This window comes from Arthrobacter sp. MMS24-S77 (assembly GCF_054888235.1).
On sequence record NZ_JBTZRN010000001.1, the window covers coordinates 4,179,710 to 4,235,161 of the forward strand.

The window sequence follows — 55,452 nt, forward strand, 5'->3', positions numbered from 1 at the left end:
ACAGGGCCGTCACTGTGCGCGACTACGAGGTCCTGGCCATGCGCCATGGCGGCGTCGCCAGGGCGCGCGCATTCACGCGGCGGGACATCTGGGCTTTCGCCAAACCGGGCGAGGTGGAAGTGGTGCTGGTGCCGTTCGTGCCAGGTGCAACAGGTCCGGTGCGCGCCGCCGAGCTGACTGCCCAGGCACGTGAAAGCGTTCGGCTCGAGGTTGAACAGTACCTGCGCCGCCGGTCCACGGTAGGCGCGGAGCCGGTGGTTCGCTGGGGCCTCTATAAACAAGTACTGGTGGACGCCAGGATCGTGGTCCGTCCCGATGAGGACGCCGAGGCTGTGAAGTCCAGGATCGTGGGCCGGCTCGCGGAAGGCATCAGTCCCCTGAGCCCCAGCTCGTCCAACTACGGTTCGGGCTTCGGCAAGCCGTTGCGCGTCTCCAACCTCTACCGCGCCATGGAGGAAGCCGAACCCGGAGTCCAGTACGTGGACCGGGTACGGCTCGAAGTGGACAAAGTTCCGGACACTGATGCCTTGGCGCTGGTGCAGGCCGAGGGACAGGACAATACCTGGTTTGTTGCCCAGGACAGCACGCTTTTCCGTACGACCAACGCGGGCGATGGCTGGGAAGCCTGCGCCGATTTCGGCTCGGAGGCGGCCAGCGAAGCGGTGAGGTCCATCGCGCCTTTCCGCTCCGCGGCGCCGGGGCGCTTCGGCGCCGGTGGCTTTGGCCCTGGCGGTTTCGGTCCCGGACAGCATCCCGGCATGGTGGCCGTCAGCACCGTGACGCCCACGGGCTCCCGCATCTATGTCAGCGAGGACCTAGGCGAATCGTGGCGGCGGGCCGCGGAGCTGGGCTTCGTCGTCGCGGACTTGTGCTGGGTGGACCGGCAGGGAGTCCCGGTGCTGCTGCTCGCTGGCGAGCACGGCCTCTATGAGCTGCCCATGGGCGAGGGGGCCATCCCGGTCCAGAACGTGGTGGATGCGAGCCAGCCGGACCGCGGCTTCTACGCCGTGGACGCCTTGGTGGACATGCGCGGCCGCACCGGAGTGGTGGTGGCTGCGGAAGCCTCCGCGGGCATTTGGCTTTCCCCCGATGCCGGGGCTGCCGGCAGTTTCAAGCAGATCAAATCTGCGGGCGAGGACATCCGCTGCATGACGATTCAGTACGACGGCGGCGCAAGCTATGTCTGGCTCGGCCGTTCCGTGCCGGAGGGCACAGGGACGGGCTGCCTCCGCCTGAAGATCGACGAACTCGCCCGCACCCAGTTCGACGCCTCCCTCATGGCTTCCTGGGAACAGTTCAGCGCGGGCTGGACCGGTGGCAGTTGTTGGGGTGTCCACGTAATGGGCAATGCCGCCTATGCCGCGACCCAGAGCGGAGGCGTGCTGCGCCTGCAGCTCGGCCAGGCCTCCGCGCAGTGGAGCGTGCCCGACGTGAACTGCAATCTGCCGTTGCGGGACAGGACGCGATTCGAGCCCGTCCGCGCGGTCTCCGGCGTCGTGCGCGACGACGGTACGCCGCTTGTACTCGCAAGTGGCCCCAAGGGGATCTACCGGAGCACGGACAACGCCGTTTCCTGGGCGAGCTGCACGCGGCGGATGGTTGACGACGTCGTGACCCTCCCGAACACGTGGCTGTTCTGCTCGGGCGACCACCGGATCGAAGTGGTGCACGGCAATGGTTGAACCGGTGCTGCGTAACTCTCCGATGCTGAAGGTCCTGCCCGAGATCTACCAGGTGGCGGCTGAAACCAGTACGCCGCTGCAGGCCCTCATCGCCGTGGCGGAGGATATGCAACAGCCCGTCCGGGACGTCTTGGACCGCATCCACACCGTTCCCGATCCCGGCCGCTCGCCGTCGTCGTTCATTCCGTTCCTGTCGCGCTGGGTGGACCTGGACTGGCTGACCCTACCCGGGCCGGAATCCGTGGACTCCGCGGCGGCGGGAGTCCCGGTGGACCGACAGCGGGACCTGATTGCGTGCGCGGCCTCGTTGTCCGCACGCCGGGGCACTGTTGACGGTCTCACCCGATTCCTGCAGTTGGCCACCGGGATCCCGGGGTTCGGGGTCGAATCCGTCCCGGGCGAGTTCCACATCAAGGTCCTGGTCCCCGCGGCGGCCGCCGGGCAAGTGGAGCTGATTCGCAGAATCGTCAAGGGCATCAAGCCTGCCCACGTCACGGACGAGATCGCGGTGATGGACTCGTGAACGACCAGAACCGGAAGCCCGTCATCGCGGTGGTCGTATGCGGCGTCATCGCCGTGCTCGTCCTGGTTTTCGGCGTCAGTTGCGGCGGCGGGAACAACAACGCAGCCGCCAGCTGGCAAGCGGGGTTCTCGCAGGCCGCTGCAGGGGGGACGCTCAAGGCCTCTGACCTTGTTGGCCCGGGCGGCCAATGCTCCGCGCAGGCAACACAGCTGCTGGTGGCGGGAAGCTGTATCTTCGAAGTCCGGAAATTCGGCGGCCTGTTCGATCTGGGCAGCCCCACCAAGCGTGCCCGGCTGGCTCCCCAACAGGCAGTCACCGTGACCCTCGTCGTGGAAGGCACGCGAACAGAACAGGAGGTCTCCGCAGGCGACACCGCCAGCCTGACCTTCGGCACCTCCGGGGGTCAGCTGGGGATCACCTGCCGCGTTGTCGGCACGTGTCTGCTGAAGCTCCTGGAAGCAGGATGACATGGCTATCACCTTTTCCCTTGCCCTCGCCCGAAAGGCGGTTGTCGCATGAGCACCATCACCATGACGCTGAGTTCCCCCACCGTGGAGCTCAAGGATGGCAAAGGCTCCCTCACGGCGTCTGTGACCAACGGAGCTCCCGGCCCTGAACGCGTGGTGTTGGGGGCCTTTCCCGGTATCGAGAGCACGCCGCCGTCGCCGACGTACACCACCGTCCCCACGCCGTTGCGGACCATCGCCGCCGGAGCCACTGAGCAATACCTGGTCAATTTCGACACCGCCGGTGCCGCCCCCGGCTCTTATCGCGTGAAACTGATCGCCTACTCTGCCGACGACGCCCCTGAGGACTATGCCGACCAGGCCCACGTGGTCACGCTGACCGTCACCAAGCCCGCCGAACAGCCCAGGCCGCGCCCCGGACTCCCGTGGCTGTGGGTGATCATCGGCGGCGTGGTGCTGTTGGCTGTCATTGGCGGGGTGATCTGGTTCCTCCTCAAGGACGCAACGGTTCCCTCGGTCGAAAGCCGGCCGCAGGCGGAAGCGGTAAAAATGCTTGAGGACGCCGGCTTCAAGGTGGGCACCACGGAAACGGAGAGCGCACAGACAGCAGGCACGGTGGTGAAGCAAGTGCCCGACGGCGGCAAGCCGGCCGCGCGCGGTTCCACAGTCAACCTGGAGATCGCGACGCCGGTGAAATCGGTGGTGCCCGCGGTACTGGGCTCGCGGATCGAAAATGCCCGGACAGCCTTCCAGAACGCGAAAATCCAGCTCGATTTCACCCAGGGCTCCACGTGCCAAGCCTCGCCGGGGGGATTCCTGCTGAGTTGCGTCGTCGTGGGGGTCAACCCCGATGTCGGAAGCAAAGTGAACCAAAACGCCTTGGTGGTGGTCCGGACCGAAATACGGCAAAGCGGCTTCATCGATACCAACCCGATCAACATCTGTAAGGTCAACCCGCAGATCTGCGTCATCAAGCCGTAGCGATTCTTGCTGCAGGGTGTCATCCGGTGCCGAAAACGCTGCCGCCCATGAAAAGATCAACCATGCGTCCGATGCAGCACTCCAGCAAACTACAGAACGTCCGCTATGAACTCCGTGGGCCCATCCTCCAAGCGGCCAAGACCATGGAGGCCGAAGGGCACCGCATCCTCAAGATGAACCTTGGGGACACCGCGCCGTTCGGACTGGAAGCGCCGGAGTCCGTTGTGGTGGACATGATCCACCACCTCCGCGGCGCGCAGGGTTACAGCGATTCCAAGGGCATCTTCACCGCGCGGACCGCGATTTCGCAGTACTACCAGACCCAGAACCTGATGAATATCGGCGTCGAGGACATCTTCATCGGCAATGGCGTCAGCGAATTGATCTCCATGACGCTCCAGGCCTTCCTGGAGAACGGCGACGAGGTCCTCATCCCTGCGCCGGACTATCCCCTGTGGACGGCCACCGTGACCCTCACTGGTGGTAATCCGGTGCATTATCTCTGCGACGAGGGCCAAAACTGGTGGCCGGACATGTCCGATGTCGAAGCCAAGATCACCAAGCGCACCAAGGCAATCGTCATCATCAACCCGAACAACCCGACAGGCGCGGTGTACCCTCGCCACATCCTGGAGCAGTTCGCGGCATTGGCCAGGAAACACGATCTGGTCCTGTTCTCGGACGAGATCTACGAAAAGATCCGCTACGAGGACGCCCAGCACATCCACACCGCTTCCGTGGCGGACGACATCTGTGTCCTGACCTTCAGCGGCCTCTCGAAGGCCTATCGGATGCCCGGCTACCGTGCAGGATGGGTCGCCGTGACCGGTCCGCACGCCGCTACCGCCGAATACCGTGAAGCGTTGGAGCTGCTTGCGTCCCTCCGGTTGTGCTCCAATGTTCCTGCACAGCACGCCATCCAGACTTGTCTGGGTGGCTACCAGAGCATCGAGGAACTCATCAGGCCGGGAGGGCGGCTCCGGGAACAACGGGATCTGGCCTTGAACCTCCTGACGGCCATCCCGGGGGTGAGTTGCGTTCCGGCGGCTGGAGCCATGTACTTGTTCCCGCGGCTGGATCCTGAGATCTACCCGATCGAGAGCGACGAGAAATTCGTCCTGGACCTCCTACAAGACCAGAAGATCCTGGTCTCCCACGGCTCGGCCTTCAACTGGCCAACCCCGGACCATTTTCGCTTCGTCATCCTGCCCTCCGTCCGGGAGATCGAGGAGGCCGTGCGCAGGATCGCCGCGTTCCTGGCCGCGTATCGGAACCGGCCGCAGGACTAAGGCTGGCGAGCGTCAGGGCCCCTAGTCCCCTGCCGAGCCGCTGACCCGTAGCGCGTTGATGATTGCCGGGATGGATCCGATGAGCATGACGAGCGCCCACACCAAGGCCACCACCACCGTAATGAGCGCCCAGAACTGATCCCCGATGGACACGAGCGGTCCGGGGAGGAATCCGTGGATGAGGCCAAGAATGAGCTGCAGGAGCACCGATACCAGAAGCAGCACCACAAGCCCGGTGACCTTCAGGAATTTCGGCTGGCTCAGGATCAGCAGCACCGCAAAGACGATCTTCAGGAGCAACAAGAGGGCAAGGATGGCCGCGGCCTGGCTCGTGGGAAAACTCCCCCATAACGCCAGGTAGGCAATGGTCCCGAAGGGTGCGGCTACGAACAGGCCGAACATCAGGAACAGCTTTGCCAAGGCCAGGAGTGCCGTGAAGAACGCCCCCACCACCCAGAGAAACGTGACAATCAAGGTGACGACGCCTTGAACTCGTCCGTAAGCCCTGAGGTCCATGATCAGGCTGAGCCCGAGCATCACCACGGTGAACAGCAACAGCCCGTCCAGGAAAGCAAGGAAGCCGATTCCCGCGCCCGGCGGCGCAGCTGACGCGCGTTGGGTCTTGAGGAAGACGTCGATCGGAACGCCGAGCTTGTCCGCTTGGTCAGGGGAAACGGGCTCGACGGCGGTCCCGCCAAGGAGGATCGAAAGGCCGATTTCGGCCAGGACGACGACGGCGAAGACGGCCACCGCCGCAACGAAGAACGGTCGACGCAAGGCGTCCGGGGATGGTCCGTCACGCAGCCCGCCGGGGCCCGATCCGCGCCCCAGCTGCGACCCCTGACCCCACCACGCTGGCGCCATGGGTCCATTGTGGCAGGCAGGGGGTTGAAAACAAGGTTTAGCCCAAGTTCCGCTCGCTTTCGACTCCATCGGGGTAGCGTTTCCCTATGAACGAGCAGAAGCCTCAAGACGTCTACACACACGGCCACCACGAGTCCGTCGTACGCGCCCATGCCTCCCGCACAGCCGAGAACTCTGCCGCGTTTGTCATCCCGCATCTCACCGCCGGGACATCAGTGCTCGACGTCGGATGCGGACCTGGGAGCATCACCTGCGACTTCGCGGAACTCGTGGCTCCCGCGAAGGTAGTCGGGCTCGACCGTTCCGCCGAGATCGTGGCCCAGGCCGCCTCGCTCGCGTCCGAGCGTGGTGTGGAAAACGTGGAATTCGTGACGGGCAACATTTACGATCTGGACTTCGAGGACGAGACCTTCGACCTCGTCCACGCGCACCAAGTCCTGCAACACCTGACCGACCCCGTGGCCGCATTGCGTGAAATGCGGCGGGTCGCCAAGCCTGGCGCCATCGTGGCGGTGCGCGACGCCGATTTCCACGGCATGAGCTGGTACCCGGAGGTCCGCGAGCTCGACGACTGGATGGAGCTTTACCAGAAGATTGCCCGACGGAACGGAGCAGAGCCCGACGCAGGGCGGCGGCTCGTGTCCTGGGCGCAGCAGGCGGGCTTCACCGACGTCGCTCCCTCCAGCAGCAACTGGCTGTACGCCACGGCGCAGCAGCGCCGCTGGCAGTCACGGGTGTGGAGCGAGCGCGTCCTGCACTCGGCATTTGCCGAGCAAGCGCTCGAGTATGGGCTCGCCAACGAGGCCGATTTGGCCCGGATTGCAGCCGGTTGGCACCGTTGGGGCTCCACTGATGATGGCTTCTTCCTGATCCCGAACGGGGAAGTCATCGCACGGGCATAGCCGCCTTCCAAAAGTTTCTTAGGATTTTCCACCAAACTATGTCGAAAACCTGCTTGCAGTTCCGACCCATGAATGAAAGCGCCCAAACGGAGCGCCCCTCATAAGGAGTTCGAGATGAAATACATGATCATGATGTTTGGTTCTGCCGAGGGCATGATGGAAACCGCCGATCCCGAATGGATCAGGGAAATGATCGGCTTCATGATCCAAATCGACAAGGATCTCACCGATTCCGGCGAGATGGTCTTCAACGCCGGACTCGCCGACCCCGGCACTGCGAAACTGGTGAAGCAGACGGACAACGGCGTCATCACCACAGACGGACCTTTCGCCGAAGCCAAGGAATCACTGATCGGCTACTGGGTGGTGGATGTGGCCAGTGAGGATCGGGCCATCGAAATCTGCTCCAGCATCGTGAAGTACGCGCCGGTCGTGGAGCTTCGCCGCGTCCAGGACGAGCCGCCGGAGGTCTAGCGTTTGTGGCCGAGCCTTCCAGGGAATCCACGCTCGAGGACCTGCTGCGCACGCTCGCGCCGCAGGTCCTTGGCGTGCTCGTGCGCAAGCACGGGCAATTCGCCGAGTGCGAGGACGCCGTCCAGGAAGCGTTGCTCGCGGCGGCTTTGCAATGGCCCGCGTCCGGCGTCCCGGAGAACCCCAGATCCTGGCTGCTCACGGTCGCCACGCGGCGTTTAGTGGACTACTGGCGAAGCGAAAGTGCCCGGCAGGCACGCGAACAGCGCGCGGCGACCCTGGAACCGCAGCCTGGCTCGGAACCTTCTTCGACCAGCGACACGGACGGGTTTGCAGAAGACACCCTTACCCTCCTTTTCCTGTGCTGCCACCCCGCTCTTTCAGCACCCTCGCAGCTGGCACTGACATTGCGGGCAGTCGGAGGGCTCACGACGGCGGAAATCGCTAGCGCGTTCCTGGTCCCGGAATCCACCATGGGCCAGCGGATCAGCCGGGCCAAGCAGGGCATCAAGAAGGCCGGAGCCCATTTCGAGCTACCGGAAACGGGTGAACGCAAGGCGCGGCTCGGCGTCGTACTCCACGTCCTGTACCTGATCTTCAACGAAGGCTACGCGGCGAGTTCCGGCCCATCCATGCAGCGCGAAGAGCTCACCGCAGAGGCGATCCGCCTTGCGCGGCTCCTGCGGGGGCTGCTCCCGGGCGAGCTCGAGGTGGGCGGACTGCTGGCCCTCATGCTCCTCACTGACTCGAGACGACGGGCAAGGTCCCTCCCGGACGGAATGCTCGTGCCGCTCGCCGAGCAGGACCGCGGGCTGTGGGACACGACGCAGATCGCCGAGGGCCTTGAACTCTTGTCAACGGTGCTGGGCGCGGCTCGTCCAGGGCCCTACCAGATGCAGGCAGCCATCGCTGCGGTCCATGCCGAGGCGGCCTCCGCGGACCAGACCGATTGGCCGCAGATCCTCGCGTTGTACACGGTCCTCGAAGCCACGGCCCCAAGTCCGGTGGTGACGCTCAACCGGGCAGTTGCCGTGGCAATGGTTGAAGGGCCGCGGGCGGCCCTTGAGCTACTGGATGGGCTTGATATCGAGCTGAAAGGCTGGCACAGGCTCGACGCCGTTCGCGGGCATTTGCTCGAAATGTCCGGCGACCTTGCGGGCGCCCGGGAGAGCTTTCTTGCCGCCGCGAAGAAGACGGGGAGCCTGCAGGAGCGGCAGTACCTCCTGGTGAAGGCGGCCAAACTCGGGCAGTTGTCCACATAGGGAAAGTGGTCTCTGTTTGTGGTCTGCGGCCGCGAATAGCCTCGAAACATGATCATTCAAGCAGGCTTTGACCTCCAGATTCTCGCCCGTCCGCTCATCGACCAAGAAGAAAAGCTCTATCCAAGACCCGTGGTGATCGGCCTCGACGCCGACATGCATAATATCCATCGGGGGACGATCTCCCGGACACGATGAGTCACTGGGTGCATTCGAGGTTTGGCAATTGTGAGTGAACGTCGCCGCCCGGGGGTCGCGGGCACCGATCGCACCATTAAGCCTTACGCCGCAGAGGTTGACCAACTAGACTTGGTCAACATGGCACAGTACAACGTCCAGGAAGCAAAAACGCGCCTTTCTGAACTGCTCCACATGGTCGAACGGGGCGAAGATGTAGTTATCGCCAAAGCCGGCAAGCCGGTTGCCCGGCTGGTGATGATCGAACGTCCCACGAAGCGCCGCCTTGGATTCGTCAAAGGACAACTCCCGGACAACTTTCTTGAGCCCATGGAAGAGGAGGAACTTGCACTGTGGGAAGCACCCCTTACCTCCTCGACACCCACGCCCTGATCTGGGCCCTCACTGATCCCCGAAAGCTCTCGTCCAAGGCGAGGCGTGTCATTCAATCCTTCGACAACCCCCTCGTTGCGTCATCAGCCAGTGCCTACGAGCTCGGCTACAAGCACAAGCTGGGAAAGCTCCCGGGCTTGGACGGACTCCTTCTAGGCTATGGGCGTCACGTCGCCGAGTTGTGCAACGAGGAACTGTCCATCAAGAGCGTGCATGCACTCGCGGCCGGACACCTCGATTGGGAGCATCGGGACCCCTTCGACAGGCTGATCGCGGCGCAAGCCATCGTGGAATCCATGGTGGTTATCACCGCCGATCAGGAATTCCATAGCTTCCCGTTGGTCGAGTCGCTCTGGTAGCGGCACGTCACGGCATTTGCGTCTCCGAGTCGGTATGCGCGCATCCGGGTATCCTGACCGCCCCGCGCGTCCGGGCGCGGCGTCCTGACCGCCCCGCGCGTCCGGGCGGCGCGTCCTGCGGGCATAAGCTTGTTTGGTGCAAATTTCGCTTTGGCTGGCCCTGGTGGGCGCCGGCACCCTGATCAGTTTCACCCCCGGCGCGGGCGCCATCTCCACCATGAGCAATTCGCTCAACTCGGGATTCCGCCGCTCCATCTGGGGCGTATTGGGTCAACAGGCGGCACTGATTATCCACATCCTGATCGTGGCGCTCGGGGTAGGTGTTCTGGTCTCGAGCTCGCCTGTGGTCTTCAACGTGATCCGCTACACGGGGGCGGCATATCTGGTGTACATGGGCATCCGGCAGTTCCTGCACCGGCCGGACCTGGACAAGGAAAAAGTGGAGGCTCGGCGGAACGAGCCAGCGTGGTCCATGTTCCAGCGGGGCGTTTGGGTCAACCTGCTCAATCCCAAGGCGATCGTTTTCTTCCTGGCTTTTATGCCGCAATTCATCCGCCCCGAGCAGCCACTGATTCCGCAGTATCTGATCCTCAGCACCACGATCGTTTTCATCGACATCTGCGTTATGTGGTTCTTCTTCGCTTTGGCCGCCCGTTCATTCCAACGGTTCACCCACAATGAGCATGGACAAAACGTCCTGAACCGCACTTTCGGCGTGCTGTTCATGTCGGTGGGCGTGCTGCTCGCCGTCATCCACTAGAGCGCGCTGCCTAAGACCTAGGCGGCGTGCAGCCTAGTGCGGAGTTGGATGGCGCGGCCGTATTTGAGGGCTTTGGCTTGTGCTCGGAGCCGGCGTCGGTGGCGCCCGGATTGGGACGCCCCGGCCAGGTGGGCGCCTGGCAAGTCAATGCCGGGTTCGTCGGTGGTTTTCGGATGCGCCCCTGGCAGAGGCGGGGCTGTTGATCGATAGCGGTGGCCGGTGGGGGTTCGGATGTCGAACATGTGCCGCCTGCCGGGGCCGGTTTGTGCTGTCCCCGTTCGCGCTGTCCAGCCGGGGAGTTCTTTGTTGTGGTTGCAGGCTTCGCACAGGCCCGCCCCGTTGGCCAGGCTGGTGGGTCCGCCGTCGTGCCACCGGACGACATGGTCGAAATGCCTGATCGGTGCGTCGCAGTACGGGGTCCGGCAGGTATCGTCCCTGGCCTGGATGAAACGCCGCAACCCCGCCGGGAACAGCCGGGCCCGCGAATCCACGGCGACGAGTTCGCCGGTTCCGGGGGCGGTGTACAGACGCCGCAGCCAGACCTTGAAGTCCCGGTCCCCGGGCTGGTCGGGGTCGGCTTGGCCGAGACCGGCTCGGCGCTGTCCTGCTTGGCCGTGTCCTGTCTGGCCCGGCGCGGATTCGGTGCTGTCAGGGTTTCCGCCCAGGAGGTTCCGTGCCCAGGCCGCGGGCACGATCCCGTATCCAGGCAGGCGTGCCGGCTCGGCATCGCCCTGGAACAGGGTCCGGTCGGTCATGACAAGCTGGACCTCCACCCCGCAAAGCCCTCCAGAGGTGCCGGTGGTCCGTTCGACGAGGGTGTCGGCCATGATCTGCCCCCGGGCCCGGGCATCCCCGCCGCAGCGGAGGGTGTCGGCGTGCCGGGACAGGGCCGCGTGCACGGCCACGCCCTGGGCGACGGGAAGCAGGGCGGTCAGGTAGGTCATGGTGTCCGGTGCCGGCCGCAGGGACACGTGCCGTTCCTCGGCGGCACGGGCAGCGCGCTGCGTGACCGAGCGCGGGTCCCGCCGGTAAGCCGCGGTCCGGGCCGCCGCGATGATGGTCTTGTCCCCGGCTCCGTCGAAGACCCCGGTGTCGGCGGCGAGCTCTTCATCCACGGCGCAGCGGTCCTCGGCGGACAGGCAGGCGGTTTCCTTCACCAGCAGGGTCGCCCGCCATTCGTTCAGCTGTCCTGATTCAAGGGCGGCGAGGGTGTACGGCATTTCGGTGACGAGGGCTGTCGCGAGTCCGTGGAGCCGGGATCCGCGGGCGGGGGACTCCCGCCGGGCCAAGGCTACCTGGGCCGCCACGCCGCGTCCCTGCTCCTCGGCCGGAACACCCGCAGCCGCTTCGGCGCTGCGCTGGACGGCGTCGAACGCGACGGCGATCCGGGCCTGGGCGGCGGCGATCGCCGACTTCAAGTCCTCAAGGGCACGCAACTGGTCGATTAACTGGGTGCTGCGGGGCAATTCCGCGCTGCCGGGCGACTCGGCGCTGTCAGCCGACACCGCGCTGCCTGCCGGTGCCGTGCCGCCGGCGACGCCTGGGCGAAGCGAGTTCACCGCGTCGATCAAATCCCGCACCAGGACGGACGGGACAGCTACATCGGGGGCAGCCTCCGGAACCGCAACGCCGGATGGCCTGCCCTGCCGTGTCGACCGGATTTCCCGATTTCCGTCCATAACCAAAGCATTTCAGGGACCCCCGACATTTATAGCTCGCGGAAGCCCCCGTCGGACAAAAGATCCCGAAAATTGGCAGAACTTTTCAGCAAGAATCGTCGACGCTCGATGAACCCTGTTGCCCCACGTCAATACCTCGGAACGTTGATACGTTGCCTCATGTGAAAACCTCCGGCTGGTGTGGATCCACCGTTCGTTCACGACAGGTTTGATCGGTGCCGGTTGTTTGCCGGTGGCGATGGCCTCAAGCCGGCCGGTGAGGGCCAGTATCTGCCGTGAGAGCCCGGCCGACCTGATCTTCGCATCGTTCTTGTTGCTCGGACGGGACCAGGTGAAGGTGATGCGGTGCTTGAGGCAGAACTCGAAGAGTTCGTTGTTGATGAACTCACTGCCGTTGTCTGAATCGATGCCTATCACCGGAAACGGGAAGACCGCCAGGACGTGCCGCAGGGCCGCGAAGACGTGCTTCTGTGCCTTGTTCGGCACGCACCGGTTCACCGTCCAGCCGGTCAGCTCGACAAGCTCATCCAGCATCCGCCCCTACCTGGCCCGGCGCCTAGACCGTGGAGCCTCGCACCACCAACGAACTCTCCAGCGTCAGGTGCGGCAGTTCCAGCGCTCGGCCTTCCATCAGCCCACGGAGTTGTTCACCGGCCTTGAGCCCAAGTGCCGTCGCCGGCAAATGCACGCTGGTCAGGCTCGGGTTGCTCGTGGCTGAATACGGCAGATCGTCGAAGCCGGCTACGGCAAGTTCCTCCGGAATCCGGACACCAGCCACACGGGCCTCTTGCAACACACCGTAAGCGTGCGTGTCCGTTCCGCAGACGACGGCGGTGACCCCGGCCCGCCGCCAATCCGGCCAGGCGGCGGCGAAGGCAGCCGCCGCAGCGCCGACGTCGATGGTGGTGCTGATGATGTGCGCGTCCGCAACGGAAATACCGCAGGAATGGGCTTCATCCAAGAACGCAGCCCGGCGTACCTCGAACGTTGCCGTTCCTGTCACGCTGTCCACGTAGGCCACGCGCTTGTGCCCCGAGGCAGCAAGATGTGCGGCCAGCTCACGGGCGCCATGGGCAACATCGAGGTTCACGGACGGGGCGTAGGCCTCAAGGCCCGGAGCATCGAGAAGGACGAGCGGCCCGGCAACGGACAGCTCCTCCAGGAATGCCGCGTTGGGTGCATCTACCAGCAGGCCAGCGGGGCGAAGGGCAAGGAGCTTCCGGACGTCGTCCGCACGGGGGAACTCACCGGCGTCGGTCACTGAGAGCAGCAGTTGGTAATCGGAGCCAAGCGATTCCCGGACCCCGGCGATGACCTTGGCGAAAAAGGGGTTGGAAATATCCGGCGCAACAAGGATCACAATCGAGCTCACGCCCTTGGCCAAGGAACTGCCGATCCCATCCACCACGTAGCCAAGCTCGGCGATTGCTTGGCGGACGCGCGAAATGTTCTCTTCAGACACCCTGCCCTGGGTTTTCCCATTGGCAACCAGGGACACCGTGGCCGTGGAAACCCCTGCCAGCGAGGCCACCATCGCCGCGGTCACGCGCTGCGTACGGCCCAGGGCCTGTTGCACTCGTTCCGCCGATTCCATACATCGATCGTAGCCGGGAACCAGCCCGTTCCCACGCCGCAAGGCATCAAGCGCTTGACGTGATTCGCGTTAAGCGCTTGACGCAACCCGCAAGCCAGTGCCAGAATTCCCCTGAATGCTTTAGCGCCCTGCCTTATGCAGGCCCCAATGACGTGGAGATGAACATGGACCCCAACACCATGACCCGTGAACGCAAGAAGATCATCCTGGACTGCGACCCGGGGCATGACGACGCCGTGGCGCTACTGCTGGCCCACGGCAACCCGGACATCGAACTGCTCGCCGTCACCACGGTGGTTGGCAACCAAACCCTCGAAAAGGTCACCCGCAACGCCCTTTCGGTGGGCACTATAGCCGGCATCACGGGTGTTCCCTTTGCCGCCGGCTGTGACCGCCCGCTGGTTCGCTCTATCGAAACCGCGCCGGACATCCACGGCGAGACCGGCATGGACGGCCCCGAGCAGCCCGAGTCCACCATCGAACTGGACCCGCGCCACGCCGTCGACCTCATCATCGAAACGATCATGGCGCGCGAGCCGGGCACCGTCACTCTCGTCCCCACTGCGGGACTCACCAACATCGCCATGGCCGCCCGCAAGGAACCGCGCATCGTTGAACGCGTCAAGGAAGTTGTCCTCATGGGCGGCGGTTACCACGTGGGCAATTGGAGCGCCGTGGCCGAATTCAACATCATCATCGACCCCGAGGCCGCCCACATCGTGTTCAACGAGAAGTGGCCCGTGGTGATGGTCGGCCTGGACCTCACGCACCAGGCACTCGCCACTCCGGAGGTGGTCGAGAAGATCGCCGCAGTGGGTACAAAGCCCGCCAAGTTCGTGATGGAACTGATGGAGTTCTTCACCAAGACCTACAAAGACGCCCAAGGTTTCGACTATCCGCCAGTCCATGACCCCTGCGCCGTGGCCTACGTCATCGATCCCACGGTGATGACCACCCGCAAGGTGCCCGTCGACATCGAACTGCAGGGCAAGCTCACCCTTGGCATGACCGTGGCCGATTTCCGAGCCCCCGCACCGGCTGACTGCAATACCTCCGTTGCCGTCGACCTCGACCACAGGAAATTCTGGGATCTCGTCACGGACGCGATCGTCCGCATTGGCGAACCCGCCGTCGCCGCCGGCAGCATCGCAGGAGAGGCCAAGTAAATGACCACCCTGATCACCGAAACCAAGACCACCCGCGGTGACGTCACCGCCCTCATGGTCGCCCTGCTGGCCGCCTGCGTGGCCTTCCAGCTCAACGCGTCCATGCTCAGCCCCGCCCTAGTCACCATGGGCAACGAGCTCCACACGGACCAGGCGGTCATCGGCCTCTCCCAGACCTGGTTCTTCACCGCCGCAGCCCTGTTCTCGCTCTTCCTGCCGCGCCTGAGCGACATTGTCGGCCGCAAGAAGATCCTCCTCGGCATGATGCTGCTGATGGCCGTTGGCTCGGTCATCGCGGCCATGGCCCCGGACGTGACATGGCTTTTCGTCGGCCGCATCATCCAGGGCGTCAGCGGCCCCACCGTGCCGCTGTGCCTCATCATGCTGCGCTCCGCGGTCAACAACCCGCGCAAGTACGGAGCCCTGATGGGCCTCATCACTGCAGTCAACGGCGGCGTGGCCGGCGTCGACTCCTTCGTGGGCGGTTACTTCGCCGAGCACTTCGGATTCCGCAGCATCTTCTGGCTCATGGTTGGCCTCGCAATCGTGGCCACGGCCCTGATCGCCATCCTTGCCGGTGAAAGCAAGCCCGCCGCGGGTACCACCATGGACTGGCTGGGCGTGTTCTTCATCGTGATCGCCGTGGGTGCGCTCCTGACGGCCCTCAACGAAGGCTCCAAGCTGGTCGGAGCCTTCTCCTCCGGCACGCTGATACTGGCCGTCGGGCTGATTGTGGTCGCCGTCGTCGCGTTTGCCGCCTTCTGGACGGTGGAGAAGCGCTCCAAGGAGCCGATGGTGGAAACCATCCACCTTCGCCAGCGTTCCACGTGGGCGCCACTGCTGACCACCACCCTCGCCATGACCGGCATCTTCGCAGTCATCAACGGCATCGTCCCGGCCTACGTCCAAGCCGCGGCACCGGGATTCGGGGTTGGCCCCACCGAGATGTCGCTCATGATCCTCACGCCCTACGCCCTGCTCGGCTGGGTATTCGGACCCATCAGTGGCCGGCTCGCGCCCGTGCTCGGCTACACCAAAGTCCTGCGCATCGGCATGCTGGGCAGCATCGTGGCCTTGGCTATCATCGCGTTCTTCGGCCTCAGCAGCCTGCCTCTCATGATCGTGGGAACGGCCTTGCTCGGCATCATGTACGCCGGTACGGTCAACATCATGCTCAACGGACTCGGAGTTGTCCTCTCCCCTGCCGGCAACCCCGGCTTCCTGCCCGGCATGAACGCCGGCGCCTTCAACCTCGGCGCTGGCCTGAGCTTCCTGGTGTTGCCGGCGGTCCTCGTGGCGACCTCGGCGCTCGGCGATGCCAAGGCCTCGTACTTGACGGTCGTCGTCGTCGGGCTGGCCATCACTGTTGCCGCCTTCGCGGCCTCGCTGCTCATCCCCAAGCCCCTCGAAGCCGAGGTTGAAAAGTGAACCGCAGGATCGTCGTCGTCGGGTCCTTGAACGCTGACCTGACCATTTATTGCGAGCGGCTCCCGCTCCCAGGCGAAACTGTCCACGGCAACGGTTTCGCGGTGAATCCCGGCGGCAAGAGCGCCAACCAGGCCGTTGCGGCGAGCAAGCTGGGCGGCGTGGTGAGCCTGATCGGCGCCGTCGGCAATGATTCCAACGGCGCCATGCTCCTCGCCTCCACGGAAGGCGCAGGCGTGGACGTGTCGCGCGTGCGCCGTTCCGCGGACGTGGCCACCGGCGTCGCGGTGATCGCAGTAGACGCGAATGGTGAGAACAACATCATCATTTCGGCCGGTGCCAACGGAACGCTCGCCCCGGCGGACGTGTCGGCGGAGGCCTTCGACGACGCCGCTGTTCTCTGCCTCTGCCTGGAGGTTGCCCTTGAGACTGTGGAGGCTGCCGCCAAAACAGCGCACGACGCCGGCGCAACAGTCCTGCTGAACCTCTCGCCGTACGCCGAGATCCCGCAAAGCCTGGCCGCCTTGAGCGATGTCCTGCTCGTGAACGCCCACGAAGCCTCGATGTTCCTGGGCGACGCCGAGATGCCCCACCCGGGCGCCCACGCAAGTGCCTGGGAACCGGTTCGAAGCCAGTTCGCCGAGCGGGGGCTGGAGCGGGTCCTCGTTACCCTCGGCTCCCACGGCTCAGTGGTGCTGGATTCCCTCGCCGCGTCCGGGGAACAGATCTCCCGGATCGCACCCACCAAGGTCAATGCGGTGGATACGACCGGCGCAGGGGACGCCTTCACGGGCGCCGTCGCTGCCCGCCTCGCCGCGGGCGAAACCTTGGCCGAAGCCGCAGCGTTCGCTTCGGTTGCCGCAGCGCTCGCCACTACCAAGAAGGGCACCCAAGCCGCGTACCCCGGCGCCGAGGAAGTCCTGGAGCACTTGCGGATTTCCTGACCTGCAAGACGCCTGCAAGACTCAGGCAACACGCCCGCGGGAGATCGCGGACAGGTGCAACTGACGACCTCCGCTGCACCTGTCCGCGCTGACAACGCGGGAGTAGGCTCACTCCATGACTGCCGCCGTCAGCATTTCGGGGCTCGTGAAATCGTTCGGGCGGTTCAGGGCCCTGGACGGACTGGATCTCGAGGTCCGCGAAGGAGAAGTCCTTGGCTTTCTGGGGCCGAACGGCGCGGGAAAATCGACAACGCTCCGTATTCTCCTTGGACTCCTCAGGGCCGACTCAGGCGCTGTGACGGTTCTTGGCGCCGACCCGTGGCGGGATGTCGTCCCCCTGCACAAGCGCATTGCCTACGTCCCAGGGGATGTCAGCATATGGCCCAGCTTGACCGGAGGCGAGGCGATCGATCTTCTCGGCAGACTGCGGGGCGGTTTGGATGAAAAGCGCCGCAAAGATCTCCTGGAGGCCCTTGAGCTGGACCCTTCCAAGCGCGGGCACACCTACTCGAAGGGCAACCGGCAAAAAGTGGCCATCGTGGCGGCCTTGTCCTCCAACGCCGAGCTGTTGATCCTGGATGAGCCCACTGCCGGCTTGGATCCCCTTATGGAAGCTACCTTCCGGGAGGAAATCCACCGGGAACGCGCCCTGGGCCGTACCGTGCTGCTCTCCAGCCATATCCTCTCCGAGGTGGAAGCCCTGGCCGACCGCATCAGCATCATCCGCAAAGGCAAGGTTGTGGAAACGAACAGCCTCGAGGAGATGCGCAGCCGGACCCGCACCAACGTCTCGGCGACGCTCGATGACGGCGCCGGGGCGCTGACCGCGCTACCCGGAGTCACCGACCTGAGGATCGAGGGCAGACGCGTGCATTTCAGCGTGGACGCAGAGACCCTTGGGGACGCGATGAGCGTGCTTGCCCGTCACGGTATGTCCGCGCTGACTGTCACACCGCCGAGCCTTGAGGACCTGTTCCTCCAGCACTATGGCGAACAACATGATCCTTCGGGGGACGAGGACGGCCAACGGCTGAACCCCTCGTTCTTCGCCAGACACCGCCGCTGGCGCGCACCGTGAACCACGCGTTAACGGGGACGCTGCCCCTCTTGCGGCACGCGATCCGCTTGGACCGTTGGAAGTTGCTGCCCTGGTTTCTGGCCTTCGGGACCATTCCAGTAGTTGTCTACGCGGTGTATGGGTCCCTCTTCCCCACGCCGTTGGACGCCTTGGCCCTCCAATCGAGCCTTTCCACTAACCCTGCTTTCTCTTTGCTCCTGGGCCCCGCGACGGATCTCAGCAACGCGATCGGCTTCACCACGTGGCGGATCCAGATGTTCGGCATGTTTTTCGCCGCCCTCATGGCGGTTCTCGCCGTAACCCGTCATACCCGGGCAGCTGAAGACTCAGGACAAGCCGAGCTTCTTGACTCCGGAGTCGTGGGCAGGCACGCTAGGCTGACGTCCGCCGTCCTGTTCGCCTGGTTGGCCTCAGCCGCAGTGGCCTTGTTGGTGGGGGCGGCGTTGACGCTGGCTGGCGCGCCGACCACGTCGGCCTATGCGCTGGGGGGCGTCATGGGAGGCACCGGAGTGGCCTTCGCAGGCGTCGGAGCCGTGACCGCGCAATTAGGCTCCGTGGCGCGCACGGCCAACACCCTTGCAGGTACGGTGCTCGGCATCAGCTACCTTGCGCGGGGACTAGGTGACACCCTCCAAGACTCCAGCTGGATGCTCTGGGCCAGTCCGCTGGGCTGGGCGGAGCACATCCGTCCGGCGTCGGAAAACAACGCCGGGCCGTTTCTGCTCTCGCTAGGCGCCGGCGGAATACTGGTGGCCCTTGCCGGGTGGTTGTCTTCGCGTCGGGATTTCGGTCTCGGACTGATACCCACCAGGCCCGGTCCGGCCCGGGGACGCGCAGGAATCTGGGGCCTGACCTCCCGGCTGAACCGCCTGCCGTTGTCGACGTGGGGGGTGAACCTGTTGATTTTAGGCACGGTGTTCGGCATGGTGACGGGCACCCTGAGCAGCGCCTTTGCCGGCAACCCCTTCGTCAGGCAATTGATCGCCTTCCGGGTCACCACGGAAGAACAACTGACCTACGCGTTCGTCGAGGTGCTGGTGCTCATCCTGGGAATCATCAGCGCGGTGATGGGCATCCAGCTCGCCCTGCGTTTCTACACGGAAGAAGAAGAGCGCAGGGCCGAGTGGGTATTGTCGGCACCGCTGTCCCGGTTACGCCACGTCATACCGACGGCGATGCTTGCCATCCTTGCTCCCGCAGTAGGGATGGTGGTCTGCTCCCTTGCTTTGGCCACTGCGTCCAACGTTTCCGGTTCTCCGCTCGATGTGGGCAAGGTGGTCCTGCAGGGCGCTGCCGAGCTTCCCGCGATATGGCTCGCTGTGGGTGTTGCCCTTGCCGTCATTGGGCTCGCCCCACAACTGCGGTCTCTGGCTTGGCTCCTCCTGGTTTACTGGCTGCTGCTCACGTTCCTCGGGCCGATATTGAAGGCGCCGGAGTGGCTGCTGGATACCAGTCCTTTCCACGTGGTTCCCCACGTTTTCTCAGCCGGAACGGACTGGCTTTCGGCTTGGTGGACCTTGGCGATCGCCGCCATTCTGGCCGTCGCCGGACTGGTGGGCTACCGCCGTCGGGATCTGATGTGCACGTAAGTTGAGGCCCCGGAGCGCCTGCTTTTACGCCTCCGCCAGCGACTTTACAAATTCCGTAATTTTGACTAGCCAAGACGGGGTGCCATCCCCCATGCTTGCTGCATGTACTCAGCGTCGAGCCCATACCGCATCATCACCGTCTGCACGGGAAACATTTGCCGCTCGCCTATGGCTGAGCTGATGTTGACCGAAGCGTTCGACGCCGGAGGGCTGGGCGGGGCGGTTGTGGTGGACTCCGCGGGAACCACCTCATACGAGGCCGGACACCCTATTGATCCCCGCGCCGCCCGCGTCCTTTCAGCCCACCGCATCCGATCCGAGAAACACATTGCCAGGAGTTGGCGGCAGGAATGGTTCCGGGAGCGGGACTTGATCCTGGCCCTCGACGTGGATCACTATGGCTGGCTGCACGAGGCCGCCCCGGACTCGCAAACCCTTGCCAAAATCCGGATGCTGCGCAGTTTCGACCCCGCCGCTGCTGGCCGGAGCACCCTTGATCTTGGCATCGAGGATCCCTGGTACGGCGGCCACCACGATTTCGATGTCACCTGGAACCTCATCCGCTCGGCCGTCCCCGGAATTGTCGCCCATGCGCGGGCGGCTCTCGCCGCTGGGCATCCCGGCGCTGGACAGCACGGACAGCACCTCGACCCACAGCAGGTACGCTCTATTTCATGACCCCAGCACCCGTGATCATCGCCGTCGATGGCCGCTCCGGCGCCGGAAAGACCACCCTGGCCGTCGAGCTTGCCGCCCGTCTCCGCATGCATCACAAAGTGTCGCTGTTCCATCTTGAGGACATTTATCCGGGCTGGAACGGCCTCGCCGCGGGCATCGAGCGGTACATAACCACCGTCCTGGCTCCGCTGCGGAACGGCGACGCGGCCGAGTGGGTCAGCTGGGACTGGGAGAAACACTACGACGGCCGCAGCCATGTGACCCTGCCTGCCGAAATCGTCATTGTGGAGGGCGTCGGGGCAGCGGCGAGCGCCGCCCGGCCCATGCTGGACGCCGTGATTTGGGTAGATGCTCCCGACGACGAACGCAAGCACCGTGCACTGGCCCGGGACGGCAGCACCTACGAACAGTTCTGGGACAGCTGGGCATCCCAGGAAGACGAGTGGCTGGAGACCGACGACGTCCTCGAACACCCTGACATCAGGGTCCTCAACCGCGCGGACGGCAATGCCCCGGAGGACGTCCTGCAGGCACTGAACTACCTTCCGGCGCTCTCCCCCGTACTGGCTCCCGAACTCTCGGCACGCCGCGGTTTGAGTCTGAGCTACGAGCGCCATGAGGACGTGTTCGCGGATCCTGCCACATTGTTTTCCGAGTTGTACGGGGATTCGGCGCGGGCTGTGTGGCTGGATTCCTCCAATGCTTCCGGCAACAGCACGGCTCCGGGCGCGGATCGCCGCCGCTTCAGCATCATGGCTGACGATTCGGGGGCCTTCGGACAGTGGGCACGGCACTCCGATGGAGTCACCACCATTACCGCTGGCCAGGCATCCGTGGCCGCCGAAGGGCTGTTCTTCCGCTGGCTCAACTCGGTGTGGGGTCGTCGGACGCTTAAAGGCCCCGAGGGTTACGAGTGCGGCTTCACCCTCGGCTGGCTCGGCTACCTGGGATACGAACTGAAGCGCGAGACCGGCGGGTCGAACCAGCGCTCGCACATCCCCGACGCCCAATTGATCTTCGCCGGCCGCGCGGTGGTCCTCGACCACCAGAGCGGCCACGTCTGGGCACTGACCGTTGACCCCAACGACGGCGAGTGGCTCGCCCGGGTGCGTCACGCCGTCGCGCGCTCTCCGCGGAAGGACCTACGCGCGCCGGGAACACCGCCGGTTCCGAGCTTTTCCAGCCGCGACACCGAAGACGAATACAAGGGCAAAATCACTGACGCCCAGCACCAAATCGCCGAGGGCAACACCTACGAGGTTTGCCTGACCACCACTGTGAGCGCCAAGGATCCGGGACTGGACCCGTGGGACAGCTACCTCGCGCTGCGCGAGCGCAATCCTGCACCGTTCGCGAGCTACTTGCGGTTCGGCGATCTAACGGTTGCGAGCACCTCGCCGGAGCGCTTCCTGCGGATCGCCTCCGACGGCGGCATGCGGGCTGAGCCGATCAAGGGCACCAGGGCCCGGGCCAACGATCCGGTCATCGACGAGTCGCTGCGGCGTGGCCTTGAGTCCTCCCTCAAGGACCGTGCCGAGAACATCATGATCGTGGACCTGCTCCGCAACGATTTGAGTCATTTCGCCGTGCCCGGATCGGTGACAGTCAGCCGGTTGTGCGCGGTGGAAAGCTACGCAACAGTTCACCAGATGGTGAGCACCATCGACGCCCAATTGCGGCCGGGCGCCCCCCGGGCCGAGGCCGTGGCAGCCGCATTCCCAGCGGGGTCCATGACGGGCGCCCCGAAGATCAGCACCATGGACATCCTGGACGAACTGGAGTCCGGACCGCGCGGGGTCTACTCGGGTGCAATCGGCTACTTCTCGCTCAACGCAGCGACGGACCTCGCCGTGGTGATCCGGACTTTGGTGATGGGTCCCGACGGCGACGGCGGACGGATGCTCAGTCTCGGCGTCGGGGGCGCCATCACAGCGGACTCCACGCCGCTGGACGAATACGAGGAAATCCGGACCAAGGCATTCGGCGTGCTCTCGGCGTTGGGCGCGGAGTTCCCCGCGGGGTGAAACGTCAGTCGTGCTCCTCTGTGCGGGCGCGGACCGTCCGGGGGTCGTTTCGGGTGATCGCGTAGTAGATGAGGCTGGCAATGATGGCCCCCACGAACCATGAGTACGGGCCCAGGCCCGAGCCTCCCGGGAGGAAGCTCTGCAGTGCCGGGACCAGGGCCAAGACGCCTGCGACGACGGCGGCCGGAACCAGCGCGGCAATGGCCTTGAGGTTCCAGCCCTTGGTGTAGAAGTAGAGGCCTTTCTCGTCCTCGTGGTACAGGTCCGAGACTTTGCAGCGCTGGTGCCGGATACGGAAGAAGTCCGTGAAGATGACCCCGAACAGGGGGCCGAGAAGCGCGCCCAGGCCGCCCAGGAAGTACACGATCACCACCGGGCTGCTGAAGAGGTTCCACGGCAGGATCACGATTGCCAGGACCGCACTGATGAGGCCGCCGCGGCGGAAGTCGATCCGGTGCGGGGCCACGTTGGCAAGGTCATAGGAGGCCGAGACGAAGTTCGCCACGACGTTGATGCCGATCGTGGCCACCACGAACGTGACGGCGGCGATGATGGTGATCCACGGATTCTTGATGGCCTGGACGATCGCCACGGGATCAGTGATGACTTTGAACATGTCCTGGCCGCGGTACTGATCTGCGGTGAAATAGGACGCGGCGCCTGCTGTGACCACCACGGTGACCAGGGCGAAAGCGATGAAGTTCACGGGCAGGCCCCAGAAGTTGCCCCGCAGGATGGTCCTGCGATCCGGGGCGAACCGGGAGAAATCGCAGAAGTTCAGGAGCAGTGCTGCGAAGTAAGTGACCGTCAGGGCGATGGCCGAGAAGAACTGTGTCAGCGCCGCGGGACCGTCCAAGGGCGCGACGCCGGGGATAGACAGGCTGAACTTGCCGCCGGCTTGGGTCAGGATGTAGATCGCGAGCGCGAACATGGCCACCCAAATGGCAGGACCGGCCCAGTCCTGGAACTTCCGGACCGTCTCCATGCCGCGGCGGATGACCAGCAGCTGAACTGCCCAGAGGACCAGGAAAGCCGCCCAACCGAGCGGCGTCAGGCCAAGGATGCGTGGCACCTCCGGGCCGTCGAGGGAGGTCAGCTGGGGCCACACCGAGAACAACAGCACCAACACTGCTTCCGAGGCGAGCCACGTCTGGATGCCGTACCACGCGATGGCAATGAGTGCCCGGATCAGCGCGGCCAGGTTGGCGCCGAAGAGCCCGAAGGACATCCGCGCCAAAACGGGATACGGGACGCCGGTCTTCTGCCCGGCGGTTCCCGCGAAGTTCATGAGGAAGTAGACCAAGGTGATGCCAAGGACGAGTGCAAGGAAGACTTGCCAGCCCACTAATCCGGTGATGAAGAGGCCGGCGGCGAAGGTGTAACCGGCGATGCTGTGGACGTCGCACATCCACAGGGCGAAGAGGCTGCGGACCCTCCAGTTCCGTTGCCGGGCCGGGGCGAGGTCCTCGTTCCACAGCCGGTCGCTGACCACGCGGCCTTCGGCCAGGATCCGAACTTTCTCCGGGTGTTCAACACTCGGCTCAGGCGGTGCCTGTACGGCCGGGGTTTCGTTTTTCCGCGCCATGATGCCTCCGAAGAACGCTTCCAAAACATGCTTGGAATTACAGAATCGCCCCATCTCGGCGGGAAGGAAAGACCCCGACGGCGGTCGGGCGACAGGCGGCGGTCGTCAGCTCAGGCGCTCAGGCGCTCAGGTTTAGCATCTCCACATAGCGGTCGATCATCATGTGTTGGCCCTTGATCTTGGAGATCATCTCCGGGCTGGCGATCTCGCCGTCGGGCAGTTGTCCCGAACCGCCCGCGGGCCCCAACGGAAGGATGATGACAGGCCGCGACGGCGGATAAGCGGCCAGTTCGGCTGAGCCGTCAATCTGGGCCTGGATGTTCTTTGCAACCACCGCGGCCTCGCGTCCCGCGACGCCGGCTTTGTTCACGTCGATCGCCGAGATGTCGCCCAACGCGTAGACGTTCTCGAAGCCCACCACACGGAGTTCGGGGGTGACTTCCAAGTAGCCATCCGCCGTCCGCGCGGCAAGAAGGTCTCCCGCCGCATAGTCCGTCTGTGGGGCAATCCCGTAGCAACGGAACCAGATGTCCGCCTCGATGGCAGTGCCGTCCGTGGTGTTGACCGTGAAAGTGCCGAACTCCCCGGCGGGAACCGGAGGCAACTGCACCAACGCGCTGCCCATGATTCGCCGCACGCCGATCTCATCCAGCTGCCGGTTGACCTCCACCCGCAGCCGTGGATCGTACGGTCCGGGAAGAATGTCCGGCGCTAGATCCACCAGCACAACGTCCTTGTCCGGCCACACGGCAGCGATCTCGCCGGCAAATTCAAGGCCTACCGCCCCGGCACCGAGAAGCATCACCCTGCTGGCCCGTTTGAGGTCATCATGTGCGGCTTGATAGCGGGCAATGGCATCGGTGGTAACCAGCCGATCACTTTTGGCCGGGAAGGGATAGCTGGAACCGCTGGCGAGGACGATGTAGTCCGGCCTCAAACTGGCTCCCGAAGCCAACTCGACCGTGTGCCCGTCCACCCTGACCGCTCGATCGCGCAACACCTCGCCGTGAACCAGCAAGCGGTCATACGGCAGGAACATGCGAGGCAGGAAATCGGGTTGGACCACGGAGCGAAGCGCCGCGATGTTGTGGACGAAGGCGTCCTTGGGCTCCACCAAGGTAACCGTCGCATGTTCGTCGAGTGCCTTGGCTACAGTGATGCCGCCGTAGCCTCCGCCGATAACCACCACAGTGGGGTGCGGGTCCTGGTCATTCATGGCAACTCCTCAGGTAAGAGGCTCACGCTGCTCGGCTGGTGCCGCTCAGATCGTTTATGAATCACAACGATTTCTGATGATCAATAATTTCCTCGATGATAAGATTTTCTCGATGAGTCCTTCAGCAGCTGGCAAACAACTGGGGTTCCTCTTGGCGCGCCACGGCCGCATCATGAACACTCGTCTTCGCCAGGCCCTGGACTCGTCCGGACTTAGTCCGAGGCATGCGGTCCTCCTGTGCCGGCTCGACGAGTCCGGGCCCATCAGCCAGCAAGACCTCATCGATGTCCTTTCGATCGACGCCAGTGCACTCGTGGCCGTCTTGAACGATCTTGAACGCGAAGGGCTCGCGGAACGCCGCCGCGATCCCGCGGACCGCCGTCGTCATATCGTGGAAATCACCGCGGAAGGCAAGCTCGCGGTCGCGTCGATCGAAGTCGCCGTGGCCGACGTCGAGCGGGAGGCCTTCGCCGGGTTCTCTTCCGATGAGCTCCAGCAACTCCATGCGTTGCTGTCGCGGATCCATGCCGAACCTGCGGACGAAGCCTGCACCGAGGACTGAGCTTTACTGCAGCGTCGCCGTCAGCCGCGCCACGTTGTCCACATACTTTGCAAGCATCGGCCGGTCCAGCCAATCGTCCAGGGTCAGTTCGCGGCACATTTCCCGGTACGAGGCCTCCACCGAGCGCATCCGGTCCACCGCTTCGGCGCCGAGGAGCATCACGGACACCTCCATGTTGAGGGAAAAGGAGCGCATGTCCATGTTGCTGGAGCCGAGGACCGCCACCTCGTCGTCGATCGTGAAGTGCTTGGCGTGCAGCACGTACGGTGCGCGGTACAGGTAGATCCGCACCCCGGCTTCCAGCAGCGCCTCGTAGTAGGACCGCTGCGCATGATGCACCAGGAACTGGTCGCCCTTCTCGGAGACGAAAAGCTCCACGTCCACACCACGCTGGGCCGCCGTCGTAATGGCATACAGCAGAGAATCGTCCGGCACGAAGTAAGGGCTGCAAATCGAGATGCGGTGCTGGGCCGAGTAGATCAGCGTATTGAAGAGGCGCAGGTTGTTTTCCGTGACAAATCCCGGACCACTGGGGACCACCTGGGCCGTCATTCGTCCGGGTGTTGCTCGGACCGGGACCTGCAGCTGGTATTCGAGGGACTCGTCCGTTTCGCTGAGCCAGTCGGTGGCGAAGACCACGTTGAGGGTGGCAACGATCGGCCCCTCCATGCGGGCCATCAGCTCCACCCATTTACGGCCGGCGCGTCGGTGCTTGGGGTTGTTGTAGGAGGGCTCGATCAGGTTCTGGGAACCGGTGAAGGCAATTTCGCCGTCGATCACCAGGATTTTCCGGTGGTTCCGCAAGTCCGGACGGCGCCACTGACCGTGGATGGGCAACAGCGGCAGCATGCGGCGCCACTGGATCTGGCCGCCCTTGAGCCTGCGGACCAGCCTTCGGTAGCCGGGGATCCGCAACGTGCCGATGTGGTCGAAGAGGAGCCGGACGCTGACGCCGCGCTCGGCCGCGTTTTCCAACTCGGTGAGGAGCTCGTCCGTGACTGAGTCGCTGCTCATGATGTAGAACTCCGCATTGACGAATTTCCTGGCCCCGCGAACCGCTTCAGCCATAGCCTTGAGCGATTCCTCGTAGCCGGGGATCAGCTCCACGGAATTGCCGTCCACCATCGGCAGCGAGCCGAGGCGCCGGTTCAGTTCACCCGCCGACGTCACCCATTCGGGCCCGGCGTATTTGCTGACGACGTCGGCGATCGCCGAAGTGCCGGCACGCACCCTTTCGTTGACCTCTTCTTGCTGCTCCCGACGACGGCGGGACAGCCGGAAATTGCCGAACAACAGGAACAGGACGAAACCGACGGACGGGACGAGGAAGACGGCCAGGAGCCAGGCCATGGCCGTGGTGGGACGCCGGTTTCCCGGGATGACCCCAAGCAGTACGATGCGCAAGATGATTTCGGCGATCGCCCATGCGCCCAGGAGCCAGGTCCACTCCATGCCGAACTGAAAAGGAAACAGCACCCGACAACCCCCACGGTCAAAGAACTAGCAGTCAGCACAGCCTATCTGGCACCCGGCTGCTGACCTCACGTCCCGCGGAGCCACACTAAGCTGGAAGCATGACTTTTCCTGCCTCGACGGTCCTTGTTTTCCTGGATCCCGCGTTCGAAAACGGCCGCATCGCCGATTCCAGCCAGCCGCAGCTCATGGCCACGGACCTGGGCGCCACCCGAGGCGACGGCGTCTTCGAGTCGCTGCTCGCCGTCGAGGGCCGGGCACGGAAAGTACAAGCCCATCTGAACAGGCTCGAGAGCTCGGCCCGCGCGTTGGACCTGAACATTCCGGAGCAGGAGGTGTGGCGCCGGGCGATCGACACCGCGATCACCGAGTTCCGCGACGCGTTCCCCGCGCCGAGCCCGGCAGAGGACGAGGTTGTCATCAAGCTTCTGGTGACCCGCGGCGTGGAAGGCGCGTCGACCCCCACCTGCTGGATCCAGGCTTCGCCGTCCCCCGCGGGCAGTCGCCGGCAGCGCGAGACGGGCATCGACGTCGTACTTCTTGACCGTGGCTTCGACACGGAGGCGGGCGAGCGCGCCCCCTGGCTCCTGCTCGGGGCCAAGACTCTGTCCTATGCCGTGAACATGGCCGCCCTGCGCTACGCGCACAAGCAAGGCGCGGACGACGCCATCTTCACCTCAACAGACGGTCGCGTGCTGGAGGGCCCGACGTCCACCGTCTTGCTGGCGCACGTTGAAACGGTCGACGACGGCGCCGGCTCCATGCGCACGGTCAAGCGCCTCATCACCCCGCAACTGGACAGCGGCATCCTCCCCGGCACCTCGCAAGACGCACTTTTCGCTAAGGCTAAAGCGGCCGGCTGGGAGCTCGGCTACGGCCCGTTGGTCCCGGACGACCTGTTCGACGCCGACGCCGTGTGGCTGATCTCAAGCATCCGGCTCATCGCGCCCGTCAATCACGTGGACGGCAGGGAGATCGGCACCCCGGCAATGCGCAAGCAGCTCACCGCCGAGCTCAACGAGCTGTTCGCGGGGATTGAATAGCTCCGAGTCAGCTGCATTACCTGGCCAGCCGCTCGTTGAGCCTGTCAACTTCGTCCAGAACCTCGGTCGCAGCCCAGGCACGGTTGCGTTTTGACTGGGTGATGGGCGTGATGACCCCGGCGGCAGTGAGCCGGTCCAGGGCGCCGTAGACCGACCTTTCCTCGACGCCGGCGGCGTGGGCCGCGTTGTGCGCCTCGAACACCGGGCGCTCGAGCAGCCACGGGATGATCTTCTCGTCAGCGGATCCCTTGCGCGGACGGACCAGGTCAAGCCACATGGCGGGGAGCGCATCCAGCGCCGCAACGGACTCTCGGGCAGCGTCGGAAGCGCGAACCGCGGAACGTGCAAGATATAGCACGAACGGGTCAACGTCGCCGTACCGGTAGTTGTTGAGCAAGCCGAAGTACGTCTCTACGTCCGCGACCATCGCGGACGCTATTGGAGTGACCGTGTTCTTCGTCAGGCCACGTCGACGGGAGATTGCGCCAATAAGGCCCCGGCCGATGCGGCCGTTGCCGTCGGTGAACGGGTGGATGGATTCGAATTGGGCATGTGCAATCGCTGCCTGAGCCATGATCGGGACGTCGACGCGGTTGCAAAAGACCATCAGATCTCCCAAGAGGCCCGGCACGAGCTCAGGCGGAGGCGGGACGTGAACGGCCCCGCGCGGGGAGTAGTCGCTGCCGCCAATCCAGTTCTGCACGTCCCGGACCTTCCCGGCATGCTCAGCATCCAGTCGGTCATTCTTCATCAAGGTGTGATGGGCGGAGAGCATTGCCTCAATTCGAATTGTCCCGTTGAGCCCGGCGTCGTTGATCATCCTCTGCACCGCATCGGCGGCAGCCACCATTGAACGCGCATCATCGCTGGACTTCTGCCCGATCATGGCACGCGCGTAATCGTCGCGGTCGGCGTCAACGTGTTCTATCTTGGAAGACGAGACCGCCTCGCTGCTGAGTAGGAACCCACTGATGGCAGCCATCCGAGTGCTAGCGGTGACGTCGAGAGACGCGACGGCCACGGCCGCCTCCTCAAGCGCAACGATTGTTTCGCGGCCCGGGTCGAACCAGCACTCCGAGATCCTGGGTGGCAGCGAGACGATCACCTCGGTGAACTCCCGGTCCTCCCGCGGGGGGCGCCCCGAAGATTTCCAGGGCATCGTCGTACTGCCATGCGCGGGCCAGGCTGCCATAGATCCTCCGGAAGTATGACTAATTGGCGATATATTCAGATTTTATGGCGAAAACCTGAATAACACGAGCTTTATTCAGACTTAACTTCCCAAGCGCCCTATTCGGCGCGCGGCATCGGCTACCTACTGACTCAGGATCTGCTCCCGCAGGATGTCTGCATGCCCGCAGTGTTGCGCAAGCTCACGCAGCATGTGGAGGTACACCCAGCGGAGCGGGAGCGGGCCGCGTCGGTTGCCGTTGAGCATGTCGTCGAGCCCCAAGGACAATGTCGCCTGACGCGATGCTTCGCATGCCTCGCGGTGGGCTTGCTGGATTGAAGCGATGGTGTCGTCGTCTTCGAGGATAAAAGACTCGTCCGGCGTCGCGGGGATGCCGATCTCGGCACGGGAACGGCAGGTGATGGCTTCGTCGAACCAGACCTTCTCAACGAAGGTCACGTGTTTCACGAGGCCCAGCAAGGTGGTCCGGGACGGGACCAATGACCGACGTGCCTGTTCCTCCGTCAACCCGTTCAGACAGGCATTGAGTGCGCGCCGGTGCTCGTCGATGAATGCCTCGAATTGGGTCCTGACTGGTTGGTTGATGACGTCTTCGGCAAACGTCACGGGGAGAGAAGACATGGGTGGAGTATCCCAAGACCCTCGCCCCAGGGCAATCAAGGGCAAGCCCGGGTCCTCAGCCGCCAGCCGTGATCCTCACCGCGGCGACTTCCCCTGCGCCCGCGGGGGCTGAGGCGGAGGCGGGTGCGGCGGAATTAGCCCGCGGGACGAAGACCTGGACAGTAACCGGCCCCGGCTGCAGCTGAACAACACCTGTGTAGGGCGCGGAGCAATCGAACGTCTGGTCCTGCGGGGCCAGCCCGGTCCGTGGATCCTGGCCGATGACCATCTGGACCTCCGGAGCACCAACGCAGGCAACCATCACCGTGTACCGGCCGGCTTCCGTCACCCTGGCGCTCTTGTTGACGCCGCTGACCGCGCCACCCATGGTGCCGGAGTCCTCCAGGATCACTGCCCCGGACGCTTGCCCGAGCAGGTGTTTAGCCGTCACCAGATTGTTGGCCTCGAGGGCGGCTGTGGTCTGGTCCTTGGTGGGCAACGGGACCCGCGGCGGGGACGTCCGCGTGGGCGCAGCAACCGGCCGGGGATCACCGGCGTCGGTATATTCGCAGCCGGACACCCCGGCGGCGAGCAGTAACACTGCCAGCAATACCGCAACAGTTCTGGTTCCCCCATGACCCGACATGAATCCGAGTGTAACGGGCCAAGGGATTTAGCTTGCCAAAGTCTATTGTGCCGCCATGTCCGCGGTAGTTAACTAGTTTCGTGAACCTTGCTGGGGAAAGGTGAGCTACCTCTACGGCCCAGCGGGCACCTGATTTCACGGTGCCGTGGAGTCAGCAAGCTGATGGAGGGCATCATTATGAGTGCAGTTTCTTCGTCCCAGAATTTCAATCACGGTTTTCCCACGCCCGGACCACAGGATCCCTCGCCCCAGAAGGTCATGGATCATGTTTTCTTCCTCTCCGAGGGGGAATGGAAAACAGTCCGCGAAGAAGAACAATTCGACCACATCGTCATCGGCAGCGGTTTTTGCGCCTACGCCTTTGCCGAGCGGACGCTGACGGTCAACCCGCACGCACGGATCCTGATCATTGAACGGGGTCCGTTTTTCTTGCCGCAACATTTCCAGAACCTGCCACTGCCCTACAAGGAGACATTGGGAGGCCTCTCGGAGACCTTCCCCTGGACCTTGGCGGCTTCCACCGCAACCCAGCCGCCCGGCAAGATTTCCTGGCAGCACGGCATGGTCCCCTTCTACGGCGGACGCAGCATCATGTGGAGCGCGTGGTGCCCCCGCCCCGAGGAGGATGAAATGCGAGGTTGGCCGCGTGCCGTGATGGACGCCGCCAAGTCGCACTTCACGTCGGCGGAGGATCTGCTCAACGTGGTTTCGGCGGACCAGATCGACGCCGGGCGGTCGGCCGACGTCGTCGATCTCATCAACGACACCCGGCCCGTCTACGGAATCATGCAGAAGGCCCTCCAGGAGCGCCTTGAGGCCGGCCTGCACAAGATCGCTTCCGCCACCCGCAGCATGCCCGCCCCGCTCGCTGCCGCAACCGGTGCAAGCTCCGGCGTGGATTTCGCGAAGTTCTCCACCCCGGCAGTCCTGCTGGAACTGTCGGACAAGCAGGCGGCACTCGAGGCACAAGGCAAGGGCGCCGCTCTCCGCTTGGTCACGGACTGCACCGTGCTGAGCGTGCTCCAACAGGACGGACGTGCCACGGCGTTGAACACCAACCGCGGCGTGGTCAACGTTGGCAGCGCCAACCTGGTCCTGGCCATGGGCACGCTTCCCCGGCAACCTTGGTCCTCAATTCCTTCCCGCAGGTCCAGGGCGCCGGTGGCCACTTCAGCGCCCACTTCATCACCTCTGTGGTGGCCCGGGTTCCGCGCAAGGACTTTGATTTCAGCGAACAACTCGGCGAGCTGGAATTGGCGGCCATCTACATGGCGGGCAAAAGCCCGGCCGGAATGCAGTACCACGTGCAACTCTCCGTCCTCTCGGACCGTTTCCCGGACAAGAACGCCCAGAAGTCCGAACGGTATGCCCCCGACGTCGTCGCCACGGCTTCACTGGCTCAGCTGCGGTCCTCGGAGGACTACTTGGTGTTCGTCTGTGCCGTCCTCGGCGAGCTGGACGAAAGCAACCCGGAGAACCACTTGCGCCTGTCCGGCGGCGCCGACCCCACTTGCAATGTCACCCTGCAGGTGCTGGCCAACGCCACCGACGAGGACACGTGGAACACCATGGACGAGGGAACCTTCCAGATGCTGGAACGGGTCCTGTCCCCGGCTGGCGCGGAACGCGTCGAATACTGGCACGGAGATCCCGACGCCGGAAGCTGGGGCGCCATGCGTCCTGCCATCCCGGAGCGCCGCGTACCGGGCTTGGTCCACGAAAGCTCAAGCCTGCCAATCGGCGAAGAGGAGGACGCCGTCGTCGGGACCGACTATCGCCTCAACGGCGTGCAGAACGTCTTCGTCACCGGTGGCAGCCTCTGGCCCACCGGCGGCTCCTGGAACCCCACCATGACAATGGTGGCCCTGGCGCAGGACCTCGCCGAAAGACTGGAGGCCGACGGCGGAACGGCGGCAGCGCCATGACTGTCGCCCCGGCGCTGGACCCGGCGCTCCTTCCCACAGTTCCGCCCATGAGCGTCGCCGATGTGTTGGACCGGCAGGACGGCGTGTACTGGGTGGTGAAGGATGCGAATTCGGTCTTTCTGTGGGTCAACCAGAACTTTGCGGACCTGGTGGGCATGGATAAGTCGGAGCTGATTGGTCACCAGGACTCGCGCGCGGAGCACGTTGCCCACGACAAGGAAGTGATGGCGAGCGGAAAACCCCTGCTCAACTTCCACGAAACGATTGCCGTCCCCAGCAAGGAGGGCGGCATGGTGAATGTGGACATCGTGACCCAGAAAGGGTTGTTGCGTGCCTTGGGCAGCAAGGCGATCATCGGCATCACGGTCTGCTTCTCACTGAAGGATCCGGTCACATGACTGGATTCGCTGAGGATTGGATCAAGCGGCTGGACATGTCCCCCGCTAGCGTGGGCGGCTGGTTCGCGTCCGCGCTCGTGAGCAACGAGGACATCGCCGGTTCGGCGTTGCCTCCGCGTTTCGGCGTCGACCATCCGCTCTACAGTTCCAACTGGTACTTGCTGCAGTCCGGGGAGGTTCTCCAGTTGCACGCCCTCAAGCAGGATGAGCTGTGGTTCTTCCATGTGGGGACACCCATTAGGCTGCATGTCTTCTCCCGGGAGCTTGGACTCCAGGATTTTGGCTATTCCGAGGTCGTGTTGGGGCCGGATCCGGAGGCAGGCCAGACTTTGCAAGGAGTTGCCCCCAATTCCACCTGGTTCGGCGCGGAGTTGGCCGGTCCGGGGTTCGCCCTGGTCAGTTGCAGCCTCTCACCGGGATACGAGAGGTCGGATTCCACGAAACCGACGGCACGGGACATCGAGTCGCTGGTTGTGAGGTTCCCTGGGCATGCTGAGCTGATCCTCCGCCTCGCGGCCGGATAGGGCGGCCGCATAAAAACGTCTGATGCGCCGGTTCTGGGGCCGGCGCATCAGACTTCTCAGTCGGTGAGGAAAACGTTTCCGCCCATTCCACAAGTGGGCTTGAGTCCGTAGGGTATCGACATGAGCATTTACATCAGCCCCGACTCTGCTGCATGGTCGCTGACCGCCATGGCGACTGCCGCGTCAGCGGGATCAATCGATGATGCGAATGGCATGTCCAACTTGGTACAGGAAATCTACGAGACAGAAGGTTTCGAAGCCCTGTCAGGTGTGGTCTTCGCCTTGGCTCATCACAACAGTCTCTCGCTGCATGCCTTGGCCACGGCCACCGGGATATCCGTCCACGAGCTACTCGAAATCCGGAAGCATCAGGGCTCCACGTTCCATCATTCACCTGCAGTTTTGCTACCGGAGCCAAAAGCGCTGCCACCCCGGGTCCAAGCAAGCCTGGAACCGCTGCCGGATGACACCGAGGCCTAGCTCATCCTTCGCAGCTCAGGCCGGGATCCTTGCCGGCGTGGGCTCATCAGTGTCCCCTGCCAAATGGATCCCGTGCTCAGCCAGCCACGCCGGGTTGAAGGCCTTGCTCAGGTAGTTGGTTCCGGCGTCGGGGGCTATGGCCACCACTACTGAACCATGCGGGGCAGCGCGGGCCACGCGGATGGCGGCTGCGACCGTGAGGCCCGATGAGGGCCCCAAGGACAGTCCTTCCTCGTCCAAGAGCCGGTGCACGGTGGTGTAGACCTCGTCATTGGGGATGCGCAGGAAGCGGTCAACCAGCTTGCGGTCGAAGACTTTCGGCCACTCGGACTCGGGCCAGGAGTTGCCCACACCGTCCACCAGGATCTCACCCGGATGGCCGCCGCTGTAGGCCGAGCCATAAGGGTCTGCGCCCACCACTTCGATGTGCCCGCCCGGCCGATCTGCCGCGACGCGCTCCTTGAGGTACCGCCCGTTGCCGCTGATCGTTCCGCCGGTGCCAACCCCCGCCACGAAATGCGTGATCCTGCCGCCCGTTTGCTCCCAGATTTCCGGGCCCGTACCGAAGTAGTGCGCCGCCGGATTGGCCGGATTGTCGAACTGCTGCGGCCGCCACGCTCCCGGGTTTTCCGCCGTGATCCGCGCCGCCACGGCCCGCGCATTTCCCGGCGATTCCGACGGCGCGTTCCAGTCAGTCAGCACCACTCGGGCGCCGTAGCTGTGCAGGGCCGCAAGCTTTTCCTGCGAGATGGTGTCGCCCGTGACCACCACTACCGGATGGCCAGTGAGCGCACCGATCAGCGCCAGCCCGATCCCTGTATTGCCCGAGGTGCTTTCCACGATCATCGCCCCTGGCTGGAGCTCGCCGGACTTTTCGGCGGCGCGAACCATGCTCAACGCGGTCCGGTCCTTGATGGAACCACCGGGGTTCTCCGATTCCAGCTTCACGTGGACAGTGCTGCCCAGTCCGCGGCTCAGCTTCTCCAGCAGCATAAGCGGCGTGTTGCCCACGTGTGCCAGCACGGAAGCATCCAACCCCGCATCGACGCCACGGACGTGCTTTCCGGTCATGGTGCTCACGATTCCCCCTCCAAACCATCGATCGCTATTTGTAGCGCTCCCCGGGCGCGTTCCACGAGTGCCGCTGCGTGGAGCCGTTCCGCCAGCAGCGTCGAGAGGTGCCCGACGACGGCGCCCGTCCCCTTCCCGAGGCGCCGCCCCGCCTTTTCGTCGTCCGTTTCGGCCTCCTGAAGCAGGTAGGCGGCAGTCAGCGCCTCAATGGTCATCAGCTTTTCCGCGGCGTCCACGGATCGCTCCAATTGCTGCAGCGCCAGCGGGGCGAGGGTGGAGTGGTCTTCGACGTCGGCCGACAATGTGGGTGCCCCAAGCGTCGCCGGAGCGGCCAGCACCTTCAGCTCAGCCAACAGGCTCGCGGCGGAGTACCACAGCAGGCCCGGCAACTCCTCGGACGCAAGCGCCTCCGCCCCGCGGAACCCGCCGCCGTCGCGCGCTTGTTCGGCGCGCGCGAGTTCGAGGTGCCGCGCCCGGATGGCACGCTGGGGCGGGTAGAGCTTCGCGATCCGCCGCTCGCTCGAGATACCCACGTGGGCAAGGGCGAGCCGGGCGGCCTCGAAAGCGAGGGCGAGCTGCATGGGCTGGAAGTTGCCGCCTGACACCATCCGCCCCGATTCCACATCGCTCAACGGATTGTCTCCGCGGCCGTTGAGCTCGACGTCCAGCGCGGCCTCCAATTGCTCCGCGACAGCCCTGAACGCTCCATGCGTCTGCGGCGCGGCCCGGAAGGACAGCGGATCCTGCACGGACACCTCGGGCCGCACATCCTCCAGCCAACCGCCCCGCAGCAGTCGACGCACAGCCGCCGCTGAATCCCGCTGGCCACCCACCGCCTTGGCCGCCTGGATGACGGGAGAAAACGGGCTCAGGTTCCCGCCGTCGTCGTACCTCGCGGTCGCCTCGAGCGACAACGCGAGCGCGACGTCGGCCAGCTCAGCAACGCGGTACAGTCGCCTGAGCGTCAGCGTCCCGGTGCCGATCGAGTAGGCATTGGCGCTGACCAGCGCGAGGGCTTCCCCGGGTCCGAGCCGCAATGGCTCCAGCCCGGCGTCGGCGAGTGCCTTTGCGCCGGGAACCAGGGCTCCGTCGGTGGCGAGGGCCTGCCCTTCACCAATGGCAACGGCCGCTACGGCGGCAAGCTGGGTCAAGTCCGATGACCCCACCGAGCCTTCGCGCGGGACGGCCGGGACAACATCGCGGTTGAGCAGTTCGGCATAGAAACGGGCGGTTTCCTGGCGGACACCGGAACCGCCGCGGCTGAAGCCGATGAGGCGGGCGAGGATGAGCGCCCGGACGTTGGCGCGATCGAGGAACTCGCCTACGCCGCTGTTGTGATAGCGGACCACCTGGACCTGGTAGGCGAGGATGGACTCGTCCTCCACAGAGGTGTCCCGGCCGGAGCCCAACAGCGTGTTGAGTCCGTAGACGCGCTCCCCGGAAGCCGCCGCGCGTTCCAACACTTCCCGCGAGCGCCCGATCAATTCCAGTGACTCCCCGCTCAGGACCACCCTGACCGAGGGATCGACGGCGGCCGCGGCCACCTGCCGGACGTGGACATGCGCCCTGCCGATCAGCAGCGTGTGCGCGCCCGTAGTCATGGTCAGAAGTCCAGGAGGTTTCGGCGGAAACCTCCGTCGCCGTAACTCGTCCTCAACAGTCCCCGGCGCCGAAGTTCGGGCGTGAGCTTGTCCAGGACGCCGTGCACGGTGACCGGGTCCACGAAGCCGGAGAAGAGGAAGCCGTCCCCGCCTACTGCCTCGCCGGTTTCCTCGAGGTAGTCGGCAATTTCCTCCGTGGTGCCGACGATGCTGTCACCTGCACCGCCGCTGCGGGCCTGCAGGATTTCGCGCAGAGTGGACCCTGGCGGGGCCGCTTTGGCGAAGTGTTCCAGGGTGCCCTGATTGCTGTTGGTGCTCAATTCCGGCAGCGGTGAGTCCAGGTCGAACTGTTTGAAGTCGATCACGGAGAGGTAGGAGATGGAGTTCAGTTGGCTGTCGATGTCGCGTTGGGTGAGTTCGCGTCGCTGTGCACGCAGTTCCGCGGCCTCTGCCTTGGACCCCACCACGGTGGGCTTGAGGACGAACAGCACCTTGACATCGTCGGGGTTGCGGCCGGATTTGATTGCCTCGGCCCGGATCGAATCGCGGTAGGCCTTCATGCCGTCGGCACCGCGGGCCAGGGCGATCGCGACGTCGGCATTGGCCCCGGCGAATGCCTTGCCGCGCGGCGATGCGCCCGCCTGGACCAGCACGGGTTCCTCAGGCAGCGGCGCCGTGTTGAGCGGGCCGCGGACCTTGAAGAACTCGCCGTCGTGGTTGATGGGATGGACCTTTTTGTGGTCGGCAAACACGCCGGCCCCGGCATCTTCAAGGATCGCGCCGGGTTCCCAACTGCGCCAAAGCCGCCGGACGACGTCGACGAATTCCTCGGCTTTCTCATATCGAAGATCGTGCTCGATTTGCTGGTCCAGTCCGTAGTTCTGGGCCGCGAGGTCACTGCCGGAGGTCACCACGTTCCAGCCGAGTTGGCCGTTCGAGAAATGCTGCAAAGTGGCCAGGAGCCGGGCCGCGGTGAAAGGCGGATAGAAGGAGGCGCTGACCGTAGGCACGATGCCCAGGTGCTCCGTGGCGGACAGCAGATACGGAACCAGGGCCAGTGGATCATGTTTGGGGGCAAACGAGGCGTGGGCCAGTGATACCTCCGCGGTACCGCCGTAAGTATCCGGGACGGTGAGGGAGTCCTCGATGATGAACAAGTCCAGGCCTGAACGCTCGAAGGCCCGCACGGCCTCCTGATACAGGGCCGGCTTCTTCCAGTCGTAACCCAGGCTGTAGCCGGGCGTACCCCAGCCCTGAACGCCGAAACCGTGGCCCACAAACCACCCGAAGTGAAGCATGGGCTTGACTGTACTCGGCTCTGATCCGCTCACGGTGGCCTGATTTCATGGGACGTTACGGAGGTTCGTATTGCGTCAATTATGCTCCCGGGGCGTCACATTTGAAGGGGCGTTCAGCTCAGGCAGTGCCGACGTCGGGCACTGCTTTTCGCCCGGATCCGCTGGGCCGCCGCCCCGGTTACGGAACATGACGACGGCCGGTGATGCAGGCCGCCGTCGTGGATGTTATTTTCTTCTTGAGTAATGAGCACCAGCGCGAAGCCCTGACTTGCTGGTCGGCAACCCTCTCTCCGGCGGGGTGCCTCAGGTGACTACTCGGCGTATCGACACTTTCGAACTGCAAGCGTGACTGAGGAGCACCAATGCCTGAACCCACCGAAGAAAAACTCTCCTACCGTCTCGTCACGGGTCCTGACACGCGGGAATTCTGCGAACGGATCTCCGCTGCCCTCGCTGAGGGCTATGTGCTTCACGGCAGCCCGGCTGCCACCTTCAACGGCACGGACGTGATCGTGGCGCAGGCCATCGTCCTGCCGGCGGCGATCGCCAGTGCCGATGCGGCAGTGGCATCTGCAGTGGATGCGCTCGATGAAGAGTTCGACGGCGAGGGCCACGCATGAGCTACGCAGGCGACCTGAGCCCGCACGATGCCTGGGCCAAGTTGGAGCAGGGCGCCATCCTGGTGGACGTCCGCACCGAAGGCGAGTGGGCACACATCGGCATTCCCGACACCAAAGCCACCGAAAACGATCCCCTATTCATCCAGTGGAACTTGGCCGGCGGGATCCCCAACACGCGTTTCATCGAAGAGCTGACGCAACAGGCCCCGGAGGCCGATGGCACCGAGCTGGTCTTCCTCTGCCGTTCCGGCCAGCGTTCCATAGCCGCCGCCATCGCCGCAACGCAAGCCGGCTACACCGCCTACAACGTGTTGGAAGGCTTTGAGGGCGAGCCTGACCGCTACGGCGAACGAACCGTGAATGGCTGGAAAAACCGTGGACTTCCGACGAACCTGGGGAACATCTAAGTGACTTTCAATCCTGACGCCGCCGGCTGGAGCCCTGACACCCAGGCAGTCCGCGGCGGCCTTGACCGCACCAATTTCCAGGAAACGTCCGAGGCCGTCTTCCTCAACTCCGGCTTCGTCTACGAGTCCGCGGCAGCCGCCGAGCGCGCGTTCACGGGAGAGGACGAGCGTTTCGTCTATTCCCGCTACGGCAACCCCTCCGTGGCTACCTTCCAGGAGCGCCTCCGCCTGCTCGAAGGCACCGAAGCGTGCTTCGCGACGGCGTCGGGCATGTCCGCCGTCTTCACCGCCCTCGGTGCGTTGCTCGCAGCCGGTGACCGGGTAGTTGCCGCACGCTCGCTGTTCGGTTCCTGCTTTGTCATCCTCAACGAGATCCTGCCGCGCTGGGGCGTCGAAACCGTCTTCGTCGATGGCCCGGACCTGGACCAGTGGCGTGCCGCGTTGTCCGAGCCGACGACGGCAGTGTTCTTCGAGTCGCCGTCGAACCCCATGCAGGAAATCGTGGACATCGCCGCCGTGAGCGAACTGGCCCACGCGGCGGGCGCCACGGTCGTCGTCGACAACGTCTTTGCCACTCCCCTGCTGCAGCGCTGCGGCGATCTCGGCGCGGACGTGATCGTGTACTCGGGCACCAAGCACATCGACGGCCAGGGCCGAGTCCTCGGCGGAGCCATCCTGGGCACCAAGGAGTTCATCGACGGCCCCGTCAAGCAGCTCATGCGGCACACCGGGCCATCCCTCTCCGCGTTCAACGCCTGGGTCCTGACCAAGGGACTGGAAACGATGGGACTGCGCGTGAACCACTCCTCGGCGTCTGCCTTGCGGATCGCCGAATGGCTCGAGGAACAGCCGGCCATCAGCTGGGTCAAGTACCCGCTCTTGAAGTCGCACCCGCAGTACGAGCTCGCCGCGAAGCAAATGAAGGCAGGCGGCACCGTGCTGACCTTCGAGCTGCTCCCGTCCGCGGGGCGATCGGCGAAAGAGGCAGCCTTCGCGCTGCTCGACGGGCTCTCCGTCATCGACATCTCGAACAACCTGGGCGATTCCAAGTCCCTCATCACCCACCCCGCCACCACCACGCACCGCGCCATGGGTCCAGAGGGCCGGGCCGCCATCGGGCTGGCTGACGGCGTCGTACGGCTTTCGGTGGGGCTGGAGGATGTGGACGACCTCATCCGGGACCTGGAACAGGCACTCAAGCAGGTCTAGCGCGGTTAGCCGGGCGCGGGTTGGCCGGGCGCCTCGCGCCAATCCTGGCGCACCCAGGTGAGCACGGGCTGCGATTTGGTGTCGCTCTCGTCCCTCTCTGAGCGCATCGTGATCTGGACGGCGTGCCCGACGACGGCGGCCAGCCCGGCGGCGTCGGGCGCCCCGCCGTTGTTCTCGCTCCAGCGCTCGGCGACACCACGCTGTTCGATGGCGCCATTGCCACGGTTCAGGATGGCTGCCACGCCGGCCTTCGCCAGGTCGAATTCACCCTGCTCGGCCAGGACCGGTTCCAGATACTCCACCAGTGACCATACGACGTCGGCGGCGGGCTCCGGCCGAAAGGTTCCAAAGTCCAGGAGTTCCCCGCGCAGTCCAAAATTGCTTGCCTGCCATGATGCCATCCGCAAAAGCGCCGTGGGCACAGCCGCAGGCTCTATGCCGGCATGGTATTCGCGCACGGAGGTCTCCACCAAGGCCCTGACGAGCACCGCAATCAGCGCAGCGTCCTCGGCCCGGAGGCAGACATCGGCCACCCGAACCTCCACCGTGGGAACATGCCGGGACAGCCGGGCATCGAAGTAGACCATGCCCTCGTCCAGCAGGACACCCGTTTCGATGAGCCTTTGGACCACCCGCCGGTAGGACGCCAAGGAACCGAAGACGGCCGACGGACCCGAGGACGGCCAACGATTCCAAGCCTGCGTCCGGTAACTCTCAAAGCCTGTCGCCAGCCCCCGCCAGTATGGCGAATTGGCGCTGATCGCGGTGAGGACTGCGAGCTTGTCCCGGATGTGGTCCAGGACCACCACACCTTCCTCCGGCGACTCGATCGAGGTGTGTACGTGGAATCCGCACGTGAGCTGTTCGTGTGCCGTGATGCCGAAGCGTTCAAGCATGACGGCATACCGGGGATCCGGAGTGGTGTGCAAAGCGGCGTCCACGGGTGACGTGGCCAACGCCGCGATCCTTGCACCGTGGCGCCGTGCCGCGTGGCTCGCGAGGCCCCGTCCCTTACGGATCTGATGCAAGAGTTCAGCGTAGCTGCGACATGGCCGGGTCTGGGTCTCGATCTGTTCAAGCTTGAGTTCGTGGCTGAGGCCGGTGTCCGGGCCGTCCGTGTCCTCAGGGTCGAAGCTGGTTTCGGGGACATCCGCGGTGGGGTCTTTTGGGGTGGGGTCGCGCTGGGCCACGCCCGAAAGGAGCGCGTCGGCAAGGGCAAGCGGTTCGCCGGTCACGGGATCGACGATCAGCAATTCCTCTTCCACACCAAAAGTGCGCACGGATCAATTGTGCGCCATGGCAGCCATTCGGAGACAGGGGCGGGCGCCTGTGGATCAAGGACAAACCCAGGCATGTGCACCTGGCCACGCGCCATTGCCGGGGCAAGGGCTTCGTCCGGCATGGCGGGCTTCGCCTCACTCCGGAGAATGCCGTCCCCGTGGCATCCGTAGAAGACACCGTCATTCATGCTCTGACCTGCTTACCGGACGTGGATGCTATTTCCATTGCGCAGTCGGCCATGCAGCAGTTCGGCATCCCGCAGGCCATGATCGAAAGTGAGATCTCTGCCGACTACTACGGAAACGCCAGAAGGCTGCTGGCACGGGCCTGAGCGAAAGCACGCTCTGGGTGATCCAGCAGAATGTTCCGCCGGAAGTCCGAATCGTGCAGAATCCGACGCGGTCAGTCTTGGAAGTACTCGATCTTGGCGCCGATGGTGTTGAGTCGCTCAGCGAGGTCCTCGTATCCGCGCTCAATCACATAGATGTTGCGCAGCTCGGACGTGCCACGGGCCGCCAGCATGGCCAAGAGCAGGCAAGCTGCGGGTCGGAGTGCCGGTGGGCATCCGACTTCCGCGCCACGCCACTTGGTAGGGCCATTGACGTAGATCCGGTGCGGATCGAGGAGCTGTACCTGGGCTCCAAGCTTGTTGAGTTCGGTCAAGTAGATGGCCCGGTTTTCGTAGACCCAGTCGTGGATCATCGTCTGGCCCTCGGCGTTGCCGGCGATGACCGCGAAGAAAGGCAGGTTGTCGATATTCAGCCCGGGGAACGGCATCGGATGGATCTTGTCCTCGGGCGCGCGCAGTCGTGATGGCTTGGTGGTGACGTCCACCAGCCGCGTCCGTCCGTTGCGTGCGAAGTACTCGCCGGAGATGTCCAATTGCTGGCCCATCTGCTCAAGCGTGGCCAGTTCGATCTCCATGAACTCGATGGGGACCCGGCAGATGGTGACCTCCGAGTTCGTCACGATGCCCGCGGTAATCAGACTCATGGCCTCGATGGGGTCCTCAGACGGGAAGTACTCAATGTCGACGTCGATCGCCGGGCGGCCCGTGATCTTCAAAGTGGTTGTCCCGATCCCGTCAATGACCACTCCGAGTCCCTGAAGGTAGAAACAGAGATCCTGCACCATGTAGTTGGGGCTGGCATTGCGAATTACCGTGGTACCGCTGCGGTGGGCGGCGGCCATGATGGCGTTCTCCGTGACCGTGTCGCCGCGCTCGGTGAGCACGAAGGTGCGGTGGTCGGCGTCGGCCGGAGGGGCCTGCACGGAATAGAAGCCGGACTTGGCCTCCACGGAGAGGCCGAACTGCCGCAGCGCCTGCATGTGCGGTTCCACGGTTCGAGTCCCGAGATCGCAACCGCCAGCGTAAGGCAGCTGATACGAGGCCGCCTCATCCAGAAGCGGACCCAGGAGCATGATGACGCTGCGGGTGCGGCGTGCCGCCTCCACGTCCATGGAGGGCAGGTCAAGAGTCTCGGGGCGGCGGATGCGCAAATCGTTGCCGTTGAGCCAAGTGCATTCGACCCCGATGGAGGTCAAAACCTCGACGATCCGGTTGACTTCTTCGATCCGGGCAAGCCTGCGCAAGGTGGTGGTGCCGCGGTTGATGAGGCTCGCGCAGAGCAGTGCGACGCCGGCATTCTTGCTACTGTTGACGTCCACCGAGCCGGAGAGCGTGCGTCCGCCCTCAACGCGCAGGTGGGTCATCTGCCGTTTGCCGACTTTGACGATGGTGCGCCCGAAAATGGACTCAAGGCGTTCGATCATCCGGAGGCTGAGGTTCTGCTTGCCCTGCTCCATCCGGGCAATGGCGCTTTGGCTGGTGCCCAGTTCCGAAGCGAGCTGTCCCTGCGTCCAGCCCTTTTCGCCGCGGGCGTCGCGAAGAAGGAGACCTACATGTTCGGCAGTCGGTTGCGTCATGACCAAAAAATATCATGGATGGTCTACCGGAACCCATTTTGTGGCACAACACGCCGAATCCGCCGCGTTCTAGTCGTTTCGTGCGATACACGTTGACACCGTCGCAGGGACGAGGGAGGCTCAGTCAAATGAGCTCCAACGGATCCTCCAGCTACGTGCCTCTTGGGTTGCGCGCGGAAATCCGCCCGGCCAAGAACAGCGACATCGCCAACATTCTCGACATCCAGGCCAAAGCTGGGCGCACGCTTCCCGACGCGAACGGCTTGGAAAAAGCGATCGACGACGACTCCCGCGTTGTGGTGGTCGCTTGCGCCCGCGGAACTTCCGGCGTCGGGGGCCTTCTCGGTTGGGGGAAGACCCATTTCTGGAGCTATGGCGACGGCGCCGCCCCCAAGGGGCACTATCTGGGCGGCGTCACCGTGCGGCCGGATTCTCGACGCTGCGGCATCGGGACGGCCCTCACCCAAGCCCGGCTGGACTGGATATGGCGCCGCGCAACGGAAGCTTGGTACGTCGTCAACGCGTCCAACCTCGCGTCAATCGAGTTGCATCGCCGATGGGGGTTCGTGGAAGTCGCCAGGGCGCCGAGCTTTCACACCACAACGTTCGACGGCGGCGTGGGCATCCTTATGCGAGCGGCCCGCCCGACAATACCCAACTAACTCGCAGTTGTTGTCGTTATGCGGCCCCAAAACGACAACAACTGCGAGTCAGTTGGGCTGCTTCAGCCAGACGAAGTGCCACGTCCCTGCCCATTGGGCAGCGAGAACGGCTGCGGCCGCAATGACCAGCCCGCCCACCAGGACCCAGACGTCCAGGCGGCTGTAGGTGGACTCGCGCGCCCAGGTCCGCCGGCCACCGCCGAAGCCACGCGCCTCCATGGTCACGGCCAAGCGGGACGCCCGACGGATCGCCTGGACCAGCAGCCCGAAGCTTTGGCCGAGCATGGCCTTGAACCGCTGCAGAGGGCTCCCATGGGAGCCGACACCCCGGGCACGCCGTGCCATGCCGATGGTCTGCCACTCCTCCGCCATGAGCCCCACGAGCCGCAGTGCGGCCAGGGTGCCCAAGACAAAGCGGTGCGGCAGTTTCGCCTTCTGGGCCAGCGCATCGGCAAGGTCGGTCGGATCGGTGCAGCTCATGAGGAGGATGGCCGGCAGCGCAATGGCAAGGCCTCGCAGCATGAACCCGAGTCCCAGTTGCAGCGAGCCTTCGCTGATGGACCAGACCCCGACGTCGAGAAGTATCCTCCCGCTGTCGGCCGACAGGATCGCGGTGCTCCAGCCGCCCAGCGCTGCCGCGATAATCAGGGGCCAGCCGCGCTGCCATAGCAAGCGCACGGTGAGCCCAGCGAGGGGGAACAATGCCAACTCGCCGAGGAGCGCCGTCGACGCTGACACCAAATCGATGGACAGCGCCAACACCAAGGTGATCAGGAAGACCGACACGAACTTGGCCAACGGATTGGCCCGCGTCAGAAGCGCGTTGTTGCCGCGCAGGCTCAACGCTTCCCTCATGCCGCACCCGCTTCCTGCCGTGCGCTGTCTTGGAACGCAGGAGCGAGCCGCATCTCGGTGCCGCCCAGGACGGAGCTGAATTCCTGGTCGTGGGTGACAGAAACAACGGACGTGCCGGCGTCGAGCAGTTCGGACAGGAAGGACGCGAGCTCGGCCCACGTGTTGGCGTCCTGGCCAAAAGTGGGTTCGTCCAGAACCAGGACCCGAGGATGCGCGGCAAGCACCGTGGCTACGGACAGGCGGCGCTTTTCCCCACCGGAGAGCGTGTACGGATTGGCGTCCACCAAATGCCTCAGGCGCAGCCGCTCCAGCAACTCGTCCACGCGCTCCTCGCCGTGGCCAAGGTGCTTGGGGCCGAACATCAATTCATCGAGCACCCGGCCGGTGACGAACTGGTGCTCGGGCTCCTGGAACACGGTGCCGATCCGGGAAATCAATTGCTGGGCCTTCCACTTGAAAGGATCGGCGCCAGCGCCGTCGCTGAGCCCGACGGCGGCAGCCACCGTGCCGGACACAGGAGCCAGCAGGCCGGCGAGGGTCAAAGCGAAGGTGGATTTTCCCGCGCCGTTGGGGCCCGTGACGGTCAGAGCCTGACCAGCGAGCACTTGGGCGTCGAGTCCGGTCTGCACAGGATGGGGCGGGATGGTTGCGAACCCGCGGCGGCGTGCCCGTTCACGCGACACGGCAAGCTCCTGGGTGGCGAGCAGCAATTCTCCCCCACCCGTCGCCCCGGAGCTCGTCGCCCCGGAACCGGCTACTGTTCCGGAACGCGGCCGGGTGGCCGGCACATAACCGGGAACCCAGACGCCCGCTGCGGTGAGCATGTCCCTTGCTTGCGCCAAGACCGTGTCAGGATCGCCGTCCAAGAGAACGGCCGGCGTCGAGCCTCCCTCGGAAGAGCTGCCCGGCTGGAGAACCACGATCCGGTCCACGAGGTCCTTCCACACCGAGACCCGATGCTCCACCACCACCAGGGTGGCGCCGGTCTTGTCCAGGCAGCGGCCCACCGCATCGCGGACCTCCAGCACGCCGGCGGGATCCAAGTTGGCGGTCGGCTCGTCCAGGAGGATCAAGCCCGGCCGCATCGCCAGGATGCCGGCCAGCGCAAGGCGCTGTTTCTGCCCGCCCGAGAGGGCCGACGTCGGGTGGTCGAGCGCAAAGTTGCCGCTGGCGCTATTCCGCAACCCGACGTCGTCGAGCGCTTCATGGACCCGCTTCCAAATCTCTTCGCGCGGCACGCAGAGATTCTCGGCACCGAAGGCGACGTCGTCACCCAGCCTGGAAAGCACCACTTGGGTTTCGGGGTCTTGCTGCATGAGTCCGGCATGGCCCCGCTGGGACCTCGGCGAAACGCCGTCCACCAGCAACGAGCCGGTTTCGTCGGCGTCGTCGCCCTCCTCGCCCAGCACCCCCGCGAGGGCATGCAGGAGCGTCGACTTGCCTGCGCCCGACGGGCCAAGCAGCAGCACACGCTCGCCCGGACGGATGTCCAAGTCCAGGGCGTGGATGGCCTGCGTGGTGCGGCCCGCGTGCCGCCAGCCCCAACCTTGGGCCGAAATTGCGGCGGCCCGCACCACAGCAGAGGTGCCGGAATCAGGACTGGGCATCAGGAAAAGACGGGCTCCGAGGCGGCCTTGCGGGACGCGAACGCACTCAGCACACCGGTCTTGGCCAGGCCGCGGGTGGCGATCCAGGCCAGCGCGCCGGCAATAACTGCACCGGAAACCGTGCAGAACGCGATGTACGCGAGCTTGTCAACCGCTTCGTAGGCGATGTTCCAGCCCCACGGCAGGAAGGAATCGTTGAGTCCGCAGAACAGGCCCGCACCGGCTCCGGCCAGCAGGGATACCGGCAGGTTGAACTTCTTGTACATGAACGCCAAGAAGATGAGTTCTGCACCGAGTCCCTGGAGCAGGCCGGAGATCAACACCGTGGTGCCGTACTGGGAACCCATGATGAGTTCGCTGGTGGCGGCGACGGTCTCACAGAAAATTGCAGCACCTGGCTTGCGGATGATGAGCATGCCCAGCACGGCCGGAATCATCCAGCCGCCGGCGATAATGCCGGTCACGGGCGGGTAAGCGGCGTTCATCGGCGTCGAAACCAAAGCAGCCATCTGGTCCCAAGCCCAGAAGATCACGCCGCCGGCGATGGAGATCAGTGCCGCCACCACGATGTCCACCACGCGCCAGTTGTAACCGGGCTTGGTGAGGCCCGGCTTTGCAGAAATACCAGTCATTTTGTCCTCCTGAGGAACAGGAGGGGAAAGTGTTTCCGGTTTGCCTGCGAGCGGCCTCCGCCGCCGGTTCCGGACACTATGAGAACTCGACTCCCTTGCGCCGGTACTAGCCGGATCAGGTTCGAGGGTCTGCGGCTGTCCGCACTCTCAGCGCCCGTCCTCCGTGCCGCATTGCTGCGAGCCCGACGGCGGCGCTCCCCTGTCGTTATCAATCCACCCTTTTGGGCGTGGTTCAGTTTACACCTTGGCGGGGTTGCTAGAACGGTCACAAAAGACGGAAAGCGACGGATTCTGCTGGATCATTCGCTGGGCGGGCGCGGTCAGGCCTGAGGTGGCGCAGGCGGGCGCCGAAACTGGGAGAATGATCCAGCAGAATCCGACGCAGCAAGCAGGGCAAAGGAGCGGTCTTGACAGGCATTGGCGAAGCGAACAGCACCACGGTGGCCGAACCGAGGCTCGCCGCGAGCGTGATCCTGGTCCGCGATGCTCCCCTTCCCGCGAGCTCTGAAGGTTCGACTGGTCCTGAAGGTGTCATGAGGGGTCTGGAAGTGTTCGTCCAGCACCGAGTGTCCACCATGGATTTCGCCGCGGGCATGGTTGTCTTCCCCGGGGGCCGGGTGGATCAGGCGGACAGCACTGGCTGGGACTTCACGGACGACGTCGTCGAGCAGCATGCCGCCGCATGGCACCGGAGCAGCATCGCCGTCGAGCCCGCATCGGCCCGGCACAACGCCGGCCGGGTGCTGGCGGCCGCGCAACGTGAAGTGTTCGAGGAGGCAGGGCTGAAGCTCGACGCCGCCGCCCTCCGCCCGTGGGCCAACTGGGTCACTCCTGAAGACCAGCCCAAGCGCTTCGACACGTACTTCTACGTTGCCTGCCCGCCTGCCGGGGCCGAGCCACTGCACCAGACCACGGAGGCATCGTCATCACTGTGGATGCCAGTCCGTGGAATCCTTGACGCCGAGGCCGCGGGGACCCTCAAACTCATGCCGCCCACTTTGGCCCTGCTGGATGAACTGCTCATTCTCGGCACGGTGGACGCTGTGATGGCCGAAGAGCGTGACATCGTTCCGGTGCGGCCAGCGCCCGGAGCGCTGCAGGAGTTCTTCCGGCTCAGGCGCCAACCCCCATCCGTTGCTCCATAACTGTCCTGAGGTGGGGTTAGGCTGGGGACAGTCCTGTTTCCTCCCGCAAGGAGTCCCGGAATGAACCTGCTCTTCAAACTGCTCGGCACCGGTGTGAGCATCGGCGCAGGAATCGTCGGCACCAAGCTCGTCAACGCGTTGTGGGAAAAAGCCACGGGCAACAAGCCGCCCAAAGGCCACGACGACATGGAAACCAGCCTGCGATCAGCACTGACCTTCGCCTTGATTTCGGCCGCTGTGAGCACCGTCATCCAGGTTGTCGCAAGCCGCAGTACCCAGCGCGCCATCTCGCGCTTCTCGAAGACGCAGGACATCGTCTAGGCCGACGCGCCATCCGGGCCTGCTTCTTCAGCTTTCTCGGCGGCCCGCTCACCAGCAGCACGCAGCACCACGGCCTCAAGTTCGTCTGTGCTCAGCAGTTCAGGGTGGAGGTGTTTCGTCCGGTAGCCTGCGCGGCCCACCATGTGGGCAGACACGGGCACGGTCAGCAGTTGGAAAATCCAGGCGACCAGCAGGACCGGCCAAACCCACCATTCGCGCAGCTGCAGCCCGATGGCCGCCAAAACAAGGAACAGCCCCAGCACTTGCGGTTTGGTAGCTGCGTGCATGCGGCTCATGAGGTCCGGAAAGCGCAACAGTCCGATTGCCGCGCCCAACGACATCAGCGCTCCAACGACCAGCAGGACCGCGGTGACGGCATCGATCACGGCATCCGCTCCGGTGGCGTTAGGAATCATTGACCTGCCCCCTCCGGTCGGCCACGAAGCGGGCCACAGTCACCGAGCCGATAAATCCAATCAACGTCAGCGCCACGAGCAACACGAGGTTGTTGAGGTGTCTGTTAACGGCCATGTCGATGGCCAACGCCGCGCCGAGTATGGCGAGCAGCACGTCTGAGGCGAGCACGCGGTCCAACAGCGACGGCCCGACGGCGATCCTGTAGATCGCGCCGGCCGCCGCGAGGCTGAGAATCACCGCCGTAACGATCAGCACGATGTCTTTCATGAGCTGGCTCCCCTCGTTGCAGGCCAGCCTTCGGCCTGGAGTGCGTCCAGTTCCGCCGGTGTGCCCATGATCCGTATCAGCGAGGCCTCCGTGTCCTGGACTTCCCGGCGCAGCTTGGCGGTGTCTGAATCGTTGCGGACATTGAGCCCGTGGATGTAAAGGGTGGACGTAGAGCGGTCCACCTCAACCACCAGCGAACCCGGGATCAGCGAAATCACGTGGCCCGTGGCCGTGACCATGAGGTCGGAATGGCTACGTAACGGCACAGCGACGACGGCGTTGGTCACCGAAGGCCCGCGGAAGATCGCCAAGTACATGACCTGGAAGCTCGCGGCCACCACTTTGCCAAGGAACACGAAGGCGAAGGGTATAGCGCGCAACACGTTGAAGCGTCCGCTGAGATCCACGGGAGGCAAGTAGAAGATCCTGGCCACTACCACCGCAATCAACGCACCGAAGACGAGGTTGCCCGGGCTGAAGTCCCGCCAGAGAGCACCCCAGACGACTACCAGCCAAACCAGCAGGGGCAACTCGGTGCGGAACGAAATCCGTTTGCGGCTCACTTGCCACCTCCCTGCGGCTCAGCGATTCCCGGAATCGGCGCATGCTCGCCAAGCACCGAGCGGATATATGCCGTGCGGTCCAGCATCTGTTCCGCGGAGTTGCCGGCCAATTGGAACAGCGGACCTGCAAAGACGGTCAGCGCCACGCCAAAGACCACTAGCGCGGCGGTTGGCCCCACCATGGTCCGCGGAAGCAGTCCGACGCCGGCTGTGTCCTTCAGGACAGGATCCGGGTACTCCGCATCCTCCGGTTTCCGCCAGAATGCGCGGTTCCATACGCGGGCTATTGCCAGCAAGGTCAAGAGGCTGGTGACCACCCCGCCCACCACCAAGGTAATGGCCAAAGGGGTGCCCAGGGCAATGCCGGCCTGCATGAGCCCGAGTTTCCCCAAAAACCCGGAAAACGGCGGGATTCCGGCGAGGTTCATGGCCGGAATGAAGAACAAGAGCGCAAGGAGCGGGGACAGTTTGGCGAGCCCACCTAGCCGGTCCATGGACGAGCTGCCCCCACGGCGCTCGATGAGGCCCGTCACCAGGAACAGGCTCGTTTGGACGGTGATGTGGTGGGCCACGTAGAAGACGGCGGCCGCAAGCCCAGCAATGGAGGACATGGCCAGGCCGAACACCATGTACCCGATGTGGCTGACCAAGGTGAAGGAAAGCAAACGTTTTATGTCGCTCTGGGCTATGGCGCCGAGGATTCCCACCAGCATGGTCAGGAGCGCCACCACCATCAACGGGGTGTTCAACGTGTCCCCTGGAAACAGAAGCGTCTCCGTACGGACCATCGCGTAGACGCCTACTTTGGTGAGCAAGCCGGCGAACACGGCGGTGACCGGTGCGGGGGCTGTCGGATACGAGTCAGGCAGCCAGAAGGACAGTGGGAACACCGCAGCCTTGATGCCGAACGCCACCAGCAGCATGACGTGGAGCAAGTTCTTGGTGCCCGGATCCAATTCGGCAAGCTTGATGGCGAGGTCGGCCATGGTGATGGTTCCGGTAGCTCCGTAAATCATCGCAATGGCGATCAGGAACAACACCGAGGACACCACGGACACCACCACGTACGTCACCCCGGCACGGATGCGCGGACCGGTCCCACCCAGTGTCATCAGAACGTAGCTCGCCGTCAGCAGGATCTCGAAGCCGACGTACAGATTGAAGAGGTCGCCTGTCAGGAAAGCGTTGGAAACACCGGCCACCAGGATCAGGTAGGTCGGGTGGAAGATCGACACCGGTGCTTCGCGGTCGCCGTCGGCCATACCTTGGCCTGTGGCGTAGATCAGCACGGCAAGGCTGATGACGGAGGAGACCACCAGCATGAGGGAAGAGAACTGGTCCACCACCATCACCACGCCCCAGGGCGGTTGCCAGCCGCCCAGGGTGACGGATGCCGTGCCGGTGGTCCAGACCGAGGCAAGGAGCCAGCATTCCAGGAGCAAGGTAAGGGACAACAAACCGATGCTGACCACGCGCTGCGCCAGCGGATTCCTGTTGAGTGCGAATGTCAGTGCGGCACCGAGGATGGGAAGTACGACGGCGAGCGGCGCCAGGCTGGCGATGTTCACTCGGGGCCCCCTTCCTTGGCTGCTTCGGTGACTGCCATGACAGGAAATTCCGACGTTTCCTCGGGGACCACGGAATCGTCCTCGGCGTCAAAGCTTGGTGTTTTGGCGACGCGGCGGTCTTCAGCGTCATCCTGGATATCGTCCTGGCGTGCCAACGCCCAGGTCCGGTAGATGATGCCGAGCATGAAGGCCGTCACCGCGAAGGAAATCACGATCGATGTCAGGATCAACGCTTGTGGCAAAGGATCGTTGTAGTCGCGTGGATCCGTCGATTTGTTGAAGAGTGGAGCAAGTCCGGCATATCCGCCCGTGGACAGGATCAGCAGGTTGGTAGCGTTTGCGAGGAGCATGAGCCCCAGCAGCACGCGGGTCAGGCTGCGTTCCAGGATCAGATAGATTCCGCAGGCATACAGCAAGCCCATGACGATCAACAGGGTCAGGTTGACGCTCATGGTGTCCCCTTCCGGAATACCGTGGACGCCGTGGCCGTACCTGTCCCGGCAACCGTTGCCGGGGAAGCCTTGGACCGGGCTTCCACGGAACCACCTATGTCTCCGCTCGCGGTCTCTTCGAAGTGTTCGTCGATCTCGGCTCCCAAGCTACGCAACACGTCCAATGCCAGGCCCACCACTACGAGGTAAACGCCGATGTCGAAGATCGTGGAGGTGACGAATTTGACGTCACCGAACAGCGGCAGCCAGAACTCGATGATGGCGCTTTGGAACACCTGGCCGCCCAGAAGCAACGGCACGAAGCCCGCCGCGGCCGCCGTCGCGAGACCGGTTCCCAGCAGCATGCCGGCACTGATCGGCGCGGCTTCCCGCAGCTCGAAGCGTCCGCCGGCCAAATAGCGGATGGTCAAGGCGAGCCCAGCCGTGAGTCCGCCTGCGAAGCCGCCGCCCGGAAGGTTGTGTCCCGCCAACAGCAGGTACACGGAGAAGACGATCATCGAGTGGAAAATCAGCCGGGTAACCACCTCGAAAATGATGGAACGGCGTTCGGGTGCCAGGGTTCGGCCGGCCACGAGCCAGGGATCCGCCAGGGAGCCGGCGAACTTGCGCGCAAGTGCCAGGGAAGCGTCCTCGCGCGAATTGCCCCCGACGGCGGTGCGCCTTCCCACAGTGCCTTCGGGCACGGTGGCCGCCTTGTTGATGCGCTCGCCGCGGCTGCGGACAAAGATCAAGCTGGCGACGCCCGTGGCGGCAACTGCGAGCACCGAGATCTCACCGAAGGTATCCCACGCCCGGATGTCCACCAGCGTCACGTTGACGACGTTGAGTCCGCCGCCGCCTTCGTAGGCCAGCCGGGGAAGGAGAGCGACACAGGCTCCGCGATCCGGGCTCCCATGGCGTAAATCGCCACGAAGATCATGGTGACGCCGAACGCCACACCAATAATCACGCGCACCACCCGGTATTTGCCGCCGGTGCGGTCCCGGAGCTCCGGGGAGGCTGCGCATCGCCAGGACGAAAGCCACCAGGATGATGGTCTCCACGAGCATTTGGGTCAGGGCGAGGTCCGGGGCTCCTTGCAACGCGAACATCAGCGCGATGCCGTAGCCAGTCACAGACACCATCAGGACGGCGAGGAAGCGCTTGTTGGCACGAACTGCGGCCAGTGCGCCAACAACGATTCCCGCCGCGGCGATGAGCTGGAGCGGCGAGTTCGGGTCGATCAGAAAGAGACCACCGGGGAGCGGTTTGTTGGCCACGATGAGGGCCGTGAGCGGGACGGCGAAGGCCACTGTGAGGATGACTGCCAAGTAGAAGTACAGGGAACCGCGCTGCGTGCGCCCTGTGACCCATACGGCGACGTCGTCGAGGGCGCCAATGGTGCGCTGGTACGCGCGATCGCCGTCCACCCAGTCCGGGATACGGCTCTGCGCCCGGGACACAAGGTTCCGGCCGTAGAACATCACGACGCCTGCCGCGAACGTTGCGGCGGTGAGTCCCAAGGCGGGTGTCAGCCCGTGCCACAGCGCGAGGTGGCTGGCACCGGCCGGGTTTGTTCCGGCGTCGTGCCCTGCTGCAGGACCGGCAAAGAGAGCCGCATACGGCTGGACCCATGAGTCAACGGGATCCGGCCACAGGCCGTACACGATGGTGAGGACGCTCAGGATGGCGGGAGCGGCCAGGAACGATGGCTGGACGGCTTTGAACGGCGTCGGGTCCATGCCGGGCTTCGTGGCGAACGCGCCCCACATGAAGCGGGCGCTGTAGGCGAAGGTGAGTATGGACCCCAGGACCAAGCCCACCAGGAGGATCAGTCCCCAAGGCTGGGGGTCAGGGCCTGTGCCGTAGTGGACGAAGGCTTCGAACACCGATTCCTTGGCCACGAATCCTGCCAGCGGCGGTAGTCCGGCCATGGACGCTGCGGCGATGCCGGCCACGATGGCGAGCGCGCGCGAGGACTTGTAGACCCCCGAGAGTGTGCGGATATCGCGCGTGCCGGATTGGTGGTCGATGATTCCCACCACCAGGAACAGCGAAGCCTTGAACAGACCGTGTGCCAGCAGGAGCGCAAGACCGGCGAGCGCGGCGTCTGGCAGGCCAAGGCCCACCACCATGGTCAGGAACCCGAGCTGGCTGACTGTGCCATAGGCAAGAATCAGCTTGATGTCGGTCTGCCGGAGCGCCCGGTAGCCGCCCACCAGCATGGTGGCCAGGCCCAGTCCGAGCACCAGCGGCAACCAGTAGGGGCTTTCGCTGAACCCCGGCGCCATGCGCGCCACGATGTAGATACCGGCCTTCACCATGGCTGCTGCGTGCAGGTAGGCGCTCACGGGGGTAGGGGCGGCCATGGCCCCCGGGAGCCAGAAGTGGAACGGGACAAGCGCCGATTTGGTAATCGCACCTACCAGGATGAGTACGACGGCGGCAGCAACGGCTCCCTCCGCCGGTCCGGTGACGAAGGTGGCTGCCTGAGCCATGATCGCCGAAATCCGGTACGTTCCGGCCGTTTGGCCCAGAATGATCAGGCCGACGAGCATAGCGAGGCCACCGGCGGTGGTGACCATGAGGGCCTGCAGCGCCGAGCGCCGGGCGGCGAGGCGGGTGCGCGCGTAGCCGATCAGCAGATAGGACAGGACTGTAGTGAGTTCCCAGAAGATGAACATCATCAGGAGGTCGTCGGCCGTCACCAGGCCGAACATTGCTCCGGCAAAGGCAAGCAGTTGGGCCCCGAACCCGCCCAGATCGGCATCCTTGTTCTTGAAGTACCGGGCGCAATAGACCAAGACGAGCGCGCCGATACCCAAGACCAGCAAGGACATCACCCAGGCCAGGACATCCATGCGGAAGGCAAACTCCAGCTTGAGGTTTGGAATCCAGGGGAGGGTTTCTTCGATGAAGCCGCCCGAAGGGCCTGCACCGGGGCCCGGAAGGCTCTGGCCGGGATGGATCTGGTCATACTGCAAAAGCAGCCACACGAAAGCCCCGGCGGGAACCGCTGCGAGGACGTAGAAGGCATTCCGCTGGAGTTTCCGGAAGATCCAAGGCGCCACAGTTGCCGCTGCAAAGGTCACGGCAAGAACTGTGATCACTGGAATCTCCGCAAAGTCAGGAATAAATTGTCAAAAGTTGGAGCAGGCGGTCAAACGTTGGGTTCGGTGCAGGTAGTTTATCAACCGCATGTGACAAACAATGTCCGCTTCCGGGGTGTATGGGGGTGCGGTACGGCGCCGACCGCCTGCACGTCCCAAAACTGTCACTTCGGGCGGTTACCATTCAGTCCATGAACATGGCAACTGCGCCTGAGGCCCCGCATCCTGCATCCGAACTTGCTTCCGGGCCAGCCCTTTCCAATAAGGGCCAGATTCTTGCATGGGCCTCCTGGGACTGGGGTTCCGCGGCCTTTAACGCCGTCATGACCACCTTCGTGTTCACCGTCTACCTGACTTCCAAAGCCTTCGGCGGTGAAGACTCTGCCTCGGCGGCGTTGGGAGCAGCATTGGCGATTGCCGGCGTCGCGATTGCCCTCCTGGCGCCCGTCACCGGCCAGCGCTCCGACTCCGGTGGTCGCCGCAAGCTCTGGCTCGGGGTCAACACCGCCCTCG

Annotated in this window: 58 protein-coding genes and 2 riboswitches (2 of these 60 only partly in view); of the genes, 33 read left to right on the forward strand and 25 right to left on the reverse strand. The window is 64.4% G+C overall.

What is annotated here, in order from left to right:
* From ACX5I4_RS19265 to ACX5I4_RS19285, 5 genes are all read left to right on the forward strand, one after another.
* On the forward strand, positions 1-1,682 hold the 3' portion of the coding sequence (locus ACX5I4_RS19265) for a baseplate J/gp47 family protein (RefSeq protein ID WP_461838074.1). It extends 946 nt beyond the left edge of the window; 1,682 of the gene's 2,628 nt are visible here — the last part of the coding sequence; its start codon lies off the left edge, out of view; it ends in the stop codon at positions 1,680-1,682.
* Entirely contained in the window at positions 1,675-2,205 is a 531-nt protein-coding gene (locus ACX5I4_RS19270) for a phage tail protein (protein WP_461838075.1), read from the forward strand. Before ACX5I4_RS19265 ends, ACX5I4_RS19270 begins: the two co-directional genes overlap by 8 nt.
* Positions 2,202-2,672: a hypothetical protein gene (locus ACX5I4_RS19275; RefSeq protein ID WP_461838076.1), complete on the forward strand. Its 471-nt coding sequence runs from the start codon at positions 2,202-2,204 to the stop codon at positions 2,670-2,672. The genes ACX5I4_RS19270 and ACX5I4_RS19275 overlap by 4 nt, the downstream gene beginning before the upstream one ends.
* 48 nt (positions 2,673-2,720) lie before the next feature.
* Positions 2,721-3,653 carry a PASTA domain-containing protein gene (locus ACX5I4_RS19280; protein WP_461838077.1) on the forward strand — a complete coding sequence of 311 codons (933 nt, stop codon included), beginning with the start codon at positions 2,721-2,723 and terminating at the stop codon, positions 3,651-3,653.
* A 62-nt stretch (positions 3,654-3,715) separates the two neighbouring features.
* Positions 3,716-4,942, forward strand: a complete 1,227-nt coding sequence (locus ACX5I4_RS19285; RefSeq protein ID WP_461838773.1) for a pyridoxal phosphate-dependent aminotransferase — start codon at positions 3,716-3,718, stop codon at positions 4,940-4,942.
* A 21-nt stretch (positions 4,943-4,963) separates the two neighbouring features.
* Here the strand turns inward: ACX5I4_RS19285 and ACX5I4_RS19290 are convergent, their stop codons facing one another.
* Positions 4,964-5,806 (reverse strand): hypothetical protein, encoded by an 843-nt coding sequence (locus ACX5I4_RS19290; RefSeq protein ID WP_461838078.1) that lies wholly within the window; start codon positions 5,804-5,806, stop codon positions 4,964-4,966.
* 86 nt (positions 5,807-5,892) lie between these two features.
* Between ACX5I4_RS19290 and ACX5I4_RS19295 the strand changes: the two genes are divergently transcribed.
* From ACX5I4_RS19295 to ACX5I4_RS19325, 7 genes are all read left to right on the forward strand, one after another.
* Positions 5,893-6,708, forward strand: a complete 816-nt coding sequence (locus ACX5I4_RS19295; protein ID WP_461838079.1) for a methyltransferase domain-containing protein — start codon at positions 5,893-5,895, stop codon at positions 6,706-6,708.
* Positions 6,709-6,822: 114 nt separating this feature from the next.
* On the forward strand, positions 6,823-7,182 hold the full coding sequence (locus ACX5I4_RS19300) for a YciI family protein (protein WP_461838080.1): 360 nt from the start codon (positions 6,823-6,825) through the stop codon (positions 7,180-7,182).
* Between the two features lie 5 nt (positions 7,183-7,187).
* A complete protein-coding gene (locus ACX5I4_RS19305; protein WP_461838081.1) occupies positions 7,188-8,441 on the forward strand; it encodes an RNA polymerase sigma factor in 1,254 nt (417 codons plus the stop codon).
* A gap of 48 nt (positions 8,442-8,489) precedes the next feature.
* Positions 8,490-8,636: a hypothetical protein gene (locus tag ACX5I4_RS19310; RefSeq protein WP_461838082.1), complete on the forward strand. Its 147-nt coding sequence runs from the start codon at positions 8,490-8,492 to the stop codon at positions 8,634-8,636.
* 120 nt (positions 8,637-8,756) lie between these two features.
* Positions 8,757-9,008 carry a type II toxin-antitoxin system Phd/YefM family antitoxin gene (locus tag ACX5I4_RS19315; protein ID WP_461838083.1) on the forward strand — a complete coding sequence of 84 codons (252 nt, stop codon included), beginning with the start codon at positions 8,757-8,759 and terminating at the stop codon, positions 9,006-9,008.
* On the forward strand, positions 8,969-9,367 hold the full coding sequence (locus ACX5I4_RS19320) for a type II toxin-antitoxin system VapC family toxin (RefSeq protein WP_461838084.1): 399 nt from the start codon (positions 8,969-8,971) through the stop codon (positions 9,365-9,367). The genes ACX5I4_RS19315 and ACX5I4_RS19320 overlap by 40 nt, the downstream gene beginning before the upstream one ends.
* Positions 9,368-9,503: 136 nt before the next feature.
* Positions 9,504-10,127 carry a LysE family transporter gene (locus ACX5I4_RS19325; RefSeq protein ID WP_461838085.1) on the forward strand — a complete coding sequence of 208 codons (624 nt, stop codon included), beginning with the start codon at positions 9,504-9,506 and terminating at the stop codon, positions 10,125-10,127.
* Positions 10,128-10,144: 17 nt separating this feature from the next.
* Here ACX5I4_RS19325 and ACX5I4_RS19330 read toward each other — a convergent pair whose 3' ends face one another.
* The 3 genes from ACX5I4_RS19330 to ACX5I4_RS19340 are packed head-to-tail and all read right to left on the reverse strand — an operon-like array spanning position 10,145 to position 13,400.
* Positions 10,145-11,806 carry an HNH endonuclease gene (locus tag ACX5I4_RS19330; RefSeq protein WP_461838086.1) on the reverse strand — a complete coding sequence of 554 codons (1,662 nt, stop codon included), beginning with the start codon at positions 11,804-11,806 and terminating at the stop codon, positions 10,145-10,147.
* Between the two features lie 12 nt (positions 11,807-11,818).
* Positions 11,819-12,340: an integrase catalytic domain-containing protein gene (locus tag ACX5I4_RS19335; protein WP_461838087.1), complete on the reverse strand. Its 522-nt coding sequence runs from the start codon at positions 12,338-12,340 to the stop codon at positions 11,819-11,821.
* Positions 12,341-12,362: 22 nt separating this feature from the next.
* On the reverse strand, positions 12,363-13,400 hold the full coding sequence (locus tag ACX5I4_RS19340) for a LacI family DNA-binding transcriptional regulator (RefSeq protein WP_461838088.1): 1,038 nt from the start codon (positions 13,398-13,400) through the stop codon (positions 12,363-12,365).
* 164 nt (positions 13,401-13,564) lie between these two features.
* On the opposite strand from ACX5I4_RS19340, the gene uriH reads away from it, so the two are divergent.
* The 7 genes from uriH to pabB all read left to right on the forward strand — a co-directional run bounded on the left by uriH (position 13,565) and on the right by pabB (position 22,304).
* Positions 13,565-14,566 carry a uridine-preferring nucleoside hydrolase UriH gene (gene uriH, locus ACX5I4_RS19345; RefSeq protein WP_461838089.1) on the forward strand — a complete coding sequence of 334 codons (1,002 nt, stop codon included), beginning with the start codon at positions 13,565-13,567 and terminating at the stop codon, positions 14,564-14,566.
* Complete coding sequence (gene uriT, locus ACX5I4_RS19350; RefSeq protein WP_461838090.1) at positions 14,567-15,994, forward strand: uridine transporter UriT; 1,428 nt, start codon at positions 14,567-14,569, stop codon at positions 15,992-15,994.
* Positions 15,991-16,935: a ribokinase gene (locus ACX5I4_RS19355; protein WP_461838091.1), complete on the forward strand. Its 945-nt coding sequence runs from the start codon at positions 15,991-15,993 to the stop codon at positions 16,933-16,935. The genes uriT and ACX5I4_RS19355 overlap by 4 nt, the downstream gene beginning before the upstream one ends.
* Before the next feature lie 115 nt (positions 16,936-17,050).
* Entirely contained in the window at positions 17,051-18,013 is a 963-nt protein-coding gene (locus ACX5I4_RS19360) for an ABC transporter ATP-binding protein (protein ID WP_461838092.1), read from the forward strand.
* Positions 18,010-19,602, forward strand: coding sequence for an ABC transporter permease (locus ACX5I4_RS19365; RefSeq protein WP_461838093.1), 1,593 nt, complete (start codon positions 18,010-18,012; stop codon positions 19,600-19,602). The genes ACX5I4_RS19360 and ACX5I4_RS19365 overlap by 4 nt, the downstream gene beginning before the upstream one ends.
* Before the next feature lie 102 nt (positions 19,603-19,704).
* On the forward strand, positions 19,705-20,280 hold the full coding sequence (locus ACX5I4_RS19370) for a low molecular weight protein-tyrosine-phosphatase (protein ID WP_461838094.1): 576 nt from the start codon (positions 19,705-19,707) through the stop codon (positions 20,278-20,280).
* Positions 20,277-22,304 carry an aminodeoxychorismate synthase component I gene (gene pabB / locus ACX5I4_RS19375; protein WP_461838095.1) on the forward strand — a complete coding sequence of 676 codons (2,028 nt, stop codon included), beginning with the start codon at positions 20,277-20,279 and terminating at the stop codon, positions 22,302-22,304. Before ACX5I4_RS19370 ends, pabB begins: the two co-directional genes overlap by 4 nt.
* A gap of 4 nt (positions 22,305-22,308) precedes the next feature.
* Here pabB and ACX5I4_RS19380 read toward each other — a convergent pair whose 3' ends face one another.
* The gene (locus ACX5I4_RS19380) at positions 22,309-23,889 is read right to left on the reverse strand and encodes an NCS1 family nucleobase:cation symporter-1 (protein WP_461838096.1); all 1,581 of its coding nucleotides are present in this window, start codon (positions 23,887-23,889) and stop codon (positions 22,309-22,311) included.
* A gap of 118 nt (positions 23,890-24,007) precedes the next feature.
* Positions 24,008-25,105 (reverse strand): FAD-dependent oxidoreductase, encoded by a 1,098-nt coding sequence (locus tag ACX5I4_RS19385; RefSeq protein ID WP_461838097.1) that lies wholly within the window; start codon positions 25,103-25,105, stop codon positions 24,008-24,010.
* A 112-nt stretch (positions 25,106-25,217) separates the two neighbouring features.
* On the opposite strand from ACX5I4_RS19385, the gene ACX5I4_RS19390 reads away from it, so the two are divergent.
* Positions 25,218-25,667, forward strand: coding sequence for a MarR family winged helix-turn-helix transcriptional regulator (locus ACX5I4_RS19390; RefSeq protein WP_461838098.1), 450 nt, complete (start codon positions 25,218-25,220; stop codon positions 25,665-25,667).
* 3 nt (positions 25,668-25,670) lie between these two features.
* On the opposite strand, the gene cls is transcribed toward ACX5I4_RS19390, so the two are convergent.
* Positions 25,671-27,119, reverse strand: coding sequence for a cardiolipin synthase (gene cls, locus ACX5I4_RS19395; RefSeq protein WP_461838774.1), 1,449 nt, complete (start codon positions 27,117-27,119; stop codon positions 25,671-25,673).
* Between the two features lie 122 nt (positions 27,120-27,241).
* Between cls and ACX5I4_RS19400 the strand changes: the two genes are divergently transcribed.
* Entirely contained in the window at positions 27,242-28,183 is a 942-nt protein-coding gene (locus ACX5I4_RS19400) for an aminodeoxychorismate lyase (protein ID WP_461838099.1), read from the forward strand.
* Positions 28,184-28,199: 16 nt separating this feature from the next.
* On the opposite strand, the gene ACX5I4_RS19405 is transcribed toward ACX5I4_RS19400, so the two are convergent.
* The 4 genes from ACX5I4_RS19405 to ACX5I4_RS19420 form a co-directional block, all read right to left on the reverse strand.
* Positions 28,200-29,375 carry a Fic family protein gene (locus ACX5I4_RS19405; RefSeq protein WP_461838100.1) on the reverse strand — a complete coding sequence of 392 codons (1,176 nt, stop codon included), beginning with the start codon at positions 29,373-29,375 and terminating at the stop codon, positions 28,200-28,202.
* Between the two features lie 123 nt (positions 29,376-29,498).
* A complete protein-coding gene (locus tag ACX5I4_RS19410; RefSeq protein ID WP_461838101.1) occupies positions 29,499-29,996 on the reverse strand; it encodes a DinB family protein in 498 nt (165 codons plus the stop codon).
* Between the two features lie 55 nt (positions 29,997-30,051).
* Positions 30,052-30,621, reverse strand: coding sequence for a hypothetical protein (locus ACX5I4_RS19415; protein ID WP_461838102.1), 570 nt, complete (start codon positions 30,619-30,621; stop codon positions 30,052-30,054).
* Between the two features lie 135 nt (positions 30,622-30,756).
* On the reverse strand, positions 30,757-31,062 hold the full coding sequence (locus tag ACX5I4_RS19420) for a hypothetical protein (protein ID WP_461838103.1): 306 nt from the start codon (positions 31,060-31,062) through the stop codon (positions 30,757-30,759).
* A 683-nt stretch (positions 31,063-31,745) separates the two neighbouring features.
* Between ACX5I4_RS19420 and ACX5I4_RS19425 the strand changes: the two genes are divergently transcribed.
* The 4 genes from ACX5I4_RS19425 to ACX5I4_RS19440 all read left to right on the forward strand — a co-directional run bounded on the left by ACX5I4_RS19425 (position 31,746) and on the right by ACX5I4_RS19440 (position 33,948).
* Complete coding sequence (locus ACX5I4_RS19425; RefSeq protein WP_461838104.1) at positions 31,746-32,546, forward strand: GMC oxidoreductase; 801 nt, start codon at positions 31,746-31,748, stop codon at positions 32,544-32,546.
* Complete coding sequence (locus ACX5I4_RS19430) at positions 32,543-32,944, forward strand: PAS domain-containing protein (protein ID WP_461838105.1); 402 nt, start codon at positions 32,543-32,545, stop codon at positions 32,942-32,944. Before ACX5I4_RS19425 ends, ACX5I4_RS19430 begins: the two co-directional genes overlap by 4 nt.
* Complete coding sequence (locus ACX5I4_RS19435; RefSeq protein ID WP_461838106.1) at positions 32,941-33,468, forward strand: cupin domain-containing protein; 528 nt, start codon at positions 32,941-32,943, stop codon at positions 33,466-33,468. Before ACX5I4_RS19430 ends, ACX5I4_RS19435 begins: the two co-directional genes overlap by 4 nt.
* Before the next feature lie 120 nt (positions 33,469-33,588).
* Positions 33,589-33,948: a hypothetical protein gene (locus tag ACX5I4_RS19440; RefSeq protein WP_461838107.1), complete on the forward strand. Its 360-nt coding sequence runs from the start codon at positions 33,589-33,591 to the stop codon at positions 33,946-33,948.
* A 15-nt stretch (positions 33,949-33,963) separates the two neighbouring features.
* Here ACX5I4_RS19440 and ACX5I4_RS19445 read toward each other — a convergent pair whose 3' ends face one another.
* From ACX5I4_RS19445 to ACX5I4_RS19455, 3 genes are read right to left on the reverse strand one after another with little or no spacing between them, the layout of a single operon-like run.
* Positions 33,964-35,019: a PLP-dependent cysteine synthase family protein gene (locus ACX5I4_RS19445; RefSeq protein ID WP_461838775.1), complete on the reverse strand. Its 1,056-nt coding sequence runs from the start codon at positions 35,017-35,019 to the stop codon at positions 33,964-33,966.
* Between the two features lie 5 nt (positions 35,020-35,024).
* Entirely contained in the window at positions 35,025-36,620 is a 1,596-nt protein-coding gene (locus ACX5I4_RS19450) for an aromatic amino acid ammonia-lyase (RefSeq protein ID WP_461838108.1), read from the reverse strand.
* A gap of 2 nt (positions 36,621-36,622) precedes the next feature.
* Positions 36,623-37,918 (reverse strand): NtaA/DmoA family FMN-dependent monooxygenase, encoded by a 1,296-nt coding sequence (locus ACX5I4_RS19455; protein ID WP_461838109.1) that lies wholly within the window; start codon positions 37,916-37,918, stop codon positions 36,623-36,625.
* A gap of 239 nt (positions 37,919-38,157) precedes the next feature.
* A riboswitch (SAM riboswitch) is annotated at positions 38,158-38,270 on the forward strand.
* A 10-nt stretch (positions 38,271-38,280) separates the two neighbouring features.
* Between ACX5I4_RS19455 and ACX5I4_RS19460 the strand changes: the two genes are divergently transcribed.
* Genes ACX5I4_RS19460 through ACX5I4_RS19470 form a run of 3 tightly spaced genes read left to right on the forward strand, consistent with a single transcriptional unit; the run spans position 38,281 to position 40,154 of the window.
* On the forward strand, positions 38,281-38,538 hold the full coding sequence (locus ACX5I4_RS19460) for a DUF1737 domain-containing protein (RefSeq protein WP_461838110.1): 258 nt from the start codon (positions 38,281-38,283) through the stop codon (positions 38,536-38,538).
* Entirely contained in the window at positions 38,535-38,945 is a 411-nt protein-coding gene (locus tag ACX5I4_RS19465) for a rhodanese-like domain-containing protein (protein ID WP_234750991.1), read from the forward strand. Before ACX5I4_RS19460 ends, ACX5I4_RS19465 begins: the two co-directional genes overlap by 4 nt.
* A complete protein-coding gene (locus ACX5I4_RS19470) occupies positions 38,946-40,154 on the forward strand; it encodes an O-succinylhomoserine sulfhydrylase (protein WP_461838111.1) in 1,209 nt (402 codons plus the stop codon). It begins immediately after the preceding gene.
* Positions 40,155-40,159: 5 nt separating this feature from the next.
* Here ACX5I4_RS19470 and ACX5I4_RS19475 read toward each other — a convergent pair whose 3' ends face one another.
* Positions 40,160-41,434, reverse strand: a complete 1,275-nt coding sequence (locus tag ACX5I4_RS19475) for a glutamate--cysteine ligase 2 (protein WP_461838112.1) — start codon at positions 41,432-41,434, stop codon at positions 40,160-40,162.
* A 74-nt stretch (positions 41,435-41,508) separates the two neighbouring features.
* Here ACX5I4_RS19475 and ACX5I4_RS19480 point away from each other — a divergent pair, with 74 nt between their 5' ends.
* Positions 41,509-41,766: a hypothetical protein gene (locus ACX5I4_RS19480; protein WP_461838113.1), complete on the forward strand. Its 258-nt coding sequence runs from the start codon at positions 41,509-41,511 to the stop codon at positions 41,764-41,766.
* A 71-nt stretch (positions 41,767-41,837) separates the two neighbouring features.
* Here ACX5I4_RS19480 and ACX5I4_RS19485 read toward each other — a convergent pair whose 3' ends face one another.
* Positions 41,838-43,361, reverse strand: coding sequence for a UDP-N-acetylglucosamine 1-carboxyvinyltransferase (locus ACX5I4_RS19485; protein WP_461838114.1), 1,524 nt, complete (start codon positions 43,359-43,361; stop codon positions 41,838-41,840).
* Positions 43,362-43,489: 128 nt separating this feature from the next.
* Between ACX5I4_RS19485 and ACX5I4_RS19490 the strand changes: the two genes are divergently transcribed.
* A complete protein-coding gene (locus tag ACX5I4_RS19490) occupies positions 43,490-44,023 on the forward strand; it encodes a GNAT family N-acetyltransferase (RefSeq protein WP_461838115.1) in 534 nt (177 codons plus the stop codon).
* A gap of 48 nt (positions 44,024-44,071) precedes the next feature.
* Here ACX5I4_RS19490 and ACX5I4_RS19495 read toward each other — a convergent pair whose 3' ends face one another.
* The 3 genes from ACX5I4_RS19495 to ACX5I4_RS19505 are packed head-to-tail and all read right to left on the reverse strand — an operon-like array spanning position 44,072 to position 47,117.
* Complete coding sequence (locus ACX5I4_RS19495; protein WP_461838116.1) at positions 44,072-44,878, reverse strand: energy-coupling factor transporter transmembrane component T family protein; 807 nt, start codon at positions 44,876-44,878, stop codon at positions 44,072-44,074.
* Positions 44,875-46,485, reverse strand: coding sequence for an ABC transporter ATP-binding protein (locus ACX5I4_RS19500; protein ID WP_461838117.1), 1,611 nt, complete (start codon positions 46,483-46,485; stop codon positions 44,875-44,877). The genes ACX5I4_RS19495 and ACX5I4_RS19500 overlap by 4 nt, the downstream gene beginning before the upstream one ends.
* The gene (locus tag ACX5I4_RS19505) at positions 46,485-47,117 is read right to left on the reverse strand and encodes an ECF transporter S component (RefSeq protein ID WP_461838118.1); all 633 of its coding nucleotides are present in this window, start codon (positions 47,115-47,117) and stop codon (positions 46,485-46,487) included. Before ACX5I4_RS19505 ends, ACX5I4_RS19500 begins: the two co-directional genes overlap by 1 nt.
* A 74-nt stretch (positions 47,118-47,191) precedes the next feature.
* Positions 47,192-47,328, reverse strand: a riboswitch (TPP riboswitch).
* 196 nt (positions 47,329-47,524) lie between these two features.
* On the opposite strand from ACX5I4_RS19505, the gene ACX5I4_RS19510 reads away from it, so the two are divergent.
* Complete coding sequence (locus tag ACX5I4_RS19510) at positions 47,525-48,262, forward strand: NUDIX hydrolase (protein WP_461838119.1); 738 nt, start codon at positions 47,525-47,527, stop codon at positions 48,260-48,262.
* Between the two features lie 60 nt (positions 48,263-48,322).
* On the forward strand, positions 48,323-48,583 hold the full coding sequence (locus tag ACX5I4_RS19515) for a DUF4235 domain-containing protein (protein WP_461838120.1): 261 nt from the start codon (positions 48,323-48,325) through the stop codon (positions 48,581-48,583).
* On the opposite strand, the gene mnhG is transcribed toward ACX5I4_RS19515, so the two are convergent.
* The 6 genes from mnhG to ACX5I4_RS19545 are packed head-to-tail and all read right to left on the reverse strand — an operon-like array spanning position 48,580 to position 54,939.
* On the reverse strand, positions 48,580-48,999 hold the full coding sequence (gene mnhG, locus ACX5I4_RS19520) for a monovalent cation/H(+) antiporter subunit G (RefSeq protein WP_461838121.1): 420 nt from the start codon (positions 48,997-48,999) through the stop codon (positions 48,580-48,582). The genes ACX5I4_RS19515 and mnhG overlap by 4 nt on opposite strands.
* Entirely contained in the window at positions 48,989-49,267 is a 279-nt protein-coding gene (locus ACX5I4_RS19525) for a monovalent cation/H+ antiporter complex subunit F (protein ID WP_059389843.1), read from the reverse strand. Before ACX5I4_RS19525 ends, mnhG begins: the two co-directional genes overlap by 11 nt.
* Entirely contained in the window at positions 49,264-49,830 is a 567-nt protein-coding gene (locus tag ACX5I4_RS19530) for a Na+/H+ antiporter subunit E (RefSeq protein WP_461838122.1), read from the reverse strand. Before ACX5I4_RS19530 ends, ACX5I4_RS19525 begins: the two co-directional genes overlap by 4 nt.
* Positions 49,827-51,398: a Na+/H+ antiporter subunit D gene (locus ACX5I4_RS19535; protein WP_461838123.1), complete on the reverse strand. Its 1,572-nt coding sequence runs from the start codon at positions 51,396-51,398 to the stop codon at positions 49,827-49,829. The genes ACX5I4_RS19530 and ACX5I4_RS19535 overlap by 4 nt, the downstream gene beginning before the upstream one ends.
* Positions 51,395-51,850 (reverse strand): Na(+)/H(+) antiporter subunit C, encoded by a 456-nt coding sequence (locus ACX5I4_RS19540; protein ID WP_461838124.1) that lies wholly within the window; start codon positions 51,848-51,850, stop codon positions 51,395-51,397. The genes ACX5I4_RS19535 and ACX5I4_RS19540 overlap by 4 nt, the downstream gene beginning before the upstream one ends.
* Positions 51,847-54,939, reverse strand: coding sequence for a Na+/H+ antiporter subunit A (locus ACX5I4_RS19545; RefSeq protein WP_461838125.1), 3,093 nt, complete (start codon positions 54,937-54,939; stop codon positions 51,847-51,849). Before ACX5I4_RS19545 ends, ACX5I4_RS19540 begins: the two co-directional genes overlap by 4 nt.
* A gap of 191 nt (positions 54,940-55,130) precedes the next feature.
* On the opposite strand from ACX5I4_RS19545, the gene ACX5I4_RS19550 reads away from it, so the two are divergent.
* Positions 55,131-55,452: the start of an MFS transporter gene (locus tag ACX5I4_RS19550; protein WP_461838126.1), read on the forward strand. 1,082 nt of this gene lie beyond the right edge of the window; 322 of the gene's 1,404 nt are visible here — the first part of the coding sequence; its start codon is at positions 55,131-55,133; the stop codon falls past the right edge of the window.

Coding starts and splice junctions, on each gene's coding strand:
- ACX5I4_RS19270 (WP_461838075.1), top strand. CDS start 1,675: ATGGTTGAACCGGTGCTGCGTAACTCTCCGATGCTGAAGGTCCTGCCC.
- ACX5I4_RS19280 (WP_461838077.1), top strand. CDS start 2,721: ATGAGCACCATCACCATGACGCTGAGTTCCCCCACCGTGGAGCTCAAG.
- ACX5I4_RS19285 (WP_461838773.1), top strand. CDS start 3,716: ATGCGTCCGATGCAGCACTCCAGCAAACTACAGAACGTCCGCTATGAA.
- ACX5I4_RS19290 (WP_461838078.1), bottom strand. CDS start 5,806: ATGGCGCCAGCGTGGTGGGGTCAGGGGTCGCAGCTGGGGCGCGGATCG.
- ACX5I4_RS19295 (WP_461838079.1), top strand. CDS start 5,893: ATGAACGAGCAGAAGCCTCAAGACGTCTACACACACGGCCACCACGAG.
- ACX5I4_RS19300 (WP_461838080.1), top strand. CDS start 6,823: ATGAAATACATGATCATGATGTTTGGTTCTGCCGAGGGCATGATGGAA.
- ACX5I4_RS19310 (WP_461838082.1), top strand. CDS start 8,490: ATGATCATTCAAGCAGGCTTTGACCTCCAGATTCTCGCCCGTCCGCTC.
- ACX5I4_RS19315 (WP_461838083.1), top strand. CDS start 8,757: ATGGCACAGTACAACGTCCAGGAAGCAAAAACGCGCCTTTCTGAACTG.
- ACX5I4_RS19330 (WP_461838086.1), bottom strand. CDS start 11,806: ATGGACGGAAATCGGGAAATCCGGTCGACACGGCAGGGCAGGCCATCC.
- ACX5I4_RS19335 (WP_461838087.1), bottom strand. CDS start 12,340: ATGCTGGATGAGCTTGTCGAGCTGACCGGCTGGACGGTGAACCGGTGC.
- ACX5I4_RS19340 (WP_461838088.1), bottom strand. CDS start 13,400: ATGGAATCGGCGGAACGAGTGCAACAGGCCCTGGGCCGTACGCAGCGC.
- uriH (WP_461838089.1), top strand. CDS start 13,565: ATGGACCCCAACACCATGACCCGTGAACGCAAGAAGATCATCCTGGAC.
- uriT (WP_461838090.1), top strand. CDS start 14,567: ATGACCACCCTGATCACCGAAACCAAGACCACCCGCGGTGACGTCACC.
- ACX5I4_RS19360 (WP_461838092.1), top strand. CDS start 17,051: ATGACTGCCGCCGTCAGCATTTCGGGGCTCGTGAAATCGTTCGGGCGG.
- ACX5I4_RS19370 (WP_461838094.1), top strand. CDS start 19,705: ATGTACTCAGCGTCGAGCCCATACCGCATCATCACCGTCTGCACGGGA.
- pabB (WP_461838095.1), top strand. CDS start 20,277: ATGACCCCAGCACCCGTGATCATCGCCGTCGATGGCCGCTCCGGCGCC.
- ACX5I4_RS19380 (WP_461838096.1), bottom strand. CDS start 23,889: ATGGCGCGGAAAAACGAAACCCCGGCCGTACAGGCACCGCCTGAGCCG.
- ACX5I4_RS19385 (WP_461838097.1), bottom strand. CDS start 25,105: ATGAATGACCAGGACCCGCACCCCACTGTGGTGGTTATCGGCGGAGGC.
- ACX5I4_RS19390 (WP_461838098.1), top strand. CDS start 25,218: ATGAGTCCTTCAGCAGCTGGCAAACAACTGGGGTTCCTCTTGGCGCGC.
- cls (WP_461838774.1), bottom strand. CDS start 27,119: ATGGAGTGGACCTGGCTCCTGGGCGCATGGGCGATCGCCGAAATCATC.
- ACX5I4_RS19400 (WP_461838099.1), top strand. CDS start 27,242: ATGACTTTTCCTGCCTCGACGGTCCTTGTTTTCCTGGATCCCGCGTTC.
- ACX5I4_RS19405 (WP_461838100.1), bottom strand. CDS start 29,375: ATGGCAGCCTGGCCCGCGCATGGCAGTACGACGATGCCCTGGAAATCT.
- ACX5I4_RS19410 (WP_461838101.1), bottom strand. CDS start 29,996: ATGTCTTCTCTCCCCGTGACGTTTGCCGAAGACGTCATCAACCAACCA.
- ACX5I4_RS19415 (WP_461838102.1), bottom strand. CDS start 30,621: ATGTCGGGTCATGGGGGAACCAGAACTGTTGCGGTATTGCTGGCAGTG.
- ACX5I4_RS19420 (WP_461838103.1), bottom strand. CDS start 31,062: ATGTTGCGGCAAGAAAAACGGACCCCGTTCAATGATCAGGATCCGTGC.
- ACX5I4_RS19430 (WP_461838105.1), top strand. CDS start 32,543: ATGACTGTCGCCCCGGCGCTGGACCCGGCGCTCCTTCCCACAGTTCCG.
- ACX5I4_RS19435 (WP_461838106.1), top strand. CDS start 32,941: ATGACTGGATTCGCTGAGGATTGGATCAAGCGGCTGGACATGTCCCCC.
- ACX5I4_RS19440 (WP_461838107.1), top strand. CDS start 33,589: ATGAGCATTTACATCAGCCCCGACTCTGCTGCATGGTCGCTGACCGCC.
- ACX5I4_RS19445 (WP_461838775.1), bottom strand. CDS start 35,019: ATGACCGGAAAGCACGTCCGTGGCGTCGATGCGGGGTTGGATGCTTCC.
- ACX5I4_RS19450 (WP_461838108.1), bottom strand. CDS start 36,620: ATGACTACGGGCGCGCACACGCTGCTGATCGGCAGGGCGCATGTCCAC.
- ACX5I4_RS19455 (WP_461838109.1), bottom strand. CDS start 37,918: ATGCTTCACTTCGGGTGGTTTGTGGGCCACGGTTTCGGCGTTCAGGGC.
- ACX5I4_RS19460 (WP_461838110.1), top strand. CDS start 38,281: ATGCCTGAACCCACCGAAGAAAAACTCTCCTACCGTCTCGTCACGGGT.
- ACX5I4_RS19465 (WP_234750991.1), top strand. CDS start 38,535: ATGAGCTACGCAGGCGACCTGAGCCCGCACGATGCCTGGGCCAAGTTG.
- ACX5I4_RS19485 (WP_461838114.1), bottom strand. CDS start 43,361: ATGACGCAACCGACTGCCGAACATGTAGGTCTCCTTCTTCGCGACGCC.
- ACX5I4_RS19490 (WP_461838115.1), top strand. CDS start 43,490: ATGAGCTCCAACGGATCCTCCAGCTACGTGCCTCTTGGGTTGCGCGCG.
- ACX5I4_RS19495 (WP_461838116.1), bottom strand. CDS start 44,878: ATGAGGGAAGCGTTGAGCCTGCGCGGCAACAACGCGCTTCTGACGCGG.
- ACX5I4_RS19500 (WP_461838117.1), bottom strand. CDS start 46,485: ATGCCCAGTCCTGATTCCGGCACCTCTGCTGTGGTGCGGGCCGCCGCA.
- ACX5I4_RS19505 (WP_461838118.1), bottom strand. CDS start 47,117: ATGACTGGTATTTCTGCAAAGCCGGGCCTCACCAAGCCCGGTTACAAC.
- ACX5I4_RS19515 (WP_461838120.1), top strand. CDS start 48,323: ATGAACCTGCTCTTCAAACTGCTCGGCACCGGTGTGAGCATCGGCGCA.
- mnhG (WP_461838121.1), bottom strand. CDS start 48,999: ATGATTCCTAACGCCACCGGAGCGGATGCCGTGATCGATGCCGTCACC.
- ACX5I4_RS19525 (WP_059389843.1), bottom strand. CDS start 49,267: ATGAAAGACATCGTGCTGATCGTTACGGCGGTGATTCTCAGCCTCGCG.
- ACX5I4_RS19540 (WP_461838124.1), bottom strand. CDS start 51,850: ATGAGCGTCAACCTGACCCTGTTGATCGTCATGGGCTTGCTGTATGCC.